This window comes from Microbispora sp. ZYX-F-249, from assembly GCF_039649665.1.
GTDB classification, from domain to species: Bacteria; Actinomycetota; Actinomycetes; order Streptosporangiales; family Streptosporangiaceae; genus Microbispora; species Microbispora maris.
Map to the genome: position 1 here is coordinate 1 of NZ_JBDJAW010000005.1, position 56,144 is coordinate 56,144.

54 protein-coding genes and 1 pseudogene (1 of these 55 running past the window's edge) are annotated in these 56,144 nt (G+C 71.5%); 26 read left to right on the forward strand and 29 right to left on the reverse strand.

All coding sequences use genetic code 11. The features are described from left to right. Positions 1-212: 212 nt before the first annotated feature. On the forward strand, positions 213-1,664 hold the full coding sequence (locus AAH991_RS08270; protein WP_346225157.1) for an MFS transporter: 1,452 nt from the start codon (positions 213-215) through the stop codon (positions 1,662-1,664). On the opposite strand, the gene AAH991_RS08275 is transcribed toward AAH991_RS08270, so the two are convergent. Then, the gene (locus tag AAH991_RS08275; RefSeq protein WP_346225158.1) at positions 1,571-2,266 is read right to left on the reverse strand and encodes a TetR family transcriptional regulator; all 696 of its coding nucleotides are present in this window, start codon (positions 2,264-2,266) and stop codon (positions 1,571-1,573) included. The two genes, AAH991_RS08270 and AAH991_RS08275, sit on opposite strands and share 94 nt — an antisense overlap. A 109-nt stretch (positions 2,267-2,375) precedes the next feature. Between AAH991_RS08275 and AAH991_RS08280 the strand changes: the two genes are divergently transcribed. After that, entirely contained in the window at positions 2,376-3,800 is a 1,425-nt protein-coding gene (locus AAH991_RS08280; protein ID WP_346225159.1) for an MFS transporter, read from the forward strand. 47 nt (positions 3,801-3,847) lie between these two features. On the opposite strand, the gene AAH991_RS08285 is transcribed toward AAH991_RS08280, so the two are convergent. Continuing rightward, on the reverse strand, positions 3,848-3,994 hold the full coding sequence (locus tag AAH991_RS08285) for a hypothetical protein (RefSeq protein WP_346225160.1): 147 nt from the start codon (positions 3,992-3,994) through the stop codon (positions 3,848-3,850). A 14-nt stretch (positions 3,995-4,008) separates the two neighbouring features. Here AAH991_RS08285 and AAH991_RS08290 point away from each other — a divergent pair, with 14 nt between their 5' ends. Then, on the forward strand, positions 4,009-4,554 hold the full coding sequence (locus AAH991_RS08290) for a Rossmann-fold NAD(P)-binding domain-containing protein (protein ID WP_346225161.1): 546 nt from the start codon (positions 4,009-4,011) through the stop codon (positions 4,552-4,554). A gap of 87 nt (positions 4,555-4,641) precedes the next feature. Here the strand turns inward: AAH991_RS08290 and AAH991_RS08295 are convergent, their stop codons facing one another. Next, complete coding sequence (locus AAH991_RS08295; RefSeq protein ID WP_346225162.1) at positions 4,642-5,631, reverse strand: hypothetical protein; 990 nt, start codon at positions 5,629-5,631, stop codon at positions 4,642-4,644. Next, positions 5,628-6,176, reverse strand: a complete 549-nt coding sequence (locus tag AAH991_RS08300) for an RNA polymerase sigma factor (protein WP_346225163.1) — start codon at positions 6,174-6,176, stop codon at positions 5,628-5,630. The genes AAH991_RS08295 and AAH991_RS08300 overlap by 4 nt, the downstream gene beginning before the upstream one ends. 119 nt (positions 6,177-6,295) lie before the next feature. Between AAH991_RS08300 and AAH991_RS08305 the strand changes: the two genes are divergently transcribed. Then, entirely contained in the window at positions 6,296-6,736 is a 441-nt protein-coding gene (locus tag AAH991_RS08305; protein ID WP_346225164.1) for a sterol carrier family protein, read from the forward strand. 13 nt (positions 6,737-6,749) lie between these two features. On the opposite strand, the gene AAH991_RS08310 is transcribed toward AAH991_RS08305, so the two are convergent. Further along, complete coding sequence (locus AAH991_RS08310; protein ID WP_346225165.1) at positions 6,750-7,241, reverse strand: hypothetical protein; 492 nt, start codon at positions 7,239-7,241, stop codon at positions 6,750-6,752. A gap of 163 nt (positions 7,242-7,404) precedes the next feature. Between AAH991_RS08310 and purF the strand changes: the two genes are divergently transcribed. Both purF and purM read left to right on the forward strand, forming a co-directional pair. Further along, complete coding sequence (purF, locus tag AAH991_RS08315; RefSeq protein ID WP_346225166.1) at positions 7,405-8,841, forward strand: amidophosphoribosyltransferase; 1,437 nt, start codon at positions 7,405-7,407, stop codon at positions 8,839-8,841. Then, entirely contained in the window at positions 8,838-9,866 is a 1,029-nt protein-coding gene (gene purM / locus AAH991_RS08320; RefSeq protein WP_346225167.1) for a phosphoribosylformylglycinamidine cyclo-ligase, read from the forward strand. Before purF ends, purM begins: the two co-directional genes overlap by 4 nt. 520 nt (positions 9,867-10,386) lie before the next feature. On the opposite strand, the gene AAH991_RS08325 is transcribed toward purM, so the two are convergent. Next, positions 10,387-10,617 (reverse strand): DUF3073 domain-containing protein, encoded by a 231-nt coding sequence (locus AAH991_RS08325; protein ID WP_169981816.1) that lies wholly within the window; start codon positions 10,615-10,617, stop codon positions 10,387-10,389. Positions 10,618-10,768: 151 nt separating this feature from the next. Beyond that, entirely contained in the window at positions 10,769-11,887 is a 1,119-nt protein-coding gene (locus AAH991_RS08330) for a Leu/Phe/Val dehydrogenase (RefSeq protein WP_346225168.1), read from the reverse strand. A gap of 134 nt (positions 11,888-12,021) precedes the next feature. Between AAH991_RS08330 and AAH991_RS08335 the strand changes: the two genes are divergently transcribed. Further along, positions 12,022-12,888, forward strand: coding sequence for a DUF8083 family protein (locus AAH991_RS08335; protein WP_346225169.1), 867 nt, complete (start codon positions 12,022-12,024; stop codon positions 12,886-12,888). A 480-nt stretch (positions 12,889-13,368) separates the two neighbouring features. Next, entirely contained in the window at positions 13,369-13,572 is a 204-nt protein-coding gene (gene bldC, locus AAH991_RS08340; protein ID WP_013133571.1) for a developmental transcriptional regulator BldC, read from the forward strand. Between the two features lie 400 nt (positions 13,573-13,972). Here bldC and AAH991_RS08345 read toward each other — a convergent pair whose 3' ends face one another. Further along, a complete protein-coding gene (locus AAH991_RS08345) occupies positions 13,973-14,653 on the reverse strand; it encodes a TetR/AcrR family transcriptional regulator (RefSeq protein ID WP_346225170.1) in 681 nt (226 codons plus the stop codon). 222 nt (positions 14,654-14,875) lie between these two features. On the opposite strand from AAH991_RS08345, the gene AAH991_RS08350 reads away from it, so the two are divergent. From AAH991_RS08350 to AAH991_RS08365, 4 genes are all read left to right on the forward strand, one after another. Beyond that, on the forward strand, positions 14,876-15,979 hold the full coding sequence (locus AAH991_RS08350; protein ID WP_346225171.1) for a LacI family DNA-binding transcriptional regulator: 1,104 nt from the start codon (positions 14,876-14,878) through the stop codon (positions 15,977-15,979). Positions 15,980-16,094: 115 nt separating this feature from the next. Further along, the gene (locus AAH991_RS08355; protein WP_346225172.1) at positions 16,095-16,361 is read left to right on the forward strand and encodes a hypothetical protein; all 267 of its coding nucleotides are present in this window, start codon (positions 16,095-16,097) and stop codon (positions 16,359-16,361) included. A gap of 66 nt (positions 16,362-16,427) precedes the next feature. Next, complete coding sequence (locus AAH991_RS08360; RefSeq protein ID WP_346225173.1) at positions 16,428-17,366, forward strand: N-acetylmuramoyl-L-alanine amidase; 939 nt, start codon at positions 16,428-16,430, stop codon at positions 17,364-17,366. A gap of 65 nt (positions 17,367-17,431) precedes the next feature. Beyond that, entirely contained in the window at positions 17,432-19,120 is a 1,689-nt protein-coding gene (locus AAH991_RS08365) for a beta-N-acetylhexosaminidase (protein ID WP_346225174.1), read from the forward strand. A gap of 118 nt (positions 19,121-19,238) precedes the next feature. Here AAH991_RS08365 and AAH991_RS08370 read toward each other — a convergent pair whose 3' ends face one another. Next, positions 19,239-20,336 (reverse strand): DUF4037 domain-containing protein, encoded by a 1,098-nt coding sequence (locus tag AAH991_RS08370; protein WP_346225175.1) that lies wholly within the window; start codon positions 20,334-20,336, stop codon positions 19,239-19,241. Between the two features lie 110 nt (positions 20,337-20,446). Beyond that, positions 20,447-20,917 carry a hypothetical protein gene (locus tag AAH991_RS08375; protein ID WP_346225176.1) on the reverse strand — a complete coding sequence of 157 codons (471 nt, stop codon included), beginning with the start codon at positions 20,915-20,917 and terminating at the stop codon, positions 20,447-20,449. A 129-nt stretch (positions 20,918-21,046) separates the two neighbouring features. Between AAH991_RS08375 and AAH991_RS08380 the strand changes: the two genes are divergently transcribed. Then, on the forward strand, positions 21,047-21,907 hold the full coding sequence (locus tag AAH991_RS08380) for a pentapeptide repeat-containing protein (RefSeq protein ID WP_346225177.1): 861 nt from the start codon (positions 21,047-21,049) through the stop codon (positions 21,905-21,907). Here the strand turns inward: AAH991_RS08380 and AAH991_RS08385 are convergent. The 7 genes from AAH991_RS08385 to AAH991_RS08415 form a co-directional block, all read right to left on the reverse strand. After that, the gene (locus AAH991_RS08385; protein WP_346225178.1) at positions 21,873-22,268 is read right to left on the reverse strand and encodes a hypothetical protein; all 396 of its coding nucleotides are present in this window, start codon (positions 22,266-22,268) and stop codon (positions 21,873-21,875) included. The genes AAH991_RS08380 and AAH991_RS08385 overlap by 35 nt on opposite strands. Positions 22,269-22,309: 41 nt before the next feature. Next, positions 22,310-22,507 carry a heavy-metal-associated domain-containing protein gene (locus AAH991_RS08390; RefSeq protein ID WP_346225179.1) on the reverse strand — a complete coding sequence of 66 codons (198 nt, stop codon included), beginning with the start codon at positions 22,505-22,507 and terminating at the stop codon, positions 22,310-22,312. 29 nt (positions 22,508-22,536) lie between these two features. After that, entirely contained in the window at positions 22,537-23,589 is a 1,053-nt protein-coding gene (locus AAH991_RS08395) for a quinone-dependent dihydroorotate dehydrogenase (protein WP_346225180.1), read from the reverse strand. A 65-nt stretch (positions 23,590-23,654) separates the two neighbouring features. Beyond that, positions 23,655-23,972, reverse strand: coding sequence for an STAS domain-containing protein (locus AAH991_RS08400; protein WP_346225181.1), 318 nt, complete (start codon positions 23,970-23,972; stop codon positions 23,655-23,657). A gap of 19 nt (positions 23,973-23,991) precedes the next feature. Further along, positions 23,992-24,720, reverse strand: a complete 729-nt coding sequence (locus tag AAH991_RS08405) for an ANTAR domain-containing protein (protein ID WP_346225182.1) — start codon at positions 24,718-24,720, stop codon at positions 23,992-23,994. Between the two features lie 66 nt (positions 24,721-24,786). Then, complete coding sequence (locus AAH991_RS08410; protein ID WP_346225183.1) at positions 24,787-25,260, reverse strand: GAF domain-containing protein; 474 nt, start codon at positions 25,258-25,260, stop codon at positions 24,787-24,789. A gap of 253 nt (positions 25,261-25,513) precedes the next feature. Next, complete coding sequence (locus tag AAH991_RS08415) at positions 25,514-26,083, reverse strand: COG4315 family predicted lipoprotein (RefSeq protein ID WP_346225184.1); 570 nt, start codon at positions 26,081-26,083, stop codon at positions 25,514-25,516. A 388-nt stretch (positions 26,084-26,471) separates the two neighbouring features. Here AAH991_RS08415 and AAH991_RS08420 point away from each other — a divergent pair, with 388 nt between their 5' ends. Both AAH991_RS08420 and AAH991_RS08425 read left to right on the forward strand, forming a co-directional pair. Then, positions 26,472-27,395 (forward strand): TIGR03620 family F420-dependent LLM class oxidoreductase, encoded by a 924-nt coding sequence (locus AAH991_RS08420; RefSeq protein ID WP_346225185.1) that lies wholly within the window; start codon positions 26,472-26,474, stop codon positions 27,393-27,395. 4 nt (positions 27,396-27,399) lie between these two features. After that, complete coding sequence (locus tag AAH991_RS08425) at positions 27,400-27,615, forward strand: hypothetical protein (protein ID WP_346225186.1); 216 nt, start codon at positions 27,400-27,402, stop codon at positions 27,613-27,615. A gap of 69 nt (positions 27,616-27,684) precedes the next feature. On the opposite strand, the gene AAH991_RS08430 is transcribed toward AAH991_RS08425, so the two are convergent. Beyond that, the gene (locus AAH991_RS08430; protein WP_346225187.1) at positions 27,685-28,083 is read right to left on the reverse strand and encodes an SRPBCC family protein; all 399 of its coding nucleotides are present in this window, start codon (positions 28,081-28,083) and stop codon (positions 27,685-27,687) included. Between the two features lie 124 nt (positions 28,084-28,207). On the opposite strand from AAH991_RS08430, the gene lpdA reads away from it, so the two are divergent. The 3 genes from lpdA to AAH991_RS08445 all read left to right on the forward strand — a co-directional run bounded on the left by lpdA (position 28,208) and on the right by AAH991_RS08445 (position 31,962). Continuing rightward, positions 28,208-29,608, forward strand: a complete 1,401-nt coding sequence (gene lpdA, locus AAH991_RS08435) for a dihydrolipoyl dehydrogenase (RefSeq protein WP_346225188.1) — start codon at positions 28,208-28,210, stop codon at positions 29,606-29,608. Between the two features lie 168 nt (positions 29,609-29,776). Beyond that, positions 29,777-30,958, forward strand: a complete 1,182-nt coding sequence (locus tag AAH991_RS08440; protein WP_346225189.1) for an FAD-dependent monooxygenase — start codon at positions 29,777-29,779, stop codon at positions 30,956-30,958. Between the two features lie 158 nt (positions 30,959-31,116). Next, positions 31,117-31,962 carry an HD domain-containing protein gene (locus AAH991_RS08445; protein ID WP_346225190.1) on the forward strand — a complete coding sequence of 282 codons (846 nt, stop codon included), beginning with the start codon at positions 31,117-31,119 and terminating at the stop codon, positions 31,960-31,962. Between the two features lie 893 nt (positions 31,963-32,855). Here AAH991_RS08445 and AAH991_RS08450 read toward each other — a convergent pair. Both AAH991_RS08450 and AAH991_RS08455 read right to left on the reverse strand, forming a co-directional pair. Beyond that, complete coding sequence (locus AAH991_RS08450; RefSeq protein ID WP_346225191.1) at positions 32,856-34,289, reverse strand: hypothetical protein; 1,434 nt, start codon at positions 34,287-34,289, stop codon at positions 32,856-32,858. A 195-nt stretch (positions 34,290-34,484) separates the two neighbouring features. Then, positions 34,485-35,471 carry a helix-turn-helix transcriptional regulator gene (locus tag AAH991_RS08455; protein ID WP_346225192.1) on the reverse strand — a complete coding sequence of 329 codons (987 nt, stop codon included), beginning with the start codon at positions 35,469-35,471 and terminating at the stop codon, positions 34,485-34,487. A gap of 55 nt (positions 35,472-35,526) precedes the next feature. On the opposite strand from AAH991_RS08455, the gene AAH991_RS08460 reads away from it, so the two are divergent. Both AAH991_RS08460 and AAH991_RS08465 read left to right on the forward strand, forming a co-directional pair. After that, a complete protein-coding gene (locus tag AAH991_RS08460; protein ID WP_346225193.1) occupies positions 35,527-35,703 on the forward strand; it encodes a hypothetical protein in 177 nt (58 codons plus the stop codon). A 73-nt stretch (positions 35,704-35,776) separates the two neighbouring features. Beyond that, positions 35,777-37,825, forward strand: coding sequence for a cellulose binding domain-containing protein (locus AAH991_RS08465; RefSeq protein ID WP_346225194.1), 2,049 nt, complete (start codon positions 35,777-35,779; stop codon positions 37,823-37,825). A gap of 10 nt (positions 37,826-37,835) precedes the next feature. On the opposite strand, the gene AAH991_RS08470 is transcribed toward AAH991_RS08465, so the two are convergent. Then, positions 37,836-38,612 (reverse strand): class I SAM-dependent methyltransferase, encoded by a 777-nt coding sequence (locus AAH991_RS08470; protein WP_346225195.1) that lies wholly within the window; start codon positions 38,610-38,612, stop codon positions 37,836-37,838. A 512-nt stretch (positions 38,613-39,124) separates the two neighbouring features. Here AAH991_RS08470 and AAH991_RS08475 point away from each other — a divergent pair. Beyond that, entirely contained in the window at positions 39,125-40,423 is a 1,299-nt protein-coding gene (locus AAH991_RS08475; RefSeq protein ID WP_346225196.1) for an MFS transporter, read from the forward strand. Positions 40,424-40,687: 264 nt separating this feature from the next. Continuing rightward, positions 40,688-42,091, forward strand: a complete 1,404-nt coding sequence (locus AAH991_RS08480; protein ID WP_346225197.1) for a hypothetical protein — start codon at positions 40,688-40,690, stop codon at positions 42,089-42,091. Between the two features lie 60 nt (positions 42,092-42,151). On the opposite strand, the gene AAH991_RS08485 is transcribed toward AAH991_RS08480, so the two are convergent. Next, positions 42,152-42,841 carry a DUF4386 family protein gene (locus tag AAH991_RS08485; RefSeq protein WP_346225198.1) on the reverse strand — a complete coding sequence of 230 codons (690 nt, stop codon included), beginning with the start codon at positions 42,839-42,841 and terminating at the stop codon, positions 42,152-42,154. A gap of 155 nt (positions 42,842-42,996) precedes the next feature. Here AAH991_RS08485 and AAH991_RS08490 point away from each other — a divergent pair, with 155 nt between their 5' ends. Then, a complete protein-coding gene (locus AAH991_RS08490) occupies positions 42,997-44,979 on the forward strand; it encodes a sensor histidine kinase (RefSeq protein WP_346225199.1) in 1,983 nt (660 codons plus the stop codon). A 1-nt stretch (position 44,980) separates the two neighbouring features. Next, positions 44,981-45,640 (forward strand): response regulator transcription factor, encoded by a 660-nt coding sequence (locus AAH991_RS08495; protein ID WP_346225200.1) that lies wholly within the window; start codon positions 44,981-44,983, stop codon positions 45,638-45,640. 45 nt (positions 45,641-45,685) lie between these two features. Here the strand turns inward: AAH991_RS08495 and AAH991_RS08500 are convergent, their stop codons facing one another. Then, positions 45,686-45,850 (reverse strand): hypothetical protein, encoded by a 165-nt coding sequence (locus AAH991_RS08500; protein ID WP_169981784.1) that lies wholly within the window; start codon positions 45,848-45,850, stop codon positions 45,686-45,688. Between the two features lie 2 nt (positions 45,851-45,852). Then, positions 45,853-47,082, reverse strand: coding sequence for a glycosyltransferase family 2 protein (locus tag AAH991_RS08505; RefSeq protein ID WP_346225201.1), 1,230 nt, complete (start codon positions 47,080-47,082; stop codon positions 45,853-45,855). Between the two features lie 139 nt (positions 47,083-47,221). Between AAH991_RS08505 and AAH991_RS08510 the strand changes: the two genes are divergently transcribed. Then, a complete protein-coding gene (locus AAH991_RS08510) occupies positions 47,222-47,893 on the forward strand; it encodes a class F sortase (protein WP_346225202.1) in 672 nt (223 codons plus the stop codon). 168 nt (positions 47,894-48,061) lie between these two features. Here AAH991_RS08510 and AAH991_RS08515 read toward each other — a convergent pair whose 3' ends face one another. Further along, positions 48,062-48,298, reverse strand: coding sequence for a hypothetical protein (locus AAH991_RS08515; protein WP_346225203.1), 237 nt, complete (start codon positions 48,296-48,298; stop codon positions 48,062-48,064). A gap of 255 nt (positions 48,299-48,553) precedes the next feature. Here AAH991_RS08515 and AAH991_RS08520 point away from each other — a divergent pair, with 255 nt between their 5' ends. Beyond that, positions 48,554-48,982, forward strand: a complete 429-nt coding sequence (locus AAH991_RS08520) for an SRPBCC family protein (RefSeq protein WP_346225204.1) — start codon at positions 48,554-48,556, stop codon at positions 48,980-48,982. A 39-nt stretch (positions 48,983-49,021) separates the two neighbouring features. Here the strand turns inward: AAH991_RS08520 and AAH991_RS08525 are convergent, their stop codons facing one another. The 4 genes and pseudogenes from AAH991_RS08525 to AAH991_RS40460 form a co-directional block, all read right to left on the reverse strand. Continuing rightward, entirely contained in the window at positions 49,022-50,953 is a 1,932-nt protein-coding gene (locus AAH991_RS08525) for a pectate lyase-like domain-containing protein (protein ID WP_346225205.1), read from the reverse strand. 207 nt (positions 50,954-51,160) lie between these two features. Next, entirely contained in the window at positions 51,161-52,102 is a 942-nt protein-coding gene (locus AAH991_RS08530; RefSeq protein ID WP_346225206.1) for a pseudouridine-5'-phosphate glycosidase, read from the reverse strand. 9 nt (positions 52,103-52,111) lie between these two features. After that, complete coding sequence (locus tag AAH991_RS08535; RefSeq protein ID WP_428833963.1) at positions 52,112-54,775, reverse strand: thioesterase domain-containing protein; 2,664 nt, start codon at positions 54,773-54,775, stop codon at positions 52,112-52,114. Between the two features lie 90 nt (positions 54,776-54,865). After that, positions 54,866-56,144, reverse strand: a pseudogene (locus AAH991_RS40460) (non-ribosomal peptide synthetase) (its annotated part continues 53 nt past the right edge of the window); the annotation flags it as partial.

Sequence of the window (56,144 nt, forward strand, 5' to 3'; positions counted from 1 at the left end):
GGTGCGCGGAAGAACAGAAGTGATGCATGAGATACACGCGCCATTGGATATGGACGTTGTCACGTTAAACATCACGTATATGCATCTCCGCTATCAGTAAGCACGGATGGTCAAAAACTCCCTTCTATGGGGAGTCAGCCTTGGGTGGCGCATCTGTCCGGTGAGTGGTTCCGGGACAATTGAGACGTACGGCGTACGCCAGAATCGACGGCATGGCCGACAACCCCCCGGAACCCGGCTCTGCCGAGCATGCGAACGCCCTCCGGTACGCGTGGATGGTCTGCTCCGTCACCGGGCTCGGTCTCGTGCTCATCGGGCTCAGTTCCAGCACGCTGAACGTCGCTCTCCCCTCGGTCGTCCGGCACTTCGAGGCCGGGCCGCCGGCGTCGAGCTGGATCCTGCTCGCGCACCTGCTGATCAGCACCGCGACGCTGGTGTTCTTCGGCCGCGTCGCGGACCTGCTCGGCAGGCGGAAGGTCTACCTCGTCGGCTTCGCCCTCTTCACCGGCGCGTCGCTGCTCGCCGGGGTCGCACCCGACGTCGGCGTCCTCATCGCCTTGCGGGCGGTCCAGGGACTCGGCGCGGCCATGATCCTGGCCAACGGCACGGTGATCGTCACCGCCGCCTTCCCGCCCGACAGGCTCAGCCAGGGGATGGGCGTCTACATGGCCACGCTCTCGGTGGCCCAGCTCGCCGGGCCGACCCTCGGCGGCCTGATCGCGGACACGCTCGGCTGGCGGTGGATCTTCTGGATCAACGTCCCTGCGGGGGTGGTCGCGCTCGCCTGGGGCGCGGCGGTGCTGCGGAAGGTCCCGGCCGGTCCCCGGCAGTCCGTGGACGTGCTGGGCAACCTGATCGTGTTCGCCGCCCTGTCGGCCGTACTGGTCGCGATCAGTCAGGGCGAGCCGTTGCCCGGCGTGGCCGCCGCCGCGCTCGTCCCCGCGCTGTTCGCGGTGGAGCGCAGGGCCCGCAACCCGGTGCTCAACCTCACGTTGTTCGGCGGGCGCATGCTGCTGTTCGCCAATTTGGCGTCGTTCGCGAACGCGCTGGCGCGCTCGTCGCTGATCCTGCTCGCCGGGCTCTACTTCCAGGCCGCGCGCGGCGCCGACGCGCTGGCCGCCGGTGTGGGCGTGCTGCCGGTCCCCGTGGGCATGACCCTCGCCTCTCCCCTGGCGGGGGCGCTGGGCCGCCGGGTGAGCCCGTACGCGTTGTCGGTGGGAGGATGCGCGCTCTCGGCGTCGGGACTGCTCGTCCTCACGCTCGCGGCCGGCCCGGCCACGCCGTACTGGGTGATCGGCGCCGGGCTCTTCCTTTGCGGGTGCGGCAGCGGCGCCTTCCTCACCGGCAACACGACGCAGGTCATGGGCGCGCTGCCCGAGGAGAGCCGGGGGGTGGTGAACGGCTTCCGGCTGATGGTCATGAACGTCGGCGTCGTGCTCAGCGTGGCGACGACGCTGAGCGTGCTGACCGCATCCGTCGCGCCGGCGCTGCGCGCCCAGGTCTACGCCGGGACGCTGTCACGGGTGTCCCCCGACGCGCTGCGACAGCTCATGGGCGGGTTCCGCACCACCTATCTCGTGCTGTTCTGCGTCGCGCTGCTCGGCGTCCTCTTCGCGGCCACCGCCTCGACCCCGGACATCAGGAGATCCAGGCCGAACGCGTAGTAGGCGTCGAGGTCGGGCTCCTCCTCCATCGCCTTGGCGTATTCGACGATCCGGGGGAACTCGCCGGCGGGGAGCCGCTCCAGGGTCAGCCGCCTCTGCCGGCGCGACTCGGCCGCCTCCGCCGCGCTGGACGCGCCGGGGCAGCCGGGCTCGTTCTCGACCAGGGCCATGGCGCCGTGCAGCAGGTAGGTGGAGACGGCGTAGCCCTCACGCAACGTGAAACCCGCCTGGGAGAGCAGCTCGAGCGCGGTGTCGGTCGCGCGGTTGAAGCTCGCCAGCTCCTGCTTCTCGACCCTCGCGAACAGCCCCGGCATGTACCGGTGCCGCCGCATCACCCCGATCAGCGCCTCGACCATCACCCGCAGCCGCACGTTCCACGGCGCCGCCGGGTCGAACTCGGGAGTGACCTGGGCGAGCAGATGGTCGGCGAGACAGACGAACAACTGGTCCTTGTTCTTGACGTGCCAGTAGAGAGCCATCGGCGTCACCCCGAGCTCCTGGGCGAGCCGCCGCACGGTGACCGACTCCAGGCTCTCGGCGTCGGCCAGCTCCACGGCCTTCTCGACCAGACTCAGGCGGCTCAGCCGCTCCGCGTTCGCCATGGCCCGCAGCCTCCCTACCTCCTCGGCACTTGACAACTATACGCCGTACAAGGTCTCCTATGCACCGTACATGTACGCGGTACATGTACCTAGTACAAGAGGAGGACGCATGTCCGGACGGTGGTGGGCGCTGGTCGCGGTGTCGCTCGCGACTTTCATGACCTACCTGGACAACAACGTGGTCAACGTGGCCCTGCCGACGATCCAGCGGAACCTGGCGCTGACGATCTCCGGGCTGGAGTGGATCGTGAGCGCGTACATCCTGGTGTTCGCGGGCCTGCTGCTCGCGGGCGGGCGCCTGGCGGACGTCTTCGGCCCCCGGACCGCGTTCTTCACGGGCCTGACGGTCTTCACGCTCGCGTCGGTGGCGGCGGGCCTCGCCGGCAGCCAGGAGACGCTGATCGCCGCGCGGGCGGTGCAGGGGCTCGGCGCCGCGCTGGTGACGCCGTCGACACTGGCGTTGCTGCCGCGGATCTTCCCCGACCCGCGCGAGCGGGCGACGGCCGTCGGCGTCTGGAGCGCGGTCGGCGCTCTGGCTCTCGCGATCGGCCCGCTCACCGGCGGGTTCCTCAGCGAGAACGCCGACTGGGGCTGGATCTTCCTGATCAACCTGCCGATCGGCGTGGTCGCGGCCGTGATCGGCCTGCGTTCGATCAGGGTCGAGCGGGCGACGTCCGGGCGGATGTCCCTCGACCTGCCCGGCCTGGGCACCTCCGCCGTGGCGCTGTTCGCCCTCACCTACGCGCTCATCGAGGGCGAGTCGCGTGGGTGGACCTCGGCGCCGATCCTCGGGGCGTTCGCGGCCTTCGCGGTGGCCGCCGTCGCGTTCCTGATCGTCGAGTCCCGCACCGCGCAGCCGATGATCGACCTCAGCCTGTTCCGTGAGCGGGTCTTCAGCGGCGGCCTGCTGTCGATGGGCCTGTGGTCGTTCGGCGTCTTCGGCATCTACTTCTTCACCGCCCTCTACCTGCAGAGCGCGCTCGGGTTCTCCCCGACCGAGGCGGGCGCGGGGTTCGTGCCGATGGCCCTGCTCATGGCGGTGATCGCGAGCGTCTCTCCGCGGATCGCCGAGCGCTTCGGCAGCGCGGGCACGGTCGCCGTCGGCCTCGGCCTGATGGCGGTGGCCATCGGCGGGCTGTCGAGCGCGGGCGAGGGCTCCCACTACGGCGACCTGCTCCCCTGGTTCCTGCTGTACGGCGCGGGCGCCGGTCTGCTCGTCCCCCTGACGAACGTGGTGCTGGGCGCGATGCCCCCCGCGCGGGCCGGTGTGGCCTCGGGCGTGCTCAACGTCTCCCGCGAGGTCTTCGGCCTGCTCGGCATCACGATCCTGGGGGCGATCCTGAGCGCCAGGCAGAGCGCGGTCGGCGGGGCTCCGCTGCACGCCTTCCTGGAGGCCTACCGGTTCACGCTGCTGATCGCGGCGGCGATCGTGCTGGTCGGCGTCCCGGTCAGCGTGTACTCCCTGCGCCGCGGCCGGGCCGCGGCCGACGTCACCGAGCCCGCCGAGCCGGCCGTGGCCGAGCCGGTCGCCTGAGTCGTCCGGACGACGTCGGCAGCAGACCGGCCGGCGGCGGCGACGGATCAGGGGAGCAGGATGCCGGGGAGTGGGGTGCCGACCCGCTTGACCGTGCGGATCACCGGGGCGGTCTCCACCTCGCGCACTCCGTCCAGCGGCGCCACCCGTTCCGTGAGGTAGAGGTAGAGGGCCGCGGTGTCGCGGCAGGTCACCCCGTGTTCGCCGGGTGGCGCAGCCGGGCGGCGGCGCTCTCGGAGGAGCAGGTCGTGCGTCTGCGTCGGGATCCCGCTATCGAGCACGAGGTCGCCCTCAGGCCAACGCCCTGTGGTGGAGCGAGCAGATCAAGGCCGGCGACGTCGTACGAGGCGCGTACGGGCACCTGAAGACGGCGCCGATCCACGAGGACGACATCGCGGCGGTGGCCGTGCACGCCCTGACCGAGGACGGGCACGCCGGGCGCCGGTACACGCTCACCGGGCCCGAGGTCCTCACCCTGGCGGAGCAGGTACGGGTCATCGGCGAGGCGATCGGGCGGCCCCTGCGCTGGCAGGAGCTGACCCGGGAGGAGGAACGCGCCAGGCTGCTGGCCGACCCCGGCTTCCCCGACGGCTTCGTGGACGAACTGCTCGACGGATACGCCAGGATGGCCGCCGCCCCGGCGCCCGCCGTCACCGCCACCGTGCCCGGCATCACCGGCGCCGCGGCCACGCCGCTGTCACGATGGGCGGCCGAGCACGCGGCCGGCTTCGGCGGCGGACCGCGACGAGAGTGATCGTCATCGCCCTGGTCCTTGGTCAGGGCCCGCTCCCACGCTGAGTCCCCGTACGGCTCCGCACTCCGCGGAGCCGTACGGGAGGGTCTACTCCTTGATGACGTTGTCGCGCGAATCGTCGCCGTAGACCGGGTTCCAGCCGAGGTGCTCCTCGGTGACGAGCAGGCGGATCAGTCCGGACTTCCGGGTGGACTCCTCCGCCTCCCAGACGGTCCAGTCCTTCCCGACGGAAATGTCCTGTTTATGCGGATCAATGGCGTAGCCACCGAGATTTCGCGGGTTGGGCTCGATGACCGCATAGGTGACCTTCAGCCCGCGCTTCTCGATCTCCGGCACGACCTCGCCCACCGTCTTCCCGTCCACCCGATATCCGGCGAGTGAGCGGCCCTTCATGGTCGCCGGACGATAGGCGAGGATCTCCGGCGGCGCGCTCCTCATCTGGACGCTGTCGTCGGGCACGAGCACGCACGGCTTCACCGGGTCCTCCATGAGGATCGTGCTGGTGCTGCTTCCCCCGTCGGGCAGGGCCGTGAGGGTCCAGACGAAGGTCTGGCCGGGCTTGAACAGCCGGGTGTCGATCCGCATCTGCCAGCTGTCCTTCTCCCCCGGGATGTTCGTCGGCGGGTCGTAGAGTCCCTGGGGGATGTCCTCCACGTAGGTGGCGCGCGGCTCCCGGCACTTCTTCCCCGCAGGCGCGTAGTCGACGATGGCGGGGACGCCCAGGTCGCGCAGCTGCTTCGTCAGCCCCGCGACGTCGCGGAAGTCGCGGACCCTGACCCACACGACCCCGTCGGAGTCCTTGGTGACGGCGTAGGAGCGTGTGACGAGGGCTCCGTCGTCGAGCAGGCTCGGGCCGACGACGATGCCCGCGGCGGCCACGGCGGCGGCCGCCAGGCCCAGAGCCAGCCGGCGCGGGCCGCGACGCCTGACACGCGCCGGCGCGGACCCACCGCCGCCGGGCGGCCCGGCCGTGATCGAGGCCAGCAACGCCCGCGCCCCCGCGCCGGACGGGCGGCCGCCCGGCGCGCCGGGCTCGACCCGGGCCAGCGGCCCGATCATCTCTTCGATGTCCTTCACAGCGGCCTCCCCGCCGGCGTCAGCCGGCTGCGTGACGTGAGATGGACGCCCGCCTCGGCGAGCGCCCGGGAAAAGCGCCGTCGGGCGCGGTAGAGCCGGATGCGTACGGCGTTGCGCGACAGGCCGAGCGCGGTGGCGATCTCGTCGCGGCCCAGCCCCTCCCACGCCACCAGCGACAGCAGCTCGCGGTCGTCGTCGGACAGGCTCCGGAACGCCTCGCCGATCGCGGCCAGCTCGACCCCGCTCTCGGGGGAGTCTCCGTACAGGTCGGCCATCTCGGCGTCCAGCTCCGCGCTGCGGGCCTGGCGGCGTATCTCACCCCTGCGGTGGTTGGCCACCACGTTGCGGGCCACGCCGTACAACCACAGGACGGCCTCGTCCCCCTCGGGTAAGTCGTTCACGCGCCGCCAGGCGACGGTGTAGACCTCGGCCACCACGTCGGCCGCGTCCTGCGGCGAGTCGCAGCGGCGGACCGCGTACGCCGTGAGCCGGCCGTACGTCTCCCGGTAAACGGCCTCGAACCTTGCCGACGGTTCGTCATCCACGGGCGATCCCCATGACTGTTCCCTAACTCGGTGCGACTGCGGACATCCCTCCCATGTACGGAGCCCGCTCATCATTTCCCGCGAAATCGAGCGGGGGCGGAATCCGGGACAATGGGCCGGTGCCGGTACGCAGACTCGACCCGGGGAAGATCAGAGAGGCGCTCGACGCGCAGCTCGCCGATCTCGGACGGCCGCCGTTCGACGGCCCCGAGAGCGCGGCGGGCAACGCGTGCGTGCTGGCCGTGCTCGACGCCTACGAGAACGGGCGCACGCCGGTCAGGACCGCCGCCCGCGCCGCCGTACGGCACCTGCTGGACGAGCTGGCCGCGCGGGCGCCGGGCCGCTCGGTCGAGGTGCGGGTCCCGCCGTACGCCGCGGTGCAGTGCGTCGAAGGGCCCCGGCACACCCGGGGCACCCCGCCCAACGTCATCGAGACCGACCCCCGCACCTGGCTCGAACTGGCCACGGGCCGGCTGTCCTGGGCCGGCGCCACCGACGCCGGGAAGATCTCGGCCAGCGGATCCCGGGCCGATCTGTCCGCGCTGCTGCCGCTCTGGTGACCTCGGCCCCGGGCTACCGCGGCCCGGTGAGCCTGTCCTCCACGCAGCGCTGCGCGTCCTCCTGCGTGGGATAGAGCCTGCGGTCGAAGCACTCACCGACATGCCTGGTCTGGAACCAGGTGTAGAGGATCACACCGATGAGCAGGGCGAGCAGCAAGGTCAGCACGCTCAGCACCAGCCCGCCGACCGCCCTGCGCCTGTTGGAGTTCCGCGCGATCGCCACGATGCCGAGGACGAGCCCGACGACCGCCACGAGCGTGCCGACGCCGCAGACCAGCAGCAGGACGAGCGAGCAGATCCCGAGCACCAGCGCGGCGGTGCCGAGCCCGCCGCCCGGCTGGGCCCCCCAGGGCCCTCCGGGAGGTCCGCCCGGCGCCGGAGGCGGCGGCAGCGGCCCCCCGTACGGCGGCTGCCCGTAGGGCGGTTGTCCGTGAGGCGGTTGTCCGGGGGGAGGTCCCGAGCCGTACGGCTCCCGCGGCTGCCCGGGGTCGTGGGGTGTCGCCACGATGATCCCTCCCGTACCGATTCTGGGGCCTGCCCGAAAGCTCAGGCTCCCCCGAAATCCGCGTGTGAGCAGGGACGACACGGCAAAGAGCGGGTGATGCTTCCGGCGCCTCACAGGCATGCCCCGGTTTGAGCAGCGCCAATGCCCAAATAGACTCAAGTACGTGTTGAAGGGCGACGGCCGGCTGGGCCATGACCTCGACCCCCAGGACCGCGCTCCGAAGGACGCCTGTGGCGTCTTCGGCGTATGGGCGCCCGGGGAGGACGTCTCCAAACTCACCTACTACGGCCTCTACGCGTTGCAGCACCGTGGACAGGAGTCCGCGGGCATCGCGGTCAGCGAGGGCAGCCGCATCCTCGTCTACAAGGACATGGGCCTGGTGGCCCAGGTCTTCGACGAGTCGATCCTCGGCACCCTGCGCGGGCACCTGTCCATCGGGCACTGCCGTTACTCCACGACCGGATCGAGTGTCTGGGAGAACGCGCAGCCCACGCTGAGCTCGACCGACGGCGGCGGGCTCGCGCTCGCCCACAACGGCAACCTGATCAATACCGCTCAGCTCTCCGAACGGCTCGCGCCGGGCTCCACGCGCGCGACGACCGACACCGAGGTGCTCACCGCGCTGCTGGCGCAGGACTCCTCGCGTCCGGTCGAGGACGTGGCGGCCGAGTTGCTTCCCGAGATCAAGGGCGCATACTCGCTCGTCTGGATGAACGAGACGACGCTGTTCGCCGCCCGCGACCCGCAGGGCATCCGCCCGCTCGTGCTGGGGCGGCTGGAGCGCGGCTGGGTGGTCGCCTCCGAGACCGCGGCCCTCGACATCGTCGGTGCGTCGTTCATCCGTGAGATCGAGCCCGGCGAACTGCTCACCATCGACGAGCGCGGCGTCCGTTCGCGCCGCTTCGCACCGGCCGAGCCCAAGGGCTGCCTGTTCGAGTACGTCTACCTCGCCCGGCCCGACACCACGATCGCCGGGCGCGGCGTGCAGTCCACCCGGGTCGAGGTCGGCCGCGTGCTGGCCCGGGAGTACCCGGTGGAAGCCGACCTCGTCATCCCCACGCCCGAGTCCGGCACCCCCGCCGCCATCGGCTACGCCGAGCAGAGCGGCATCCCGTACGGCCAGGGCCTGGTGAAGAACTCCTACGTCGGCCGGACGTTCATCCAGCCGTCGCAGACGATCCGGCAGCTCGGCATCCGCCTCAAGCTCAACCCGTTGCGCGAGGTCATCGAGGGCAAGCGCCTGGTGGTCGTGGACGACTCGATCGTGCGCGGCAACACCCAGCGGGCCATCGTGAAGATGCTGCGCGAGGCCGGGGCGACCGAGGTCCACGTCCGGATCTCCTCGCCCCCGGTCGCCTGGCCGTGCTTCTACGGCATCGACTTCGCCACCCGCGCGGAGCTGATCGCCGGGTCGCTTTCGGTCGAGGAGATCCGCGCCTCGCTCGGCGCCGACTCGCTCGGGTACATCTCCCTCGACGGGCTCACCCGGGCGACGACGCTGCCGGCCGACCGGCTCTGCCGCGCCTGCTTCACCGGTGAGTACCCCATTCCCATCGAGGACGACAGGGTGGGCAAGTTCGTGCTGGAGGCCCAGCGATGACCAGCTACGCCGACGCCGGCGTCGACATCGAGGCGGGCGACCGCGCCGTCGAGCTGATGAAGTCGCGCGTGGCGCGGTCCCGGCGCCCGGAGGTCGTGGACGACGTCAGCGGCTTCGCCGGGCTCTTCGACGCCTCGGCGTTCCTGCGCTACCGCAGGCCGTTGCTGGCCACGTCCACCGACGGCGTGGGCACCAAGGTCATGCTGGCCCAGCAGCTCGGCAAGCACGACACGATCGGCATCGACCTCGTCGGCATGGTCGTCGACGACCTCGTGGTCTGCGGGGCCGAGCCGCTGTTCATGACCGACTACATCGCGTGCGGCAAGGTCGTGCCCGAGCGGATCGCCGACATCGTGGGCGGCGTGGCCGAGGGCTGCCGGCTCGCCGGATGCGCGCTCGTCGGCGGGGAGACCGCCGAGCACCCCGGGGCGATGGGCCCCGACGAGTACGACCTCGCGGGCGCGGGCACCGGGGTCGTCGAGGCCGACGAGCTGCTCGGTCCCGACCGGGTCGCGCCGGGGGACGTGGTGCTCGGGCTCGCCTCGAGCGGCGTCCACTCCAACGGATACTCGCTGGTCAGGCACGTGATCAAGACCGCCGGGCTGGGCCTGGAGCAGGAGCTGCCCGAGCTGGGCCGTACGCTCGGCGAGGAACTGCTCGAGCCCACCCGCATCTACTCGCTCGACTGCCTGGCGCTCATCCGAGAGACCGAGGTGCACGCCCTGGCCCACATCACCGGCGGCGGGCTGGCGGCCAACCTCGCCAGGTCACTGCCCGGCACGGTGGACGCCCTTCTCGACCGTGACTCCTGGACGCCGCCCGCGATCTTCGAGGTGCTGGCCGGGCGCGGCGGCGTGCCCCAGGAGGAGATGGACAAGACGTTCAACCTCGGCGTTGGCATGTGTGCGATCGTCCCGGCGGCGGAGGCCGACAGGGCACTCGCGCTGCTCACCGGGCGCGGCCTGCCCGCCTGGGTGCTGGGCGAGATCGTCCCCGGGGAGGGGCGAGCCCGTTTCCGCCGGTGAGGTGGCGGGTTCCCCGCCCTCATTCGGCTCCCGGCGCGTGACGGTCGTCGCCTGTCTCCCGGCGGCGGCCGTCGAGCACCGGCCTCACTGGGAGGCCGGCTCTCTGAAAACCACGCGGGCAGTGCCTTCGCCGGCTGGACGTCACACGGCCGTGACAAAGCGGAGCGCGACGGCGGCAGGCACCGAGAGCGGCAGCCCGCGAACCGAGCCGTGCCGGCCCGGCTCGCCCGTGCGATTCGGGCACGCCGGACTCGCCGGAGGCTCACGCCCGGTTCATGGACCCGTGGGGACGCGAACGCATGGACGGGCCGCCCCTGGGAACGCGGAAACACGCCGACGGCATGACGACCGCGACCCCATCGCCACAAGGCATGGCCGACGGCGACCGTGGCACCGTACGAAAACTCTCACGCGAGCGGTGAGGCTCGAGGGAGCACGACTCGCCGGATATGCCGGACATGAGAGAGCAACCCGGCGGGAACGTCCCCGCCGGGTCACTCACCTGGCGATCAGAACCGGGTCAACGCCGCCCACGGCGGTCGTCCTCGCCGTCATCGTCGTCGACGACCCCGTAATCGGCGTAGCGATCAGCCAACTCTTCGTAAGGGTCATGCTCGTCACTGTGGCCGGAATCGTCGGCGTCCACGACTCCGAGCTCCGCGCGCAGGCGCTCAAGATCCGTCCCGCCGCTGTTGTACTTCAGCTGACGGGCGACCTTGACCTGCTTGGCCTTGGCTCGGCCGCGCCCCATTGGCTCGACCCCCTCATGCGGGGTCGTGCCCGACCCCTCGTCACTAACGCACCGCGCACCGACGCCACCTGACTTCAGGCGTCAGTCTCTCGTTCGCCTATTACCGTACCTGGTTTGTGCGCCGCTCGGTACGTCGTACGACCGGCGGCGGTCAGCGCCGGAGCCAAATACCCCTTAGCCGACCGATTTCTGACATTCTCCGCTCTGCCAGCCTATCCGCTGCGACCGCGGGAGGGACGCCTTCCTCCTCGGCGGAGCGGAAGATCTTCAAGGTCGTGTCGAAGATCCTCGCGGCCCGCGCGCGGGCCCGATCCATGTCGAAGCCCTCGATCTCGTCGGCCACCTGGATGACCCCGCCCGAGTTCACGACGTAGTCCGGCGCGTACAGGATGCCCCGCTCGGCGAGCTGCTTCTCGACGCCGGGGTGGGCGAGCTGATTGTTGGCGCCGCCGCAGACGATCCTCGCCGTGAGCCGGGGGACGGTCTCGTCGTCCAGCGCGCCGCCGAGGGCGCAGGGCGCGTACACGTCGATGTCGGACGCCGCGAGCGTGGCGGCGTCGGGCACGACCTCGACCGCGGGGTGGCGCTGCCGCACCCGCTCGACGGCCCGCTCGTCGACGTCGCAGATCACGACCTCGGCCCCGTCCTCGACCAGGTGGTCGACCAGGCGGTGGCCGACCTTGCCGACCCCCTCGACCCCGACCCGCCTGCCGCTCAGGGAGGAGGCGCCGTACACATGGTCGGCGGCGGCCCGCATGCCCTGGAACACGCCGAACGCGGTGAGGATGGAGGAGTCGCCGGCGCCGCCGTGGGCCTGGGTGCGGCCGGTGACGTAGGAGCACTCGCGCGCCACCACGTCCATGTCCTCGCTGTAGGTGCCCACGTCGCAGGCGGTGTAGTAGCGCCCGCCCAGCGACTGGACGAACCTGCCGTAGGCCCGCAGCAGGGCCTCGCTCTTGTCGGTGGCGGGGTCGCCGATGATGACGGCCTTGGCGCCCCCGTGGTCGAGGCCGGCCAGCGCGTTCTTGTAGGCCATGGCCCGCGAGAGGTTGAGCACGTCGGCGAGCGCGGCCTGCTCGCTCTCGTAGGGATAGAACCGGGTGCCGCCGAGCCCCGGTCCGAGGGCGGTGCTGTAGATCGCGATGATGGCGTAGAGGCCGCTTCGCTCGTCGGAGCAGAAGACGACCTGCTCGTGTCGCACCGGCTGGACGGGGTTCGCGTCGTCGCCCGAGCCGGAGTCCTTGTGGGACAGCCCGAAAACGTCGGTCACGGTGGTGACTCCTGATCGTGTACGCCGCCTCGTTGCGGCGATCGGACTTCAGCTTATCCGATACACCCGCGAAACGATCATGAAAAGCCGGAGCGGTGCTGCACATGCGTCCGCCGACGTGGCACGATTCTGGTGTGCTCCCCTACGCCGCCTATCTCCGTGTGTACGAGCCGCTGACCGCTTTCGCCCCTCAGGATCAAGCTCGGTGGGCCCGGTACGCCGAATCACGCGACCGGCCGCGCCGTGCGGGGGCGCTCGAGGTCGAGCACGGCGAGGCGGTCCGCCGCCTGCTGTCGGTCCCGCCGTTGCCGGCGCCCGAGCGGGAGAGCCCCAACGCGTACCTGCGCCGGGTCGAGGAGACGCTGTACGTCTGCCCCTGGCAGAGCAGGCTGCGGTCGTGGCTCGCGTTCGCGTCGTTCCGCGGGAGCGTGCCGGTGAAGCTGGCCTCCCGGTTCGTCCCCCAGGCCATCGCGGAGCAGACCGCCGACGACTTCGACCGGTTCAAGCGCGGGGAACAGTCCCTGCGCACCCACATCCGCACGGGCGCCTGGCATGTGCCGATCTCGTGGTTCGTGCCGTTCGACTCGGCCGAGCGGTGGCTCGTGCTGGGCTCGGAGCAGCCGGCCGAGCCGGGCGCGCAGACCACCGCCGCCCCGCCCAGGAACATGCTGTACGTCACCTCGATGGCACAGGCCCGCCGCCGGGTGGCCCGGGCGCTGGTGGTGATCCGCAGGCACGTCGGTCAGGTGGCGGCCCTCACCGAGGTCGAGGAGGTGGGCCGCTGGCTGGAGGAGTTCCACCCCCACTCGCTGGTGGAGCTCGACTACGGCGGCCTCGTCCACCTGATGGACGACAGGACCCTGCAGGGCGACCAGTCCGTGGCCGAGGTGGCGACGGCCCTCGCGGGTTTGGACAACGGTCAGGAAGAGCTTGCCTTCGCGATGTATCAGCGGGTGATTCTCCGCTGGAGGTCGATCCGGGCTCTCGAATCGGCAAACTGACGGTCATGAAGGCGGCCCGACCTGCCGATTCTGGTCATGACATCGTCGATCTCACATCTACGAACTGAGTAGTTTGCCGTTTTCACTGCGATACCACGAAACGTGTCGCTAGAATCACCCAGCGTGACATCAACCCGTGGTCGAGACGTTGTGCCCTAAGGGCTCGCCAATCGCGCTACGTGGCTGTATGGTCACATCGGGTGATGCCGTAAATGGTCCTAGAAACCGCACGTTTTGGATCATTGAAGGACATCCGTGACAGTGCCACGACCGACAAGATCTACCCGATCGGAGCGGTCCAGAGAGGTGCACCGGCACGGCGGCGCAGGAGGAGCCCGTAGCGGAGAGCTACGAGCCCGCCTCACCGCCGTCGGCCACCTCTCTGCGCGACGCGACGGGCAGAGATTGCGGCTGGGGCACTTGCGCCAGACAAGTCGCAGGATCGCTGCCGGCGGTCCACACGGAGGAGAGGCCGCACAAATGTCAGCTCGTACACCCGAGGCCGAGCCACTGCTCACCCCGGCGGAGGTCGCCACGATGTTCCGCGTCGACCCCAAGACCGTGACGCGGTGGGCGAAGGCGGGCAAGTTGACGTCCATCCGCACCCTCGGCGGTCACCGGCGCTACCGGGAGACCGAGGTCCGGGCGCTGCTCGCGGGGATTCCGCAGCAGCGGTCCGAGTAGGACGTGGCCGTCACACCAGGGGGGAACAACGGCGCGCTCGCGTCGGGGATGTGAGCGCGTCCACCATCGGACACAGCGAGGGGACCGCCGGCCGCAACCGGCACGCACTGTCCGCACCCGCCCCGCAAGGGCGTGGGTCGGAGCCTGGTCGTCCTCGCCTGCTTCCGGCTGCCTCAGCCGGAGGCGGCAAGCCGTCCCTCGGGGACGGAGGTGTCACCCTCCCATGACCGCTACCCCGTCATGGGAGGAATCTGGGGTCGGCGCCGCCCGCCCGGCGCCTCCCCGCGTGAACGCCCGGTCCTTCCGCCGCTCCCGGCGGTTCCCCCCTTTCCCCATGCGTACGTCCTGACCGCCGTACCTTGGGGCGCTCTCCGGACGTCCCGGGGGCTTTCCTGACCGATCAGGGAACCGCCTCACGGTTCGTGGCGGGCAGCAGGGTCTCCAGCAGCACCCGCACCCCGGGATCGTGCCCGCTCGCCGTCCGCAGGAGCGCGACCATCTGGTCCACCAGCAGGCGCTCCAGCTCGGCCCGCCTCATGTCACGGTGCTCCAGCCAGTCGAGGCCGGCCGTCTCCACCGAGGCGACCCACGACCTCAGCGTGACGCGCAACGCCGGACCGGGCGCGTCGACCCCCATCTGATGCACGATCATGCGCAGCATACGCTGGCGCACCCCGTCGACGATCTCGCCGATCTCCCCGGCGCGATTGGCCGGGCCGCCCCTGAGCAACGCGGCGAAGCCGGCCGCGTGCTCCTCGACGAAGTCGAAGTATCGCGTCAGCCCCGAGCTGAGCTGCTCCAGCGGCCCGCCCTCGCCCTGCGGCTGTAACCGTGCCTGCAGCTCGGCCGCCGCGCTGCGCAGGGCCGCCACGTAGAGCTCCTGCTTGCCGCCGAAGTAGTGGTAGACGAGCGCCCGCGACGCGCCCGCGGAAGCCGCCACGTCGTCGATCGAGACGTCCTCGGCGTCGTGCCTGCTGAACAGCTCGAGCGCGGCGGCGATGAGCTCCTCCCGCCGCCGGTCGACGCTGAGCCTGCGGCGCGCCGGCCGTGCACCGTCTTCCGCTTGGCGTGTGGCACCCACACTCCGCACCCTAGCGAATCGTCCCTCAATGAGGGGGACCGGCCGGATCAAGGGTTTCCCCGCGAACCCCCTCCCGGTTCCGCCGCCCTACCCACGGTCCGGCTAACCTTCCCAACGCCCGATTAGAGGAAGGATCGTGTCTTAGCGCGATCAACCCGTACCCTCTGGGCAACTCGATCGTTTGGTGTGTCAGGTGCACGTCCACGCATCGTGGGGAGAACCATGTCAGGACCGTCCATGCAGACCACTGCCCGGAAAGACGTCGGGGTCGATATCCCTGCCGGCGGACTGTCCGATGGGTTCAGCCCACGGCCCCGCCCAACCATTCGCAACGTGGCCGAGCGCGCAGGAGTTTCCAAGTCGCTCGTGTCTCTCGTGCTGCGGGGCTCCCCGCACGTGAGCGAGCACCGCAGGGAGGCCGTACTCCAGGCCGCCCGGGAGCTCGGCTACCGCCCCAACGCGGTCGCCCGCAGCCTGGTCGAGGGGCGGACCCACCTCGTGGGCGCGCTCGTGGCCGACCTGCACAACCCCTTCTACGCGGAGTTCCTCGACGGCCTGCAGGAGAGCCTGCACGGCGACGGGCTGCGGCTGCTCATCGGCAGCGGCCGCTGGGACCCGGCGTTCGAGGACGAGGCCGTCGAGGCCTTCCTGGAACTACGGGTGGACGGACTGGTCCTGCTCGGGGTCGCGCCGTCCAGCGACACGCTTGCCGAGGCGTCCGCCTACACGCCGACCGTGGTGGTGGGCGAACGCGACGTCGAACTCGAGGGCGTGGACATCGTCGTCGACGACGACCAGCTCGGCGCCCGCTTCGCCGTCGACCACCTCGTGGAGCTGGGGCACCGGCGCATCGCCCACATCGAGGGCGCGCCGTCGTCGGCCGCCCGGTGCCGCTGCGAGGGCTACCTGGTGGCCATGCGCCGCCACGCGCTCGCGCCGTACATCATGGTGGAGCACGGCGACTTCAGCGAGGAGGGCGGCCGGCGCGCGGCGCTGGCGCTGCTGAAGCGCGAGCCCCGGCCGACGGCGATCTTCGCGGCGAACGACATCGTCGCCATGGGCGTGCTGACCGCGGCGAGCGAGCTGGGACTGCGGGTGCCCGAGGACCTGTCGGTCGTCGGGTACGACAACACGCACCTCGCCTCCGTCACCCACATCTCGCTGACCAGCGTGGACCAGCCCCGGCGGGCCATGGGCCGCTCGGCGGCGGCGTTGCTGAGCGACCGCATCACCGAGCCGGGCAAGACCGCCCGTCTGCGGCAGGTGAGCCCGCAGCTCGTCGTACGGCGCAGCACCGGGCCGGCCCCAAGCGGTGGCCAAAGCTAGGTCAATCACCGACGTGTCCCCTCGCGGCGGGTGTTGACTTCAGCCGTGGCGCCGGCCCCCCGGCGGGTCGCGGAAGGGCTGCCCGCGGGCCGGCGACCGGAAATCGGGGGGATACATGCGTGATCCTGAGTTGGTCTCGTGCGCGCAGCGGGCCGCCGGTGAGCTGGAGCGGGCCTGGGCCTACTGGAGGGAGAGCCGGGGGCTCGGCAACGAGGACGTCGCCGAGTCGGTGGCGAGCTACGTCGCCCACTCGATCGACCACCCCTGGGGACGGCCCCGCGTGGTGCTGGGCCTCGACGCCGAGGACGCCCGTGAGCTGGCCGCTCTCCTGCACCGGCAGGAGGTCCCCGAGCCGGCGTGGGCGGGCAGGTTTCCGGCATAACGGTCTGATCACGACTCTGTTCCGGTTAGGTTGGAAAGACTGCACCTCCGGGAAGGGATTTCGACCGTGATCAGACGACCACTCGCCGCCGCAGCACTGGCCCTGTGCGGGGTCGGAGCCGTCGCCTGCGGCGGCGGTGAGGTCTCCGGCACGGGGGCCTCCGCCCCCGCCGCCGTCACGCCCCAGGTCGGGCAGCCGGCCGCGACGCAGAACCGGGCGGCCGACACGGCGGGGCAGGGAGCGTCCCGGCCCGCCGGCTCCGAGACGGACATCACGACCGTCCCCGACACCCGTACGGCCGCCGCCACCGAGACCGCCAGCACCGAGACCGCCGCCAAGCCGCTGGCCGGAAAGCGCGTCGTGATCGATCCCGGCCACAACGGCGGGAACTACCGCCATGCCCGGGAGATCAACAAGCTCGTCGACATCTCCAACCAGAAGAAGGCCTGCGACACGACCGGCACGTCGACCAACGACGGCTACACCGAGGCGGCCTTCACCTGGGACGTGTCCACCAAGCTCGCGAAGCTCCTGAAGGCCCGGGGAGCCACGGTCACGCTCACCCGGTCGAGCAAGACCCCATGGGGTCCCTGCATCGACAAGCGGGCCGCAATCGGGAACGAGAACGACGCGGACGCGGCGATCTCCATCCACGGCGACGGCGCGGCGGCGAACCTGCACGGGTTCCACATCATCATGCCGAAGAAGATCGGCGGGCCGGTCGACGCGGTCGTGGAGGACTCGGCGCGGCTCGGACAGGACGTGCGGGACGCCTTCCATGAGCGCACCGGCCTGCCGTACTCGAACTACATCGGCAAGCAGGCGCTGAACTACCGCAGCGACCTCGGCGGGCTCAACCTGTCGAGGGTGCCGAAGATCTTCATCGAGTGCGGCAACATGCGGAACGCGACCGACGCCGCCAAGTTCAAGAACCGGGACTTCCGCAAGCGGATGGCCGAGGCACTGGCGCAGGGCCTGGAGAAGTACCTCACCTCCGCCCGCTGACCACCGGACCCTCGCCGCGGCGCGTCGGCGGCTTCTGGACGGCTCAGGGGGCCTCCAGGAGGGCTGTGGACGGGGTGACAGGGCTGTCGGTGCGGTTTGACATCATCGGCGGCATGGACCACCTGCTTCCCCGGCCGAGGCTGACCGAGACCGGCTCCGGGTCTGCCGAGATCGCCCCCGGTTCCGCCGTGTCGGGCCCGGCCCCGCTCGCCGACGCCGTACGGCTCGCGCTCCCCGTCCTCGGCCTGGGGCCCGGCGACGCCGCCACGGCGGCCGTGCGGGTGGCCGAGGATCCCCGGCTCGGGCCGGAGGCGTACGCGATGACGATCGCGGGCGACGGCGTCCGCATCACGGCCAGGGACCGCGCGGGGGCCTTCTACGCCGGGCAGACGCTGCGGCAGCTCCTGCCGGCCGAGGCGTTCCGGTCGGCCCTCGTGCCCGGGACGTCCTGGACGGTCCCCTGCGGGCGGGTGGAGGACGCGCCGGGGTTCTCCTGGCGCGGCGCCCACCTCGACGTGGCGCGCAGCTTCCTGCCCAAGCGGGAGGTGCTGCGCATGATCGACCTGATGGCGCTGCACAAGCTCAACCGGCTGCACCTCCACCTGGCCGACGACCAGGGCTGGCGGGTGGAGAGCCGGGCGTTCCCGCTGCTGCACGAGGTGGGCTCGCACCGTCCGCGGACGATCACCAGCCACAGAGGGGAGGAACTCGCCTTCGACGGCGTCCCCCACGGCGGCCACTACACGCTGGCCGACCTCGCGGAGATCGCGGCGTACGCCCGGGCGCGGGCGGTCACCGTCGTGCCGGAGATCGACGTGCCGGGGCACGCCTCCGCCGTGCTGGCCGCCTACCCCGCGCTGGCCGCCCGGCCGCAGGAGCGCTACGAGGTGCTGGACCGGTGGGGCATCTCGTCGGCGATCCTGTCCCCGCTTCCGGCGACCGTCGACTTCCTGACCACCGTCTTCGCCGAGATCGCCGGCGCGCTGGGCGACGTGCCGTACTTCCACATCGGCGGGGACGAGTGCGTGCTGGACGACTGGGCGGCGTCGGCGGAGATCTCGGCCTACCAGGCGTCGCTCGGCCTGGAGAGCGTGGGCGGCCTGCACGCGTGGTTCCTGCGGCGGCTCGCCGACGCACTGGCCGAGCGCGGCAGCCGCACGGTGGTGTGGGACGAGGCGTTCGTCAGCGGCAGGCTGCGGCCGGACACGATCGTCATGCCGTGGCGTGGCGAGCATGTCGGGCGCCGGGCCGCGGCGGCGGGGCACGACGTGGTGGCGACGCCGGTCTTCCCGATGTACTTCGACTACGCCGAGGCCGCCTCGCCCGAGGAACCGGCCGGGCTGGGCGACGCGATCACCGTGGCCGACGTGGCGGCCTTCGCCCCGGCGCCGTCGGCATGGCCGGAGGAGGACCGGGCCCGGGTGATCGGCGTCCAGTTCCAGCTGTGGAGCGAGCGCATCCCGGACGGGCGGACGCTCGACTACCGCGCCTGGCCCCGGGGGTGCGCGGCGGCGGAGATCGCCTGGACCGGCGGCCCGGCCGGGACCGAGGACTTCTTCCGCCGCCTCGACGCCCACCTCGCGCGGCTTGACGCGTTCGGCGTGGAATACCGCCCGCTCTCCGGCCCGAGGCCCTGGCAGCGGGGCGGCACCGGGTGGCGCCGCCACCGCCCGGGCGCCGTCGCGGTGCACGACGTGATGCGCCACCTGCACGAGCTCAGCCTGTCGGCCGACTCCACCCGGCCCAGCATGTGACGCCGCACGCCGCCTCCGACTCCACACCGCCTTCCACCACCGCGCCGCAGTCAACGCCGCACCGCCGTCAACGCCGCACCGCCGTCAACGCCGCACCGCCGTCAACGCCGCGCCGCCGTCAATGCCGCGCCGCCTGGGCGACCCGCCGCACACGTGGCCGGTCGCACAGCACGTCGGTGCTGTCGACGTACTGGTCCACCGCGCCCGTGAGAGGCAACCGCCGCACCTCCGGGTCGGCGATGGTCTCCAGCAGCGCCTCGGTGAAGCGCTCGGCGCGCAGCACCCGGTAGGGCCGGTCGTGGTAGGGCCTGGTGCGCGGATCGACGGGTGCGGTGAGGCCGAGGGCGTTGTGCAGGGCCGCGAGTGCCTCGTAGGCGGCGGCGAGGTGGCGCTCGCGCTCCCGCCGGTGGGTGGCCGACACGGCCGCCCTGAGCACCGGCGCCAGCGCGGGGCCGCACGGCAGGGCGGCGAACGCGCTGCCCAGCCACTTGCCGTACGGCGGGTAGCGGCGGTGCATGAGCAGGGCGAGCCGGATGAGATCCCGCACCAGACGGGCGCAGATGACGGCGGAGCCCAGTTCGTCGCCGGCCTCGCCGGCACGGCCCACGAACGCCTCCTCCTGGGCGATCCGCCGCCACTGGCAGGCCAGGACGTAGCGCCAGACGTCGCCGGGATACCAGGCGAGGCGCCGCCGGACCGGCAGGAGCAGGCCCAGGCCGTCGTGGAAGACCTCTCCCGTCGTGATCTCCGCGAGCGTCTGGGTTGGTGTCGCCAGCCAGTCGCACAGGCCGACACCCGCGATCGGATCGTACCCGAGGTGCCCGGTGAGCCACGCGGTCAGATCGGCCACCACCACTCCGTGCCGGAGCGGTCCGTCCGTCGTCTCCATCCGGCGGGTGCCGTCGGCCCCAACCGGGCCGAAGTTCGTGGGGTAGCCGAGGAATCGCGGCGGTAGGTTCTCGGCGAGCGCGGCGTCCACGGCCTCGCCGTGGGCGGCGGCGTCCGCACCGCTCAGGAACAGCTGCAGCCGAGGGCCCCAGTCGTGGTCGGTGGACCGATCGCTGTCATACCCGAGCACCTCGGAGCCCGGGCCGAGGAGGGCCGCCGTGTGGATGAGGCCGCCGAAGCGCCGCGCCAGCAGCGGCGCCACCGCCTCCAGGTAGAACCGCCGCGACAGCTCCAGTCCGCGCACGTGCCCGTCTCCCACAGCCGACATCGTCCGCAGGACGCGTCCCAGGGCGCAACCGGCTTTCCCCGGTGTGACCCCCTGCTCGGCGCCGCGGCCGCGCGCACTCCGGCACGCCGGGGATGCGGCGGGGAGGGATGTCACGTCCCGTCGAGGACCTCGGCGACGATGGCGGCGGCGATCTTCTCGGCGTCCAGGCCCTGGTGGGCGTCGATGACCTCGCGAATCCTCGTCGTCAGGAGTTGGTCGGCGTGGGCGGCGTCGCCGATGTGGCGGGCGGCCACCGCGACCGCGGCCGCGAGCTCGTAGGCCTCGTCCGGGCCGAGACCTTGGGGATCGGCCTCCACGAGAACGCGTGCGCCGTTCTTGGGGGAGACGCGGACCTTCCACCGTCCGGAGGTGCCGGAGACCGACAGGGTGTCCTTCCGCAGGGCGGGCGGGAACAGGACGACGGCCATCCGGCCCGCCGCGGCGAGGATGCGCTCGGCGAGCCGCCGGGCGTCCTTCTTGGCGACGACGATCCTCGCGGAGCGGTTGACGATGCTCACCGAGTCACCGCTGTCCGCCACGGCGATCCGCTCGCCGTCGGCCTGGTCGTAGATGGCGCTCATGCGTGGGGGCCGCTCGCTTGGCAGTTTGTCGGGGCGGGCTGTGATACTCCCGCCCATGCATGATCTCGTACTTTCCGAGGACATGATCGCGGCCTGTCCTCCGGGTACGGGCCGTCACGGGCGGCGGACATGAGGAGGTCCGGCCGGTTCGGCCTCCGCCCGAGCGCGGAGGAGTGGCGGCGGGATTGGATCGCCCGCGGCGAGCTGCGCGACCGGCGGTTCGAGCTGCCGGCCGGAGTGTCGAGCGTGACCTTCGACGGCGCACGGCTGATCGACGTGGACTTCTCCGGTCTCCGGTTCGCCGACTTCGGCTCTCATGCCGCCGAGTTCGACGGATGCGACTTCTCCGGCACCACCTTCGAGGAGCTGTCGATGGGCATCGGCCTCCGGCGGACCTGGCGGGGCGAACGGTGGCCGCAGTCGGTCTTCCGCGACTGCGTGTTCCGGCGTACGCGCTTCGCGCCGCTCACCTTCTTCGGCAACGTCCGGTTCGAGCGGTGCGTGTTCGACCGGTCCCGGTTGAGGCAGCAGACGTCCACGACGGAGGCGGAGTTCGTCGACTGCGTGTTCTCCGGCCGGCTCCGCGAGATCAACTTCTGGGGCCGTCCCACTCGTAACCTGGCCGCGCTGGGCAGGGCGCGCAACGCGTTCTCCGGCAACGACTTCACCACCGCCGAGCTGGACTACGTCGCCTTCAAGCACATCGACCTGCACGCGCAGCGCTGGCCCGGCCCGCCCGGCTACGCGCTCCTCGACCGCGTGAGCGCGCGGGTGCGGGCGGTGCTGCCGCTCGTGGAGACCTGGCCGGACGACAGGCACCGGGAGGAGGCCCGCTTCAGCCTGGAGTTCCTCGCCGGCAGCGCCGTGGAGCACAACGACGACCACGCGGTGGTGAGCCCGCTCGACATGGGCCGCAGGCTGCCGCCCGCCCTGCGCGAGGAGCTGTTCGAGGCGCTCAGGGGCACATCCAGCAATACATCTCCTGGTTGAGCCGTACGGCGGTGCGGGCCAGGTCGCGCAGCTCCGTGACCCGCTCGATCTCGAACTCGTCGAGCAGCTCCTCGTCGGCGTACTCGCGCAGCCGCGCGTCGTCGACGGCGGCGAGCGCCTCGACGGTGCCGGACGCCATGCGCTCCAGGGCCGGCCCTTCTTCCTCGTCCACCACGACCGTCTCGGTGTCGCCGAACTCGCTGAGGTCGCGTCCGCTGAGCTCGGCGACCAGCGTGCCGAGCTCGTCGAGCCACCCCTTGCAGTCGACGTACGGCAGGCCGGCGGCCCCCGGCCCGCCCGAGAGGGCACGCCGGGCGGACTGCTCGGAATCGGCGATGAAGTAGTCGACCAGAACGCCCATGCCGGACACCTTATCGATCACGGCACGGACCCGGCCGGGGCTCAGACGAGGGTGTAGCCGGCCTCCTCGACGGCCTTGCGCACCGCGTCGTCGGCGACGTCGCCGGAGACCTCGAGGCGGCCGCTGTCCAGGTCGACCTCGACGCCGGTGACCCCGGGGACCTCGCCGACCTCCTCCTTGACCGAGCTCACGCAGTGGCCGCAGGTCATGCCCTGCACGGTGTAGGTCTTCACGCTCATGACGATCTCCATATCCGGGATGGGGGAACTCATGCGGTGCGGCCGACGATCTCGCGGACCGAGCCGTAACCGTGCCGCCGCAGCCTGCGGGCCAGCTGCCGGTTGATGCGGGACGGCCACAGGGGGCCCTCGTAGATCAGGCCGGTGTATCCCTGCACGAGGGTGGCGCCGGCCAGCAGCCGCTCCCAGACGTCGTCGACGTCCTCCACGCCGCCGACGGAGACCAGCGTGAGCCTGTCGCCGGCCTTCTGGCGCAGGCGGCGCAGCACCTCCAGGGAGCGGGCCTTGAGCGGCCGTCCGGACAGGCCGCCCGCCTCCGTGCTCGCGACGCCCTCGCGGCTGATCGTGGTGTTGGTCGCGATGACGCCCGCCAGCCCGAGCTCGGTGGCGAGCTCGGCCACGGCGTCCACGTCCTCGTCCGCCAGGTCCGGCGCGATCTTCACGAGCAGCGGGGTGCGTCCGGCCGCCTCCTTGACCGCCGCGAGCAGCGGCCGCAGGCGGTCCACGGCCTGCAGGTCGCGCAGGCCCGGTGTGTTGGGCGAGCTCACGTTGACCACGAGGTAGTCGGCGAGCGGCGCCAGCCTGCGGGCGCTGTCCACGTAGTCGCGGACGGCCTCGGACTCGGGCACGACCTTGGTCTTGCCGATGTTGACGCCGACCACGGCCGGGATGTGCCGCACCCTGCGCAGCCGCTTGGCCGCGGCCGCCGCCCCGGCGTTGTTGAAGCCCATCCGGTTGATGATCGCCCGGCTCTCCCGCAGGCGGAACAGCCGCGGCCGCGGGTTGCCGGGCTGGGCGTGCGCGGTGATCGTGCCGACCTCGACGTACCCGAAGCCGAGCGCCGAGAGCGGCTCGGCGCATCCGGCGTCCTTGTCGAAGCCGGCGGCGAGCCCGAACGGCGAGGCGAAGTGGACGCCGAACGCCTGCACGCGCAGCGACTCCGCCCTCGGCGCGAGCAGCCGGTGCAGCAGCCGCACGAGAGGCGGGAACATCCCGAGCAGGCGGAGCAGCCTGATCGTGGCGTGGTGGACGGCCTCGGCGTCGAGGCGGCTCAGGACCTGCGTGAACACGAGTCGATACATCACGGCAAGACTATCGCCCGGTCACGGCGCACCTCGGCGCGCCGGGCCTGTGGCCGTGCGCCCGGTCAGTTGGGCCGGGGCCGGGCCTCGGCCGTGGGCTGGGGCAGCGGCCGGTGTGACGCCGTACGGATGGAGAGCATCGCGTCGAAGCCCAGCAGTCGCAGCAGCCGCAGCACGAGCCGGGTGGGGCGGACGAAGGTCACTCCGCCGCCCCACTCCCGCACGCACGCGTCGGCCCACAGGAGGCTCCGCGCGCCCGCGCAGTCGAGGAAGCCGACCCCGGCCAGGTCGACCTCGACGGGCCCGGGCCGGTACGTCCCCAGCGTCTGCCGCAGGCAGGCACGGAACTCCGGCACCCCCGACACGTCGAGGTCGCCGCTCACGGACACATGGATGCCGGTTTCAGACGACGTGGTCTGGATTCGCAACATTCCTCGGGTTCTGCTCGCCCAGCAGCTCCGCCGCGAGCTCGGATACCTTCCGTCTGCTGTCCCTGGCCTGCTTGCGCAGCCCGGTGAACGCCTGCGAGGCCGTCAGGTCGTGCTTGCCCATGAGATAGCCGATGGCACGCTCGATCACGACGCGGTAGTCCAGCGCGTACTGGAGCTGGTCGGCGAGCACGGCCTTCTCGTCCGCCTCCATCGACGCCACGAGGACCTGCTCGATCACGTGGGCGTACGCGTGGAGGGCCTGGGTGTCGCTCTCCTGCCACTCGTGCGGCGCGTCCTGGTAGACGTTCAGGGTGCCCACGGGCACCCCGCCGAGCCGGATCGGCACTCCCGCCACCCCGCGCACCTCGGGGTGCAGCAGCTCACGCAGGGCCGGCCATCGCCGGTCGGCCCGCACGTCGACGGTCGTCACCGCGGTGTCGCCCACGTACGCCGCCACGCACGGGCCCTGGGCCGTCACCGCCTGAGCGCGCTCGAGGCTGCGGCCACGCTCGTCGGTGGCGAAGAGATAGCGGAGTGTGCGGTCCTCCTCGGCGAACATCAGCCCGGCCCCGGAGTATCCGAAAAGCCGGTCGACCACTTGGACGATGCGCTCAAGGTGGTGCACGATCCCGGTCGCCGCCCTGTCCTTCTGCAGACGTCTCAGGCTGGCGACTAGAGCCTCAGGATCGATATGGGTCATTCCGTATCCTCTCGTGAACCTCACCTCGCACCGCCGTGGCCTGTGGGAGAGGTGCCGATTCGGCCATCACAACTGCCCGGAGGGGGCTCGATCAGTCCTGATCTCTGCCAGGACCTGGAGAACGATGACCATCAGCTCGCCGAGACGGGAACCGGCCTGCGCCTCCGCGCGGTCCCAGACCCGCCCGTCACGGGCGTAGAAGTCCAGGACGCCGATGAGTTCGCGATCCTCGATGAGCGGTACGGAGAGGACGGCCCGGACCGGCGGGGCGTGGACGGCCACGTGCGGGAACCCCATGGGGCTCGCGGCGTGCAGATCGTGGATCGCGACGAGGCCGCCACTGGCGGCGCTCTCGATGGCGGGACCGTCGCCCACGGACTCTTGGGCGGACTCCAGCAGTACGCCGTCGTCGTCGGTCGCCCCGACCGCGCGGAGGCGGCCTCGACCGTCGAGCAGCATCAACGCGGCGCCGTCGACCCCGAACAGGCCGGCCATGCCGGTGAGGACGTTCTCGAGAACGGACGACGCGTCCAATGCCATCGCGAGCCCACTTTCAAATGATGAAGCGGCCGCGGACACAGGGCGGAGTGGTGCTAAGCCTAGTGGGCTCCGGACGGTTTTGACGCGCTCCTCGATCCGAAGAGCAGACGAATCCGCCCTCCCGTACGGCGGGTGGGGAGCCGTACGGGAGGGCGGATCGGTTCGAGAGGAGGTGGAGGTGAGGTCATTCGCCCCGGAAGGCGCCGGCCTCGTACTGGTCGCGGCGCGGCCGCGGTCCGGGACGCCCGAGGCGTCAGCGCTTGGCCTTCTTGCCCTCGGGCGTGACGGCGTACCACTCGCCGCCGAAGTCGTGCAGGTCCTGGCCGAGCACGTCCCCGGCCTTCTGGTCCTTCGCGTAGTAGTACAGCGGGTGCTTGTTGTAGGTCACCTGCGTGCTGCCGTCCTCCCGCCGGATCGTGCCGAGCAGGTTGGCGCGCGCGCCCGTGCCGGCCTGGGGCGCGCCCGCGGTGAGCACGGGCGGCCACGCGGCGGCGCAGGCCTGGGTGCAGGTGGTGGAGCCGCCCTTGTCCTTGGTGAACAGGTACACCGTGCGGCCGTCCACGCCGACCAGCACGCTGCCGAGCGACGTGGGCGCCGCGTCGATGCGCGCCGGCCCCGTGGGGGACGCCTGGACGGGGGAGGTCGGCGACGCCGGAACGCCGGCGGACGGCGTCGTCCCCGAGGCGTTCTCGGAGGGCTCGGGCGTCTGCGACTCGTTGAGCTGGTCGTTGGCGACGTGGCTGGCGCCCTCGTCGCCGGCACCGCCGCATCCGGCGGCCAGCAGGCTGATCGCGACCGCGCCGGCATACAGCAGTTTCCTCATGTTCGGCCTCCTGGGAAGTGAGCAATGCGGCTCCCAGGAGACACGCGGTGAGGCCGGCCCCGCCGCCGGACGCGAAGATCCGGGACAGGGCTTTGCCGTTTCGTGGGTTCCACCTCACCGGCCCCGCGACTCCCTCGGGGCGCATGTGCGAATTTCGCGGATGAACCGCCGGACTCGGGGAAATCGGAGTAACCGTACGGCTGCGTCGGCGCGTGCCGACACGTGGACCGATCGCGAGGGAGGTGCCGAGGTCCCCGGCGCGTGCGATGCGATGCTGAGGCTGCGACGCCCGCCGGCGAAGCCGTCCGGCCCCTGGGGCGTTCCCGGCGAGCCGCCCCCGCCCGATCTCACGACAACCCGATGTCACGACAGACAAGGAGCCGTCCGGATGACCGAGCGCACGCAACCGCCCATCGTCGACGTGGCCGAGCTGAGGCGCCGCCTCGGCCGTACGGGAGTGTGGCTGTCCTCTCTGGCGGTGACCCCGGCGGCCCGGGTCAGGAAGGCCGCCGCGGAGATCGAGGAGCTCGGATACGGAACCCTGTGGGTCGGCGAGACTCCCGTCGGCCGGGAGGCGTTCACGCACGCCGCGCTGTTGCTGTCGGCGACCGGGCGGCTGCGGGTCGCCACGGGCATCGCCAACATCTACGGCCGCGACGCCGTCGCCGCCGCCAACGGCGCCGCGACCCTGGCGGAGGCGTGGGACCGGCGGTTCGTGCTCGGCCTGGGCGTCAGTCACAAGCCCCTGGTGGCCGGTCGCGGGCACGACTACTCGGCGCCGCTGTCGTACATGCGGGACTACCTCGACGCGATGGACCGGACGTCCTTCGGCGCGCCGCTCGCCGAGACGCCGCCCCGGCTGCTGGCGGCGCTGCGGCGCGGGATGCTCGAACTGGCGGCCGAGCGCGCGCAGGGGGCGCACCCCTACTTCGTGCCGCCCGAGCACACCGCGAAGGCCCGCGAGATCCTCGGGCCGGACCCGGTCCTCGCCCCCGAGCAGGCCGTGGTGGTCGAGACGGACGCGGACCGCGCACGGGAGATCGCCCGCGAGTACACCGCCATGTACCTCTCCCTGCCCAACTACACCAACAACCTCCGCGAGCTGGGCTTCTCCGACGACGACTTCGCGGGCGGGGGCAGCGATCGGCTCGTCGACGCCATCGTGGTGCGGGGCGAGCCGGAGACGATCGCCGAGCGGGTACGCGCCCACCACGACGCGGGGGCGGACCACGTGTGCGTCCAGCCGCTCGCGGACTCGGTCGACGTCCAGGTCGAGCATCTGCGGCTGCTGGCCCCCGCCCTCCTGGGATGACGGCGTGACCGCGGCGGCTCCCGGTCGGGGGCACGGGAAGCACGGCCCGCAGGACCCTCTCACGCCGCCGGACCCGACGGGCCTGGAGACGTGGATACGCCAGGTGCTGGGCCTGGCCGGCGCCCGGGCCTCGGCGTTCGCCCCGCCCCCGGCCCCGGCCACCGGGCGGGGACCCGATGAGGAGGCCGACGGCCCGGGCACCGCCGGGCAGGCCCGGTAGCCGGTGGGCGGCCGGGCCGCCGGGCAGAGCGGACCGCCGGGCCGCCGGGCAGAGCGGACCGCCGGGCGGTCAGGCCGCCCGGGTCACCTGCCGGGCCAGCCGTTCGAGGCTCTCGTCCAGCGCGTGCTCCACCGCCTCGGCCGGGGGCGTGTGCCCCTCGTCGAAGAAGGACAGGTGGACCGTCACGTCGCTGCTGCCGTCGTCGATGCCGGCCACCTGCAGCCATCCGGCGTACCGGTCCACGTCACGCGTGCCCCACTCCATCCGCAGCTGCTCCCGCTCGGCCCGCAGCAGCGCGCGTTCGTCCTGTCCCGTCTCGTCCTCGTGGACGGTGACCGCGGGCGGCTCCTCCGCGTGTACGTGCAGGTCGCGAGGCATCCAGAGATCGAGTTTGCCGACGTCGGACGCCTGGCTGAACACCTGGTCGGCCGGCGCGGGCATCCTGCGCGAACGCTCGAACTCGCTCATGGTCCGTCACTCCTCCCTCTGGTCGACGTACGTCGCCCCTACCCGCGACGGGCGGGTCCATCCGGCGCCGGGGAGGACGGACCCCGCGCGGGCCGGGCGATCGCGGCGGCGTAGGGTCCGGTGCATGACCGATCATTACGATGTCGTGGTCCTCGGCGCCGGGCCCGGCGGATACACCGCGGCGGTCCGCTCGGCCCAGCTCGGGCTCAGCACGGCGGTCGTCGAGGAGCGCTACTGGGGCGGCGTCTGCCTCAACGTGGGCTGCATCCCCTCCAAGGCGCTGCTGCGCAACGCCGAGCTCGCCCACATCCTGACGAACGAGACCAAGACGTTCGGCATCCAGGCGGACGGCCCGATCACGCTCGACTACGGCGCGGCCTTCCGCCGCAGCCGGCAGGTCGCGGACGGGCGGGTCAAGGGCGTCCACTACCTGATGAAGAAGAACGGCATCACCGAGTACGACGGCCGGGGCACTTTCACCGGCCCGGACACCATGGAGGTCCGCGGTGCGGACGGCTCGGTGCGCACGGTGACGTTCGACCACTGCATCATCGCGGCCGGGGCGACGACCCGCCTGCTGCCGGGCACGTCCCTGTCCGAGCGCGTGGTGACGTACGAGGAGCAGATCCTCAGCGAGGCCCTGCCGGACAGCGTGATCATCGCGGGCGCCGGGGCCATCGGCGTCGAGTTCGCGTACGTGCTGCACAACTACGGCGTGAAGGTCACGATCGTCGAGTTCCTCGACCGGATGGTTCCGCTGGAGGACCAGGAGGTGTCGGCGGAGCTGGCGCGGCGCTACCGGCGGCTCGGCATCGAGGTGCTGACCTCCACCCGGGTCGAGTCGATCGACGACAGCGGCGACAGGGTGCGGGTCACGGTCTCCAGGAACGGCGAGACCTCCGTACTGGAGGCCGGCAAGGTGCTGCAGGCCATCGGCTTCCAGCCGCGCGTCGAGGGATACGGCCTGGAGAACACCGGCGTACGGCTGACCGAGCGGGGCGCCATCGCCGTGGACGGCCGCTGCCGCACCAACGTGCCGCACATCTTCGCCATCGGGGACGTCACCGCGAAGCTCATGCTGGCCCACGCCGCCGAGTCGATGGGCGTCGTCGCCGCCGAGACGATCGCGGGCGCGGAGACGATGGAGCTCGACTACGTGATGATCCCCCGGGCGACCTACTGCCAGCCGCAGATCGCGAGCTTCGGCTACACGGAGGCACAGGCGCGCGAGCAGGGCTTCGACGTGAAGGTGGTCAAGTTCCCGTTCACGGCCAACGGCAAGGCCCACGGTCTGGGCGACCCGAGCGGGTTCGTCAAGGTCCTCAGCGACGCGAAGTACGGCGAGATCCTCGGCGCCCACCTCATCGGGCCCGAGGTGACCGAGCTGCTGCCCGAGCTGACCCTGGCCCAGCAGTGGGACCTCACCGTGCACGAGGTGGCGCGCAACGTCCACGCCCACCCGACGCTGGGCGAGGCGGTCAAGGAGGCGATCCACGGCCTGGCCGGGCACATGATCAACATGTGACGTCCGCCGTGCGCCGATGGCGTGCCCACGGGCCGCCCGCACCGGTGGGGGCCGGTCAGCGCCCGGTGGGCGGGGGTAGGCGAGCGGTAGGCGGACGGTCAGCGCCGGGGCCGACGCTCCTCCCGTGGGCCGCGGCACACCGCGGCCTCCCGATCCAGAGGAGCGCACATGAAGACCCCGTCCGTCCTGATCTCCGGCGCGAGCATCGCCGGGCCGGCCGTCGCCTACTGGCTGCGCCGGCACGGCTTCTCCCCCACAGTCGTCGAGCGGGCTCCGGCCCTGCGCGAGGGCGGCCAGGCGGTCGACTTCCGGGGAGCGGTGCACATGAACGTGCTGCGGCGGATGGGCGTCCTGGACGAGATCCGCCGCCTGCGCACCGATCCCGGCCCGCTGCGGGTGGTCGACTGGCGCGGCGACCAGGTCGTCGCGCTGCCCGCCGAGTTCACCGGCGGCGAGGTGGAGATCCCGCGCGGCGACCTCGCCCGGGTGCTGTACGACCGGACCAGGGACGACGTGGAGTACGTCTTCGGCGACTCCGTCGAATCCATGACCGAGACCCCGGACGGGGTCGAGGTGACCTTCGAGCGCGGGGCGTCCCGGACGTTCGACCTCGTGATCGGCGCGGACGGCCTGCACTCGAACGTGCGGCGGCTGGCCTTCGGGCCCGAGTCGCGGTTCGTACGGCCGTCCGGCTACCACGTCGCGATCTTCAGCGCGCCGGACCACCTCGGTCTCGTCCGCGAGGCGGTGCTCTACAACGAGCCCGGCCGGGGCATATCGGCCGCGAGCACCCGTGACGCCGGCACGGCCGGGGTGATGTGCGTCTTCCGCGCCCACGGGCTGGAGTTCGACCACCGGGACGTGGCGCAGCAGAAGAAGATCCTCGTGGACGCGTTCGCGGGAGCGGGCTGGGAGAGCCACCGCCTGCTCCAAGCCGTGCCCGGCGCGTCCGACTTCTACTTCGACTCGATCAGCCTCGTCCATATGGACCACTACACCCGCGGGCGCGTCGCGCTCCTCGGCGACGCCGGCTACGGCGCCACCTGCGGCGGCATGGGGGCGGGCATGGCCGTCGTGGCCGCGTACGTGCTGGCGGGCGAGCTCGCCGCCGCCCGCGGCGACCACCGTGCCGCGTTCTCCGAGTACGAGCGGCTGATCAGAGGGTTCGCCAAGGCGTGCCAGCGGGTCGCGGGCAACGCCGGCCCCTTCCTCGCCCCGCCGACACGCGGCGCGATCCGGCGGCGCAATCTGTCCTACCGGATGCTCACCGCCGGGCCGCTGGCGCGGGTGCTCGACAAGATGAGCACCAAGGCGGCCACCTCGATAACGCTCCGGGATTATGCGGCCTGAAATGCGGAAATGCCGATTACCGAACACGCATTCGGCTTTCCGTGACTATTCACTGGGGAATACTTCCCGCTGCGCCGATGAATGCTCGGCTACGCTGACGAGAAGGCCGTGCGCGAAACGCCGTGGCCGCGTACGGGCGAACAATGCGAGGCGGCCCGATGGCGAGGGACGACGCGGAGAACACCGGCTCCCGGGTCGGCGCGAGCACGTTGATGGCGCTCATGCGCGAACTGGTCTTCCCGCCGTGCGTGATCGAACGCTCCTCGGTCGTGCCGCAGGACGTCACCCGGCGCGAGAACGACGCGGAGCACTCCTTCGCCCTCGGCCTGGCCGCGGTCTGCCTCGCGCCGCTGATCGACGAGACCCTGGACCCGGGACGGATCGCCAGGTACGCGCTGGTCCACGACCTGCCGGAGGTCCACGCGGGAGACGTCTCCGTCTACGCGGGCCCGGCGGAACGGGAGAAGAAGGCCGTACGCGAGGAGGAGGCACGGGAGATCATCACCCGCGACTTCGGCCGGACGTTCCCCTGGCTCGTCGAGGACCTGTACGGCTACAAGGCGCAGCGCGACCCGGAGAGCAGGTTCGTCTACGCGCTGGACAAGCTGCTCCCCCACGTCAACGTGCTGCTGGCCGACCATCACCCGCTGCGCCCGACCTGGGCCGCGTACAAGCGCACCGAGATCACGGCCAGGCGGAAGATACGCATGAGCTGCCCGGCACTGCTGCCGTTGTTCGACGAGCTGTGCCGGGAGTTCGCGCGGCGCCCGCACCTGTTCTCCGGTGGGGTGTCACCTGCCGTGGGAGATGACGATGTTCGCGACGGCGAGCAGGGCCGCTCCGCAGACGGCGTACAGCACCCTCCAGGGCAGCTCGGCGCCCGGCCCGAGTATGGCGGGCAGGGCGACGAGGAAGGCCCCGGAGGCGCTGGCCGACACCCGCGTGAGGAGGCGCGACCGCGAGCGGCGCACGACCACCGGAAACCCGGCGCTCGTCGTCAGTGAGTCGCCCGCCGGAGCCGGGCCCGCCCGGGTGTCGACGGCCAGCCTGATCCCGACCCGCGCGAGCGCGTCGAAGCCCAGCATCTCGGGCCGCAGCCAGAACTCCACCGTGTCGTAGCGCGAGGCCACGTCGTAGGAGTCGTCGGACGCGATCTTCAGGAAGGTGCCGTCGGTCGCGCAGACGAGCCGCTTCGCGGCCGGCGTGTAGCCCTCGGAGTAGAAGCTGACCCGCATCTTCACCGAGTCGCCGTCGCTCAGGTGCAGCCGGCCCTCGGCGTCGAGCGCGCCCGTCCTGTCCCCCCTGCCCAGCAGCGGTTCCTCCGTACGGACGAAGTAGGAGGACCGGAAGGTGGGATGCCGCGCGAGCCGCCTGGCCACCCCGAGCCACGCGACGGGGTCGCCGCCCGGCCGCTCGTGCAGGTGGAGGTCGGGGAACCGGGTGGTGGCCGGATACCAGCGCCCGCCGTTGGCCTCCGCGAGCCTGTCCACGAACCAGCCGCCCTTGGCCCTGATCTCCGCCTCGGCCAGCGGGAACTCCTCCAGGTTCGCGTAGTCGTCCACTTTGAGCCGGAACACGGCCATGTCGGCGACGCAGGCGGTCGTCACGACCGTGGCGAAGCGCACGGGCACGACGAAGGGCTCCGCCTCGGGCGACTCCCGGTCCGCCAGGAAGGCCACGAGGCAGCGCCGCCCGACGGCCGATCCGTCCGCGATCGCCTGTTGCAGCACGCCCGCCACGTAGTCGGTCTCGTACCGGAACTGGATGATCGCCCCTCTGGGCAGGGCCAGCGCCGTCAGGACGTCCTCCGCGTACCTCCTCCTGCTGTCGGACGACAGCAGCAGCACCGAGGGCCTGACCCCGGTCATGGCGGGCGCACTCTCCGCGACCCGGGCCCTCATCGCGGCACCTCCCGCAGGCGGTCCTCCATCGCGAGGAAACGCGGCCACACCCGGTCCTTCGGCAGCTCGTCGAGGCGCAGGCGCGCCGCGGTCTCGTACCGCAGCCCCCGGTCCGCGAGCGCCCGGTGCTCACCCAGGATGATCGGCTCGCGTACGCCCTCCGACTGGTCGCCGGTGAGGTCGATGACGAACCGCCGCGGGTCGTGGGACGGCCCGATCTCGACCCAGCAGTGGTGGCTCACGTCCTCGGCGTCGTCGCGGCCGACCCGCAGGCGCCCGTAGCAGTACACCGGTTCGAGCAGCAGGTCGGCGCGGAGCCTGCGGGCGAGCCAGACGGAGGTGACGCCGCACTGCCCCCGGGGATCGCCCGCCGCGCCCGGCGGCTCCTGATACCGCGGGTGGGCGGTGCGCTCCGACCAGCAGGGCTCCAGCATGCGGCGGTATCCGAGCAGGCGGGCCGTCCACTCCGGCGCGGTGAAGTCCGCCTCGACGGGCCTCACGTGGTCGCCGCCCGAGTGGGTCCGGTGCGACACCCTGATCAGGTCCCCGATCCCGGCGACGCACCGCTTCGCCGCCGTGGTGACGCCGAGGACCATGAGCACGTTGTCCGGGGTGTCCAGGAGTTGCGGCACCGAATCACCGGATATCCGGCGCGTCTGGAAAAGGCCTTTGTCGTCGTAGCGATAGGCCACGGGCGACAAAGCGATGGGCGTGAATCCCGACGCGAGGAACGCGGTGCCGTCGAATCCGAGCATGGGGTTGTAGGCGGTGATGACATAATCCCCAGCGTTTTCCGCTCTGATCCGCCGGACCGCGTGGGCGATCGTCAGGCTCATGAGGTTCGCCGGAATTCCCGCCAGCCCGTGCATTCGCGTCAGCACCGTTATGCGATCCGGACTCACGTCCAGTCCGTGCCCGGTGAGCGCGTCCAGGACGTACTGGCGGTCGCAGCGCGAGAAGGCGACGTACGTGAGCGGCATCGTCGCGCCCGGCAGGAAGAGCCCGAACTGCGCGACGGTGTCGGCCCTCTCGCTGTGCAGGTAGTGCAGCCTCGACTGCACGAGGTGGCCCACGCTGGGCCTGACCTCGGTGAAGCGCAGGCAGGTGCGGTAGCCGTCGGTGAACGACAGGCTCAGGTCCCGGTGCGCCTTGTGCACGTTGAGGAGGACGGAGGCATGGGCCTGGTACGCCGCGTCCTCCGCGGACTGGCGCACCTGGGCCGCCCGGACGACGGCCTGCAGCCGTATCTCCTCGTACACCTTGTCCGGAGACCAGCCGGCGATGGCCGGCCTGCTCAACCGGGGCAGGTGCAGTCTTACCTGGATCTCCAGGGTCCGGAGGTCGACTCCGACCATCTCGGCGTCCGCGCGGATGCGCGTCCCCATCACGCCGACGAAGGTCTCGACATCCGGATCACGAAGCCCGTCCACTCGCGCGCCCTCGCTTCGCGCTTTCTCCCTTCGCGGCGTACGCGTGGTTCTGGGCACTTTTTCTCCCGCAATCCGCGAGAAGTCTGTCAGTGACGCCGTCAAGGATAGAACTCGAACCCACCCCTGTCAGGGCGCTCGCCCAGTTGGTATCAGCTTTTATCAGGGCCCGCCTTGAATTAAGGCCGCTTTTCACCCTCAAAGCCGCGAAGGCGGCAGATAGAGGCCCGCGAGAGCGTGCGCGGTCGCCGTCATCTCGCGCCGCAGCTCGGCCGGTTCCAGGACCTCCACCTCGGCTCCGAGCTTGAGGAACTCCGTCCGCGCGTGCGTCACCGACTCGATGGGCACGGTGGCGGTGATCCAGCCCCGCTCGTCCGGCGGGCCCGCCGTCCTGGCCACGGCGCCGGCGACGGCCGAGCTCATGACCTCCCCGAGCCGTTCCCTGCCCCGCGCGGACAGCCGGATCACCGCGTGCCCGCGGACCAGCCGCGACCGGAAGCCCGCCAGGTGCTCGCGCCAGTGTCCCGCCAGGTCGAAGCCCTCCGGGCGCTCGAACGTCTCGCCGGTCACCGTGAGCGCGAGGATCTGGCCGACCCGGTAGGTGCGCAACGCGCCGTCGCACCGCGCCACGAGATACCACTTCCCCGCCTTCAGGACCAGCCCGTACGGCTCCAGCCGCCGCTCGACCTCGCAGGGCTCCGTCCAGCGGCGGTAGCGGACGCGGACGACCCGGGCGTTCCAGACGGCCCCGGCGACCTCCGGCAGATGGGACGGCCGGTCGCCGTCGTAGTACCAGCCGGGCGCGTCGAGGTGGAAGTGCTCCCGCACGCGCCGCGCCTCCTCCCGCAGACCGCCCGGAAGCGCGGCCTCGATCTTCAGCTCGGCCGCGGCCAGCAGAGCGCCGAGGCCGAGGTCCGCGGCCGGTCCCCGGAGCCCGGCCAGGAACAGCGCGCCCGCCTCCCCCTCGGTCAGGCCGGTGAGCCGGGTGCGGAAACCGTCCATCAGGCGATAGCCGCCCTCGTGCCCGGCCTCGCCGTAGAGAGGGATGCCGGCGACGTGCAGCGACTCGACGTCCCGGTAGATCGTGCGGACGCTGACCTCCAGCTCGGCGGCGAGCTGCCGGGCCGTCATCCGGCCGCGCGACTGCAGCAACAGGAGGATCGACAACAACCGGGACGCGCGCACGGCGCCACGATTCCACTGACGGAAGGTGTCAGTGAAGCGGTCCTACCGTCCCGTCATGGCTTTCGCGGAGAAACTGCTGTTCGTGCCGCCCCCGATTCAGGTGAGCGGCCACCACGTCAAGCGCTACCACGTCACCGCCGACCCGGCCGGCGTCGACCCCGAGATCGAGGACGGGAGACCGCCGATGAAAGAACCACGCGCGCTGATCAGGGGTGACGCACCGCGCCCTTGACCGGGAGATCACCACGGGTGATCGTCGGGGCCTGACTTCACGGAACCGGTCCCCCTCGACCCCGGAGTGATCGATGCGAAGAGCCCTGGCCGTCCCGCTCGCCGCGGTCCTGGCCGCCTCCCTGCTCGCGGCGGCGGACCCCGCCAAGAGTCCGCCGCCCCCACAGGGTGACGCCGTCGAGGTCTCGGTCGACGCGCACGCCGGGCTCGGCACCGTCCACGAGGCGGCGTACGGCGCCAACGCCGCCATCTGGGACTCCCACATGAACGACCCGGAGGTGGCGCGGCTCTACAAGCGAGCCCGCATCGCCGCCGTGCGCTATCCCGGCGGGTCGTACGGCGACCTCTACCACTGGGAGAGCCACACGGCGCCGGGCGGGACCGTGGCGCCGGACACGGGGTTCGACGCGTTCATGGGCACGGTCAGGAAGGCCGGCGCGCAGGCCGTCGTGATCGCCAACTATGGCACCGGCACCCCGGAGGAGGCGGCCGGATGGGTCCGGTACGCCAACGTGACCAAGAAGTACGGCGTGAAGTACTGGGAGATCGGCAACGAGCTCTACGGCAACGGCCACTACGGCGCCACCTGGGAGGCCGACGACCACGCGGACAAGAGCCCCGCGGCGTACGCCCGCAACACCCTGGAGTTCGTCCGCGCGATGAAGGCCGTCGATCCCACGATCAAGATCGGGGCGGTGCTCACGATCCCCGGGAGCTGGCCGGACGGCGTGGTCGCCGCCGGCGACTCGGCGAACTGGAACCACACGGTCATCCCGGTGGTGGCACCCGAGATCGACTTCTTCACCGTCCACTGGTATCCGGGCACGAGCATCCCGGACACCACCGGCGACGTCGCCGGGCTGCTGGCCTCTCCGCCCGGGCTCGCCGAGATGCTGGCCCAGGTGCGGGCCGACGTCGCCGCCCTGGGCGGGCGCGACGTCCCGCTCGCGCTGACCGAGGTCGCCTCCAACATCGGGCGCAACACCCACGCGGCCGGGCTGTTCGCCGCCGACACCTACCTGACCGCGCTGGAGAACGGCGTCTTCACCGTGGACTGGTTCGACACCCACAACGCGCTGGAGAAGGTCGGCACGATCGACGGCGAGACCGACTACCAGGACATCGGCTTCCTGTCGCTCGGCCAGTGCGCCGACGGCGTCTGCGAGCCGCCGCTCAACACGCCGTTCCCCGCCTACCACGGCATCGAGATCCTCCAGACGGCCGCCGGGCCGGGCGACAGCCTGGTCAGGGCCGGCTCCAGCCAGGCCAAGGTTGCCGTGCACGCCGTACGGCAGGCCGACGGCGACCTGGCCGTCGTGATGATCAACAAGGATCCGGGCACCGCCTATCCCGTACGGCTGCGCTACACCGGGTTCACCCCCTCCGGCCGGAGCCCGGTGACGTACACCTTCACCCGGGGGGCCACCGCGCTCGTCCGGGCCGAGCACGGCGACGCGTACACCCGGACGCTCCCGCCGTACTCGATCACGACGATGACGGTGCGGGCGGCGAAGGGCCCGAAGCCCGCGCCCGCCCCGGGCACACCGACGGCGCGCGCCGTTCCCGGCGGCGTCACGGTGAGCTGGCCTCCGGCCGGTCCCACAGCGGACAGGTACGAGGTGTACCGGCAGACGGGCACGGACACCGTCCCGCTGGGCACGACCCGGGGCACCTCGCTCACGCTGCGCGGTCTGGAGCCCGGCGCGTCCTACACGGTCAACGTGCTGGCCGGGGACCGGGCCGGACGGCTGTCGCGGCCGTCCGCGCCGGTGACCTTCACCGCGCCCACGCCGCAGGACAGCACCTGCGCGGTCCGCTACCGGGTGACGCAGGGCTGGGGGCGGGGCTTCACCGCCACGGTCACCGTCGCCAACCGGGGCGCGGACGAGGTGTCCGACTGGACGCTGGCGTTCCGCTTCCCGGTCGCCGGAGAGCGGGTCAGCAGCGGGTCGGGCGGCACGTGGACGTCGGAAGGGCAGGACGTGCGGGTCGTGCCCAACGAGCAGACCAGGACGATCCCGGCGGGCGGATCCGTCACCCTGGGGTTCGTCGGCGCCAACGAGGGGGCCTACCCCTCCCCCACGGTCTTCCGCCTGAACGGCACGGTCTGCTCGACGCTGTAGTCCGCCGGTCTCAGCGCGTGACGCGGAGTTTGGACTGCTTGTGCCGGGTCCGCTCCCAGTCGTCCATGAACCTCGCCGTGAGGCCGTACCGCTCGGCGAGGTTCACGAGCGTCTCCGTCCGGTAGTAGAAGTCCTCGCGCAGCACGTGGTGCTCGGCCTTCTCCGTACGGTCGAAGGTGAAGTCGAAGAACCCGTCCGGGTGGAGGATGCGGCCGACGTGCCGGAGGCACTCGTCGATCACCTCGATCGGGCTGTGGGAGAACACGCTGTGCGCGTGGATCACGGTGAAGTGCTCGTCGGGGAGGAAGGCGAAGGTGAGGTCGTCCACCACGGTCAGGTGCGGCAGCCGTGACTGCAGCCCGCGCCGGGCGACCGTGTCCGCGGCGGCGAGCAGGATCTCGGGCGAGATGTCGACGCCGTAGTAGTGGCCCGGTTCCAGATACTCGATAAGCCGCCAGCCGAGGCGCAGGTTGCCGCAGCCGATGTCGAGGACGCGGTCGCGCGGCGTGAGGCCGTGTGCGCGCAGGTAGTCGAACTGCATCTTGCCGATCCGCAGCCAGCTCTCCCTGCCGTGGCTGCCGATCGCGGCGTCGGCGCTCAGATCCGCGATGTCGGCGCGCATGACCTCGCGGTAGTAGGAGACGTGATCGGCGGTCGTCAGGCGCAGGCGCGCGTCGCGGCTCATCCGCCGCAGGTGCGGCCAGACCTTGCCGGGGTGACGCAGAGCGTAGGCCAGCTGGTAGGAGAGGCGTGACCGCCGCCGTTTCACGTAGGGCTGTCGCTGCATGGCCCCAACCGTAGGGCGGCGTTCGCGAGGTCATTCGCATTCACGCGGAGCCTCAAGAAGAATTTGCCTGAACGCGTTTCCACCCGGCGGTGGCGCATGCGGCCTTTTGCGTGATCGGGGCGGTTTGTTGCACCGGGCCGCATCGGCCGTTTGACCTGGATATGAGAGGCTTCATGGCAAGCGCCTGCCATGTCAGGCGCAAACCCCGCGGCTCATCGCCAGAAAAGCCGCCCGGTGTGGTTACGGCGAAAACCGCTCGAAGCCCGCCCTCCTCGTTCTTCAGGACGAGGAGGGCGGTGCCCTTTCCGGGGACCGATTCGTTCGGCGACTTTCCCCCTGTGCCACGAGTGGGCGGATGACCGACGAGCACCACCACACGCCGGACTTATCATCAGATGCCGCTTTCCGGAGCCAACCGGACAGGGCGCGGCGGAGAGGTGGTTCCGGGTGGTCAGCGTGGACCGCGGCGAGTGCGCCGGGAGACGGGCGAGGACACGCGGCGGGTCCGGACGATGAGCCACGAGCACTCGGGCGGGCCGAAGCCCGGCCCGCGCGGCATCGGGATCCTCGTCACCGGCAACCTGCTCGGCGGGGTCGCGGTCGCCTCCGGCTTCGCGGTGGGCGGGCTGCTCGTGGAGCGGATCGGCGGCACGTCCGTCGCGGGGCTGGGCCAGGCCGCGGGCGTGCTCGGCGCGGCGGTCGCCGCGGTGCCGCTGGCCGGCGTCGCGGCCCGGCACGGGCGGCGGCGCTCGCTCACCCTGGGATACGCGATCGCCGTGCTCGGCGGCGCGCTGATCGTCACGGCCGCCGTCGTCTCCCAGCTCGTCGTGCTGCTGGCCGGGCTGGCCATGTTCGGCGTCGGCCAGGCGGTGAACCTGCAGTCCCGGTACGCCGCCGCGGACGGCGCGGCCCCCGCCGCCCGGGCCAGGACGATGTCGATCGTCATCTGGGCCACCACGATCGGGTCCGTGGCCGGCCCCAACCTCAGCGAGATGGCCGACCGGTTCGGCAGGTGGCTCGGGCTGCCCGGCCTCGCCGGGCCCTACCTGGTCTCGGTCGTGTCCTTCGCCCTGGCGGGCGCGGTGGTCGCGGTGTTCCTCCGGCCCGCCGTACGGCCGTCCGGGCCGGCCGCCGGCAGCCCGCGCACGGCGGGGTCGGCGACGGCGCTGCGGTGGGCGGCGGCCCATCCCGTGGCGCGGTTCGCGGTCGTGCTCGTCGCGGTCGCGCACGCGACGATGGTCATGGTGATGGTGATGACGCCGCTCCACATGCAGCACCACGGCATGTCGCTGCGGCTGGTCGGCGTCGTGATCAGCCTGCACGTGCTCGGCATGTACGCCTTCAGCCCGGTCTTCGGCTGGCTGGCCGACCGGCTCGGCGCGGTCCGGACCGCGTGCGCGGGAATGCTGATGCTCGTGGCGGCCGTCGTGCTCGGCTTCGTGGCCGCGTCGGCCCCCGAGGGCAGCGCGCTCACCGCGCTCGCGCTGACCGTCCTCGGCATGGGCTGGTCGGCGTCGATGATCTCCGGGTCGGCGTTGCTCACCGGCGCCGCGCCGGACCACGTACGGGTGCCGTTGCAGGGGGCCACCGACGCCGGCATGAACTACGCGGGCGCGGCGGCGGCCGCGCTGGCCGGGCCGATCCTCGCCGCCGGCGGCTTCCGCGCGGTCAACGTCGCGGCGGCGGTCATCCTGGTGCCCGCCGTCGCCGCGGCGGCCGCCCTCCGCCGGGGCCGGGCGACCGCGGACGGATCCGAGGGGCGGCAGGAGCAGGCCGTGGAGCGCGGCCACGCCGACACCGGCTCCGGCTGAACGACAAGTCCGGCCAGATCACATCGAACAAGCGGCGCCAAACACGTGCCCTCGTTTTTTGCACTTTTCTTGACGCAGGCGCATCTCAACTGGCGCGGGCAACGCGGCGGGCCGTTGCTATGTTCCGGATACATGGTCGCCAAGAAATTCGGCGCGGCCCGACGTGCGCGGAAATCCGCTTTTCGTCGCGCGTATTTCCACCCGCATCAGCACGCTCGTGCGAATGAACGCACCCGAGAACATCCGGGCCAGTCAGGAGAACATGTGACATTCCGTCCCTTGCGCGCGCTGACGGCGGTATCGGTCGCCGCCGTGCTCACGGCGGCGTTGGTGGCGAGCCAGGGCGCGGCGGCCGGTGTGCCGCAGGCCCACGACCCGTCGAACAGTCCGACGCCGATGGCGAAGCTCAGCGCGAACACCAACACCCTCTACTCGCTGCGCTGGGACGAGATCGGCCCGGACAAGAGGCCGTACCCGCAGCTCGTCACCCAACTGCGCACTGCCCTGGGCCTGCCGAAGTCGTACCGGTACACGAACCTTTCCCAGCTGCTCGGCCAGTCCGACCACATCGCGACGAGCGGTCCCGTCGGCTGTCCCGAGGCGAAGCGTGCGCACGGCGCGCTGGGCGGCGCGTACCCGGTCCGCAGCGATTACTGGATCTGCCTCAATCCCACGGATTCCACCACGAACAGGTGGTATCCGCAGGGAGTCAGCGGCACCTGGGACGCGACCGCGAACGGAGTCGTCGACGGGGAGCGTGCCTTCGCTTTCGGCTGGTACCGCCGGGCGAGCACGACCGACAGGACGCCCATCGCCTCCAGGGTGACGTTCCTCGACGAGCAGGCGCCGATGGGGTCCTTCGCGCACCGGTACCAGCACGTGCTGCTGACGCTGCCGCGATACGGGAAGAACGGGGTCACCTTCACCTCGGTGCCGACCCACGCGGGCGGCTTCGTCTGGTATCACCAGTACCTTCTGGTCGCGGACGACGGTCCGAGGCATGAGTTCAACGGGATACTCGTCTTCGACCTGCACAACCTGATCGACCTGGCGCTCAGCCCACGCGCCGATCTGACGTCGGCACAGGCCGCCACCCGCCCCTTCGGCCTGCACAACGGCCGGTTCTATTCCAAGGGCTACCGCTTCATCCTGCCGCTGCGCGGCATCTGGCGGCCGTCGGTCGGCCCCCTGACCACGCCGCAGAAGTGCCAGGCGGGTGACCTCCACTACCCACCGTGCTACACGTACGCGGGTCTCGACAGGAGCACCTCCCCGCCGAGCTTCCTCACCGGTGAGTGGTGCACGAGCTCCGCCTGCGGCAAGGGGCGCGTGGCGCGCTTCCCGCTGTCGCCGGACAAGACCCCCTGCACCAAGGGCTGCCTGCGGACCTCCGGCGGCACGGCGAGGCCGACCTCGGTGTACACCCAGCCGGTCCGCTACGCGCAGGGCGGCGTGTCCTGGAAGGGGACGTACCAGTTCACGACGAGTCACGGAGGCGCCGCCGGGCGCTTCGTGACCCGGCCGGGCGCGACGGCGGTGACTCGTCACTACGCCGGTGCGGGCGTCCAGGACCTCTACTGGAACCGTGCCACGAGCACGCCGATGCTCTGGTCCGTCACCGAGTTTCCGGGAGTGGGCAGGCGCATTCTGTACGGCGTCCGCCCCTGATCAGCACGCGGGAAGGCCCCTCTCGTCGCGTGACGAGAGGGGCCTTCCGCCGTCCCGGCCTCAGGCGAGGGCCGCCTGCGCCGGTTCGGCGTCGCTCACGGCCTCGCTCACGGCCTCGGGGCCCGCGAGGAGCCCGGCGGCCAGCGGCACCGTGCCCGCCAGCTGCACAAGCACGCCCAGCACCGTGACGGCGGGAGGGAACTCCCCGCTGGACAGGACGAAGCCCGCCACCAGGGCGGCGGCCGTCCAGCGCGGCAGGACGCCGGTGCGCAGGATCGCGGCGGCCAGCACGATCAGGCCGATCACGGCCGAGGCGAGCATGGGCAGCATGACGCCGTCGAACCACACGGAGTCCTGATACCGCTGATAGGCCGCGACGGCCTCGGGGGCCGCTCCGCTCTCCGGCGCCAGGGCCAGGACGACCGGCCGCATGCCCGACACGACCAGGCCGAGCGCTCCGGCCAGCGTGTACAACAGGCCGGAGACCGTGCCGGCCAGCGGCGCCCGGTCCCGCAGGACCCGCATCACGGCCAGACCGGTGGGGATGGAACAGCCGACGAAGATCATGTAAAGCAGGGTGCTGAGAGCGTAGCTCCCCCGGTTGGCGGCCACCTGCGCGAGGTAGTCCGTCGCGTCGATCCTGGGGAGGCCGACCTTGTCGACCATGTGCCAGACCACTCCGGCGAGCGGACTGGCGACGACCGCCGCGGCGACCAGGTAGGGCTTTCGGGAGAGGGGGGACGTATTCATGGGTGCTGCTCCTCGGTGAATCGCGGCCCTGTCGCCGCCGTGCCCGAAACATTGGCGCGGGCCTGTCCCGGGCCGCCTGAGCCCTCCGCCCCCTCCTCAACCAAGGACGATTTGTCCCATGCGGACGGGACATCACATAGCGGACAATCCTCCTCATGCATTCACGTTCGGTAGTGATCGGCGAGCTGGCCGCGGGAGGCGCCGCCGCCGCGACCCTGACCGCGTTCGGGCTCCGCATGGGGTCCTCGGCCGCGTTCTCCGACGACTACTGGCTGTGGATCTCGGTGACGGCGCTCGTGTACGGCGCTCCCGGCGCGTTCCTCATCCGGCGCGGGCGGACGGTCCTGGGCGGGCTCTTCGTCGTCGTGAGCGCCAGCGCCGCGACCAGCGTCCTGGCGGGCGAGTACGCCACTGCCATGACGGACCGGCCGGGGCACGTGGTCGCGCTCTGGCTGTCGGTGTGGACCTGGGTGCCCGCATACGCGATCGTGGCGGCCGTCGTTCCCTACTGGCTGCCCTCCGGCGAGCGCCCGGCGGCGGCGTTCCGCCCCTTCATGTACGCCGGGTGCGTGACGGTGGTCGCCGCGTCGGCCGCCTGGGCGTTGCTGCCGTACGAGCTCAGCGACGACGCGGCGCTGGCGGGCAGCGGGCTGGTCAACCCCGTGGGCGTCGCGGGCGCGCAGGCGTTGCTCCCCGTCTGCCTGGTCATGCTCGCGGTCGCGGCGCTGGGCGGGCTCGCGTCCATGGCCGTTCGCATGCGCCGGGCCGGCGGCGACGAGCGCGGCCAGCTGGCCTGGGTGGCCGCCGGAGTGGCGGGCACCCTGCTCCTGCTGGCCGCCGCCCAGACCCGGGAGGCGGGGGCCGCGGGAGTTCTGCTGGCCGCCTCGGCCGTGCCGTTGCCGGTCTCCGTGGTCCTGGCCGTTCAGCGATACCGGCTCTGGGACGTGGAGACCGTGCTGCGGCGCGGGCTGGTCTGGGCGCTGATGTCGGCCGAGATCGCCCTCTGCTACGCGGTGGTCGTCGCACTGCTCGGCGATCTCCTGGGCCGCACTGTCGGCGCTCCTCTCGTCGCGGCCGCGGTGGTGGCCATCGGCGTGGCCCCCGCGCACCGGTTCCTGCAGAGGGGCGTGCGCCGGCTGCTGTACGGCGACGCCGCGGACCCGTACGAGGCGCTGGGGCGGCTGGGCGCCACCCTGGAGACGGCGGCGGCCCCCGCGGAGGCGCTGGAGCGGCTGGCCGCGGAGGTCGCCAGGCTCCTGCGGGTGCCGGCCGTGTGGGTACTGGTGCTCGACGGACCGGAGTCCCGCCATGGAGACGACGTCGGCCCGGACCCGGTGCGCATGCCACTCGTCCACGCCGGGGAGGCGGTGGGCGAGCTTGTGCTGACCCGGCCGCGCGCGGGGCGGTTCCGGCCGGCCGAGGCCAGGCTGTTGGGCGTCCTGGCCCGGCAGGCGGGCGCGGCCGCGCACGCCGCCCGGCTCGCCGCCGATCTGGACCGGTCACGGCGGGCGCTGGTCGCCGCGCGGGCCGAGGAACGCCGCCGGCTGCGCCGGGATCTGCACGATCACCTCGGGCCCAGCCTGTCGGCCGTGCATCTGCAGCTGGAGACCGTCCGCGACCTGGTGAGCACCGACCCGGCGGGGGCGGAGGCTCTCGCCGACCGGTGCGCGGGCTGGCTGGCCGGCGCCGTGAGCGACGTCCGCCGCATCGTGGACGGGCTCGGCCCGTCCACCCTCGACGACCTCGGCCTGGCCGAGGCGCTCCGCGCGCAGGCCGCGGCGTTCGACCACCCCGGCCTCGCGGTCCGGCTGAGCCTGCCCGAGCAGGGCCTGCCCCCGCTTCCGGCCGCCACCGAGGCGGCGGCTCTGCGCATCGTGGGCGAGGCGCTGGCCAACACCGCCCGGCACGCGCGTGCCGGAGGCTGCGACATCGAGGTCACCCTGTCCGCCGACACGCTGCACCTCACCGTGCGGGACGACGGCGTCGGCATGGCCGGGCCGGCCCGGCGTCGGCGGGCGGGGGTGGGCCTGGAGTCCATGACCGAGGCCGCCGCCCAGCTCGACGGGGTGTGCGAGATTCTGTCCCCTGCGGGCGGCGGCACGGAGATCCGCGTGCGGCTGCCGAGAGTCGAGGTGTGAGATGCGTGTGCTGATCGTCGACGACCACCCCATGTACCGCGAGGGGCTGATCGCGGCGCTGACCGGCCGGCCCGGCGTCACCGTCGTGGGCGAGGCGGGCGACGGCGCGGCCGCCGTCGAGATGGTGGCCCGGCTCACGCCCGACGTCGTCCTGATGGACCTGCACATGCCGGTCATGAACGGCGTCGAGGCCACGGGGCGGTTGCGGGCGGAGCATCCGGACGTGGCCGTCGTGGTGCTGACGATGCTGGAGTCCGACGAGTCGCTGGCGGCTGCCGTACGGGCGGGCGCGCGCGGCTACCTCCTCAAGGGTGCGGGCCGGGCCGAGATCCTGCGGGCGCTCGAGGCCTGCCGGGACGGCGGCGCCTACTTCGGCCCGAACGCCGCCCGGGCGCTCGCCGGGCTCGTCGGCGCCGAGGCCCGGCGGCCCGTGGCCAATCCGATCCTGCCCGAGCTCACCGAGCGCGAGGTGGAGATCCTCGACCTCATGGCGCGGGGGCTGTCCAACGCCGCCATCGCCTCCCGGCTGTACGTCTCGGACAAGACGGTCCGCAACTACGTGAGCGCGGTGTACGGCAAGCTCGGCGTCGGCGACCGCGCCGCCGCGGTCGCCCGGGCCAGGGACGCCGGGCTCGGCACCGGCCTGCCCGGCGTCCGCTGAGCCGGCGTTCGGCCGACCCAGCGCTCTGCGGAGGGAGCGGGGTGGTCAGGCCCCGCGCTTCGGGATGATCCGCTTGACCGCCACGGCGGCCGACACCAGCGTGAACAGGCCCAGGGCGATCCAGAGCGCGTTCCAGCCCATGAACGGGGCGGTCAGCGCCGCACCGCCGAAGCCCGCCGCGACGCCCCCGATGGGTGGGTTGTTGTACATGTTCACCATTTCCTTTCCCGACGCCACGCGGCGTCCCAGAAGGCTTTCGCCTGTGCTGACTGCAGGAAGACATCGAAGATCATTTCTACGAACAGCAGGGCGGCGACCGCCATCTGCCTGCCGCCCCTGCTGCGGACGGTCACGATCCGCTCGACCATGAAGACGCCCGTGACCGCCAGCCAGAGCGGATGGAAGTTGAGCGTGCCCGTGACCGCGATCGACCAGGCCGTGGCGCCCAGGTACGCGAAGATCACAATGATCCCGACCAGCGACAGGAGCTGCCGGCCCCAGTAGGGCAACGTGACCCGCGTCCAGCCGTAGTCGGTGAGGTTCTCCAGCGCCCCCCGTTTCCACCGCAGCCGCTGCTTGAACAGGTCCTTCCAGGTCTCCATGACCTCGGTGGTGAGCGTGCATTCCGCGGGACACAGGATGCGGAACCTCAGGTGCAGCAGCGCCAGGGTGAGCTCGTTGTCCTCGGTCAGGACACGTACGTCGTAGACCTGGTCGCGGCCGGGGAGACGACCGCCGCGGCGGGCCCTGACGACCTCCTTGAGCGCGAGCGCGCGGAAAAGCGTCGCCGTCCCGGTGAGCACCAGCGCCTTCCCGTGCAGCCGCCGCACGTCCCTGGCGTAGCGCGCGTACTCGTTGCGCTGGAACATGCCCACCAGCCCGCCGCCCGGCTTGCCGGTGAAGGTGCCTCCCACCGCGGCCAGTTCGCCGGTCGCCAACCGGAGGACGGCATGGTGGATGAAACCGGGATCGAGCGCCGAGTCCGCGTCCATGACCAGTACGGCGTGCCGGGACCCCAGCTGGGGCAGCAGGACTTCGAGCACCTGGTTGAGGGCGCCCGCCTTCTTGTGGCGGTTGCCGATCGTCCTGATCACCTCGGCGCCGTGCGCGCGGGCGATCTCCTCGGTCCTGTCGGTGCAGTTGTCCGCGATCACGATGACGCGGTTGGGCCTGCGCCGCTGCGCGTGAAGCGACGTCATCGTCTCGGCGATCTGGGCCTCTTCATTGTGTGCCGGGACCAGCACGGTGACGTGCATGCGCGCGGGATCGACCTCCGGGAGGTCCCGCTTGCCGGCGGCGCCCTTCCCGGCCCGGTGCCGGCCCGTACGGGGCTCCGCGAGGCCCGGATGAGCCGGAGTGGCGGACGGTCCTGGGCGTCCCGCGTCGAAGGCGTGGCCGCGCCCGGTCTCCGGCGGCCTGGGCAGAGTTTCCGACTGAACCACTTGAAACCGTCCAGCTCCCCGCAAACCGCCGCATCATGGTGACTACTTCCGAGAGGTTACACGCGTGACGGAAGCGACAGGTTTACATCAATGCGACGTACGATGGTTTTCGATTTTGGGACGCAGGAACGGTGATTAAGTGGGCAGGGTTGCGGTCGCCATCCTTCTGAGCCTGTCCGCGGCCGCCGTCGCCGTCGCCGTCACGGTCGCGGCCGGGCGCTCCGGCGAGGGTCAGGCGGCGCCTCCCGCGCCTCCCGTGAGCGTGTCGACCCCGCGGGCGCAGCCGAAGCCCACGGCGCGGGCACTGCCGTCGTCACCGCCGGTCATGCTGGAGATCCCGAAGATCGGCGTGCGGACCACGCTGATGACGCTGGGCAAGAACCCGGACGGGACACTGGAGGTCCCGCCTCTCGACAGGGTCGACGAGGCCGGCTGGTACCGGCTCGGCCCGTCGCCGGGTACCCCCGGTCCCGCGGTCATCGCCGGGCACGTCGACTCGAAAGAGGGGCCCGGTGTCTTCTTCCGCCTCGGCGACCTGCGTCCGGGCGACACGGTGAGGATCTCCAGAAAGGACCGCACCCAGGTGGTCTTCGAGGTGGACTCCCTCGAGCGCGTGCCGAAGGACCGCTTCCCCACTCGCAAGGTCTACGGGATGGTCGAGTTCCCCGGACTGCGCCTGATCACATGTGGCGGGAACTTCGACACCGCCAGTGGGCACTACCGCGACAACGTCATCGTCTACGCCCATCTCGTCGCCGGGCACCGCCCGGAGGACGGCGCCCCCTCCCGTCGCCCGACCGCGAAGGGATGACGTGGCACGCCGCGGTGACGAAATCGTGGCAACCCCTACTCTCGCCGGTCACGAGCGGCACGAGGGCCGAAGCGAGCAAGGGGTGCCGCGGCCCTACCGGCCGCGGCACCCCCGATCGTCCCCTTCAGCGGGTCCGGGTGACCGGTCAGGCCCGGATCACCCGAGGACCTAGCAGTTCGGCAGGAAGGGCGGGCAGACGGGCTTCGGGCAGGGACCCGTGGTGGGGGGGCCGTACGTGCCCGGCCCGTAGGGACCGTTGCCGGAGGTGCAGGTGTTCGTCTGCGGGTAGTGGCAGGGATCGGTCCTGATCAGGGTGTACTTGCCGTCGCAGACCTTCCACAGCTGCCCGCCTGTCTGGTAGCTGGGGCAGTTGTAGATCGGTGTCCAGCGTTCGGTGCATGCCATTGGTTCGGCCTTCCTTCTCGTGACGGCTCCCCTTGGTGGGGGGAGCAGACGGTTCGACACGGCCAAACCTAGGAACGCCGCACATGGAAACGGCATGACCGTGACATGGCCCGGCGGCAGGGGCCGCCCCGATCCCGTTGCGGGGCGGCACACCTGTGCGGTTACGTGTCGCCATGCCGATCGACCGCGGCGCCCGCGTCGACGACCGCGCCGCGCGGGACGCGTCCCCCGGCGGGCGAAGGAAGGACAGCTGACATGCGGTTCGAGACGGGCGTCGACATCGACGCCCCCGCGGAGCGGGTATGGCGGGTCATGACGGACGTCGTCCGATGGCCCGAGTTCACGCCCACCATGACCTCGCTGGAGCACCTCGGCGACGGCCCGCTGCGCCTCGGCGGGCGCGTGCGGATCAAGCAGCCGGGGCTACCCCCGATGGTCTGGCAGGTGACGGAGTTCAGCGAAGGCCGGTCCTTCGCCTGGCAGGCGGCCGGCGGGGGCGTGACCACGCTCGGGACGCACGTGCTCACGCCCCGGGACGGCGGGGTGTCGGTCCTGCTCGGGATCGTCCAGTCCGGACCGCTGGCGCCGCTGATGGCCCTGCTGGCCGGCGGCCGCACCCGCAGGTACGTGCGCACGGAGGCGGAGAGCCTCAAACGGCGCTGCGAGTCCGGCGACGAGCGGTGAAAGGGATGGGCCGGAGTCGCGGGGACTCCGGCCCACCGGTTACTCGGCGGGGTAGTCCGCGATGTACTGCGGCACGCCGACCTTGGTCGTGTCGGCCGCGTCGCCGACGCCGTTGACGACGTGGTCGATCGTCCCGGCGTTGAGGTTGACCGTCATGATGTGGTGCAGCCGCACGCCCGGCGTCCGCGGGACCTCGAAGCCGTTCTCGGTGTGGATTTGCGGGTTGTTCTGGTTGAAGACGTAGACGCCCGCGCCGTAGAGGTTGTGCCTCTTCACCCGGTCGCCGACCTTGTAGCCGGCGTAGCCCTCGACCGTGCCGTTCATCCAGTCGGCCTGGGTGGGCGGGTCGTACGGCAGCTCGTTCTGGTAGAGGATCGTCGTGCCGTCCTCGCCGTTCCAGACCGTGTTGTAGCGCTGGAAGTGCTCGACGAACAGGCCGGTCGCCGTCACGCGATCGCCGTTGATGACGGCGCCGTACCGGCCGATGTTGGTGTTCCAGCGCTGCGTGTCGGTGAAGCCCTCGACGCCGTGGTCGGCGCGCCACACCCAGGTGTGGTCGATGAGCACGTCGTCGCTGTTGACCTCGAGAGCGGTCTCGGTCTTGCCGACGTGCGGGCCGCCGACCCGGAAGTACACGTCGGACAGGGTCGTCGGGTCGTCCGCCGACGCCCGGTGGCCGCCGTGACCGCCGTGCTCCTTGCCCACCCGCAGCAGGACCGGCGACTTCTGCGTGCCCGCGTCGACGGTGACCCCGGCGACGACCACGCCGGGGACGTCGGCGACGTCGATCGGGACCGCGCCGCGTACGGCGGTGAGCGTGGCGTGCCCGATGCCGAGGACCACCGTGCCGGGCCGCTTGACCTCGATGCTCCGCGCGATGTCGTACACGCCCGGCGTGAGCAGCAGGTTCTTGCCGCGCGCGAGCTGGCTGTTGATGGCCTGCACCGAGTCGGACGGCTTCGCGACGAAGAAGTCGGACAGCGGCACCGTACGGCCCGGCGTCATGCCGTCGGCCCAGGAGACGCCGCGGGTGTTCCTCCTGGCGGCCGGCACGCGGACGCCGAGCGCGCCCTGCGCGTCGGTGAACAGGTAGGGCTTCTCCCGGCTGACGGGGGTGTTCTCGATCGTGGTGTAGGGCGGGTCCGGGAAGCCGGACTCGTCCGGCGCGCCGACGACGCCCGAGAAGACCTGGTTCCACACGCCGTTGGACCACCCGGCGACCTCGGTGTTGCGGGTCAGCCACTGCTGCTGGGAGCCGTTCGTGACGGACGGCAGCCGGGAGTCGGCGATGAAGCCGCCGCTGGCGTACTGCGGGCCGGCGGTGCAGTAGTCCATCAGCGAGAGGCTGCCGCCGGTGACGTTGAGGCGGCGCATGGAGACCGCCTGGGAGACGGCCCAGAAGTTGGCCGACTGGCGGCAGCCGTCCTGGCCCGCCGCGTTGACGTTGATCGACAGGTTCGACAGCGTGCGCCAGAAGTTGACGAGCGCGAGGCAGTTGCCGGTGCCGTTGTTCTCCAGGCAGCGGTTGTAGACCTCGACCTTGCCGTTGATGACGACGTCGGTGGGCGAGGCGCCCAGACCGGCGATCTCCGTGTAGTAGCCGACCTTGATCTGGAGCGGGCGCTCGGCGGTGCCGTACGTGCCGGGCTTGAAGAGGTAGGCGTGGCGCTCGGTGCCCATCTCGTTGTCGACCTGGGCGGTGTGCGCCGCGTCCAGGGTCGCCTGGATCTGGTCGACGGGCATGCTCGGGTCGAAGACGGTGACGTTCGGCCCGAGGTCGGCGGGCCCCGGGTTGCCGTGGTTTCCGTGGTTGCCGTGGTCTCCATGGGCCGGGGCGGCGGTGGCGGCCGTCGCTCCCGCCGTCATGACGGCGGTCGTCAGCACGAGACCGGCCGTGAACGCCCGGCCGATCAGCCGGCGGCCGGGGCGCCGTCCGGTGGGACTCCCGGTTCCAGGAGTCTGGGTCGTCATACGGGTCGTCCTTTCCGCTGCGTACGCAGCGAGAGAGCGCTCTCTCCGTGGGTCCGACTTACATCAAGCCCTGAAAAAATGTGTGGGAACGTTTCTATCGCGCGAACCGGCTCCGGCGCTATGCCCCGGACGCCATTGATTTCCGGTCCGCCCGGCACGGCGAACCGCCCCGGAGCCATTCGGGGCTCCGGGGCGGTGCGCAGCGGATCAGGCGGTCTCCCGCAGATGTCGCGCGTGGGCCGCGGCCAGCCGGCCGCCGACCTCGGCCGTGCTGACGAGCACGGACATGTTCGCTTTGGACGACCGGCCCTCGGTGGCCGCGTCCACGGCGCGCATGAGGTACTTCGTGATCGCGTTGCCGCGGACGCCGTCGCGCTCGGCCGCGGCCATCGCGCCGGTGATGGCGGCGTCCACCTCGGACGCGTCGATCGCGTCCTCCTCCCGCACCGGTGTGGTGATCAGGAAGGAGCTGCGGTTGCCCAGCGCCCAGTGGTTCTCCACCGCCCGCGCGATCACCCCCTCGTCGTCGAGCCGCTGCGGGCTGCGCAGGCCGCTGGACACGCAGTAGAAGGCGGGGAAGTCGTCCGACCGGTACGACACCACCGGCACGCAGTGGGTCTCCAGGAACTCCAAGGTCAGGCCCAGGTCGAGGATGCTCTTGGCCCCGGCGCAGACGACCGCCACCTTCGACCGGGTGAACTGGATCAGGTCGGAGGAGACGTCCATCGTCTTCTCCGCGCCCCGGTGAACGCCGCCGATGCCGGCCGACGAGAAGAACGGGATGCCGGCCAGCTCGGCCGCCACCACCGAGCTGGCCACCGTCAGCGCGCCGAGCCCGCCCTGGGCGAGGATCACCGGCAGGTCCCGGCTGCTGACCTTGGGGATGCCGGGGGTCGAGGCGAACCGCTCGACGTCCTCGTCCGTCATGCCGACCCTGAACCGGCCGCCCTCGACGCAGATCGTGGCCGGGACCGCACCCCCGGCGCGGACCGCGTCCTCGACCTTCCGCGCGGTGGCGGCGTTGTCCGGATAGGGCAGGCCGTGGGTGATGACGTTCGACTCCAGCGCCACCACCGGCCGGCCCTCGGCCAGTGCGTCCGCGACCTCCTCGCTGTACACCAGCGGGACGCGCCCGTGCTCCCAAGTCATCGTCGCCCCTCAGTTCGCGGCCGGGCCGTAGTTCGGCAGCTTGTTCAGTTTGTGCTTCTGGTTGAGGATCTCCGGGATGTAGACCTTCTCGTCCCACTGCTCCTGCGCGACCGGCTCCAGGATGATCGACACCGAGCCCTCCTCGCAGCCGAAGGCGCTCGTCATCGCCTTGGTCACGGCCGAAACCAGGTCGGAGTGCTGCTGCTCGGTGAGGGGGACGGGGAAGTGCTTGATGCTGACGTGCGGCATGTTGATCTCCTTACGGTCGGTCCCGAGACGATCCCCGATGGCTCCGGCCAGCTCGTCGATGTCCGGCTCCCTGAGCAGGCCGTAGTGATCGGCTTCCAGGTCGACGACGACCGGGGGCGTCGCCGAGTAGCCGCTGCTGTTCTCCAGGAACGAGTAGTCGTCGCCCCTGGCCTTGAAGATGGTGATCGGCGCGTCGATCCGGCGCCGGGCCAGCTCGCGGAAGGTGTAATCGAACTCGAAGGTCTCGCCCACCACGCGCATGATCCGGCGCACCAGGTCGATGTCCAGGTCGGGGAAGTTGCGGTGGACGAAGGCCGCGAAGCTCTCCTCGTCCACGGCCTCGGCCAGGCACCGCTCCAGCAGCGGCCCGGTGATCGTGCCCGCGAAGACCGAGAACAGGATCGTCACGTACGCCTCGTTGCCGAAGCCGGCCTCGCGCTCGTGCCCGGGCGCGGCCGCGGAGCGGACCTTCGGCGATCCCGGCGCGATCAGGAACAGGTGCTCCACCCGCTCGCCGGCCTGCTCCAGCTGGTAGGCGGCCTCGAACGCGACGCGCGCGCCGAAGGAGTATCCCCACAGCGTGTACGGCCCGGACGGCTGCACCCGCCGGATGGCCTTGACGTCCTCGGCCGCCATCTCGCCGATGGTCGCGTACGGGACCTCCTCGGGGTTGATCCCGTACGCCTGGACGCCGTAGAAGGGCCGGGCAGCGCCCATCCTGGCGGCCAGCGTGCGCAGGTTCATCGTGTAGCCGCCGAGGCCGGGCCAGCAGTAGACGGGCCGGCCCGCGCCCTCCCGCTGCAGCGGCACCAGCCGGGAGCACGCCTCGGCGTCGCGTCCGTCGACCCGCCTGGCGAGCTTCTCGATCGTGGGGCACTCGAACAGCACCTGGAGGGGCAGCGAGCCGCAGAACTCCCGGTTGATCTTGTTGATCAGCCCGACGGCGATGAGCGAGTTCCCGCCGGAGGCGAAGAAGTCGTCCTCCACCGAGACGGTCTCCCGCTTCATCGCCTTCTTCCACAGGTCGGCGATCCGGCGTTCCGTCATGGTCCGCGGCGCGACGTACGGCCGGTCGTCGTTGTCCGCGTTCGTCGCCTCGGACCCGGCCAGCGCCTTGACGTCGATCTTGCCGTTCGCCGTGAACGGGAGCCGGTCCAGCACGACGACCTTGTTCGGGATCATGTAGTCCGGCAGGAAATTGATCAGGTCGTCCCTGATCATCTCCGCCGGTCCCTTCATGTGGACCAGGTCCTCCTTCATCCCCTCGCTCAACCGCTGCTCGTCGCTCACGCGGCCGCCGATGAAGAAGTAGGACGGGCCGGTGGGCCGGCCGGCCGAGCGCAGGATGCCGTCGATCCGGCGCGCCGAGGGCAGGTCGTCGCCGGACTTCGAGCTGTATCCGGACGACATGAACCCGATGTTGACGTCGTTCATCGACAGGTGCTGCAGCGTGCGGCCCAGGTCGATGTAGCGCAGCCAGTCCTCGTCGTTCCTGCTGACCGCCGAGACGCCGATGGAGGCCCGGTCGTAGACCTGCTGGTTGATCGCGATGACCTGCTTCTTGAGGATGAGCTCGTCGGAGATCAGGCGGAGCCGCCCGTTCTCGTAGGCGTACTGGCCCGCCCGCAGGTCGGGGACCCGGCCGGGATGCGCCTGGACGTAGAGGTCGACCTCGTCCGGGCGCGGCCCCGCGTACGGGACCAGCTCGAACGTGCCGAGGTAGTGGTCCTCGTCGGCGCAGTCCAGGTGGTCCTTCGTGGCCGGCGCGTACTCCAGGGCCCTGATGTCGAGGCCGTGCCCGGGCAGCACCTCCTCGAACAGGCCGACCATGTGGCCGGTCTCGATCTCCAGGACCTCGCGGATGTTGTTCTTGTAGACCGGTTCTATCGCCCGCTTCTTGCCGACGAAGTGCACCTTCACCCGGGGCTCCGGCCCCGCGGCGGCCGGCCCGATCAGGACGAGCCGGTGGTGCACCGGATGGTGGTAGTAGTAGCCCGGCCGCAGGCCGTCCATCCCGGTGATCTCGAGGTAGAGCTGGGTCGCGTACAACGCCCCGGGCGAGGCGTACGCGTACTTCGGCAGCAGGCGCTCCTCGCTGATGTGCTGGCCGAAGTGCCGCAGGATCTCGCCGAGCTCCGCCAGGCCGAGGGTGTCCAGGCCGCGGGGGTCCGCGCCCTCGGCCCGCCTGGACAGCAGCTTCAGGATGTCGCCCCGGCCGACCTCCCCGCCCTCGTAGAACCGGTAGGTCTTGCGGGCGAAGGCCAGCGCGCGCTGCCGCGCGGTCGCCTGCCCGCCCGGCAGGTCGACGACCGGCCTGCCGTCGAGCTCCGCGGCGTCCCTGACTCCGGGGTTGGACAGCTGCGCCCTGACCTGGAGCCTGCTCGCCTTGGACTGGTGGTGGGCGCCGTGGTTGCCCTGGTCCATCAGCGCCGCTTCCTTGGGATTAAGCTCGACGCAGGCGATCAGGTTCTGGAATCCGGTGCGCGGGTCGTCCTTGACGATGACCGCGGCGTGCTTGACCCAGTCGTGGGTCTCGATCGCCAGCTTGATCTCGTCCAGCTCGACCCGGAACCCCCGCAGCTTGATCTGGTTGTCCGCGCGGCCGACGAACTGGACGGTGCCGTCGGCGTTCCAGTACGCGAGGTCGCCGGTCCTGAACAACCTGCCCTCGCCGAACGGGTTGTGCACGAACCGCTCCGCGGTCAGCTCGGGCCGGTGCAGGTAGCCGCGGGCGACCTGGACGCCGCCGATGAACAGCTCGCCGATCTCGCCGACGGCCACCGGCGACCCGCCCAGGTCGAGGATGTGATAGTCGGTGTGGTCGACCGGCGCGCCGATAGAGATCGCGTGCGGGCCCTCGCCGACGGCCGCCCGGTCCACCGTGTACGCCGAGGAGTTGATCGTGCATTCGGTGGGGCCGTACAGGTTGACCAGCTCGCACCCGGGCAGGGTGTCGAAAAAGCCGGTCGCCAGCGTCTTGGACAGGACCTCGCCGCCGGTGAAGACCTGCGTCAGCGACGTGCAGCCGTGCAGTTCCTCGGTGTCCACGAGCGCCGTCAGCAGCGTCGGGACGCATTGCAGCGTGGTGACCTCGTGCGTCCTGATGACGTCGATCAGCCGCTCGGCGTCCCGGTAGACGCCCGGCGGGCCCACGACGACCACCGCGCCGCAGACCGGCGCGAGGATCTCCCACTGCGCCGCGTCGAAGCTCATCGGCGTCTTCTGCAGAACCGTCCTGCCGTGGCCGATCCCGTAGCCCGCCCGCAGCCACCGCATCTGGCTGACGATGCTGCGGTGCTCGATCATCACCCCTTTCGGCTTGCCGGTGCTGCCGGAGGTGTAGATGACGTACGCGAGGTTGCCCGGCCGCAGGCCCGGGTGACGGTCGCCTCCGGGCGAGCCCGCGGCCCCCGCCGCGTCCTTCAGAGTGACGATTCTCGTCCCGGCGGGCGCCAGCTCGGTCAGCCTCGCCACGAGCTCGTCCTGAGTGACGACGACCCGCACGCCGGCGTCCTCGATCATGTAGCGGAGGCGCTCTTCCGGATATTCGGGGGACAGCGGGAGGTAGGCGCCGCCGGCCCGCAGGATGCCCCACACCCCGACCATCAGGTCGATCGACGGCTCGACGAACAGCCCCACGCATTCGTCGAGGTCCACGCCGAGCTCCCGCAGGTGCCCGCCGAGATCCGCGCCGCCCTCCGCGAGCTCGCGGAAGGTGAGCCGCCGGTCGCCGCAGACGACCGCTGTGTCGTCCGGGCGCGTCCGGGCCTGTGCGTCGAGCAGATCGGGAAGA

Excerpts from the sequence above, each read along its gene's own strand:
- AAH991_RS08270 (WP_346225157.1), top strand. The coding sequence starts at position 213 with ATGGCCGACAACCCCCCGGAACCCGGCTCTGCCGAGCATGCGAACGCC.
- AAH991_RS08275 (WP_346225158.1), bottom strand. The coding sequence starts at position 2,266 with ATGGCGAACGCGGAGCGGCTGAGCCGCCTGAGTCTGGTCGAGAAGGCC.
- AAH991_RS08280 (WP_346225159.1), top strand. The coding sequence starts at position 2,376 with ATGTCCGGACGGTGGTGGGCGCTGGTCGCGGTGTCGCTCGCGACTTTC.
- purM (WP_346225167.1), top strand. The coding sequence starts at position 8,838 with ATGACCAGCTACGCCGACGCCGGCGTCGACATCGAGGCGGGCGACCGC.
- AAH991_RS08325 (WP_169981816.1), bottom strand. The coding sequence starts at position 10,617 with ATGGGGCGCGGCCGAGCCAAGGCCAAGCAGGTCAAGGTCGCCCGTCAG.
- bldC (WP_013133571.1), top strand. The coding sequence starts at position 13,369 with ATGTCAGCTCGTACACCCGAGGCCGAGCCACTGCTCACCCCGGCGGAG.
- AAH991_RS08350 (WP_346225171.1), top strand. The coding sequence starts at position 14,876 with ATGTCAGGACCGTCCATGCAGACCACTGCCCGGAAAGACGTCGGGGTC.
- AAH991_RS08355 (WP_346225172.1), top strand. The coding sequence starts at position 16,095 with ATGCGTGATCCTGAGTTGGTCTCGTGCGCGCAGCGGGCCGCCGGTGAG.
- AAH991_RS08370 (WP_346225175.1), bottom strand. The coding sequence starts at position 20,336 with ATGTCGGCTGTGGGAGACGGGCACGTGCGCGGACTGGAGCTGTCGCGG.
- AAH991_RS08375 (WP_346225176.1), bottom strand. The coding sequence starts at position 20,917 with ATGAGCGCCATCTACGACCAGGCCGACGGCGAGCGGATCGCCGTGGCG.
- AAH991_RS08380 (WP_346225177.1), top strand. The coding sequence starts at position 21,047 with ATGAGGAGGTCCGGCCGGTTCGGCCTCCGCCCGAGCGCGGAGGAGTGG.
- AAH991_RS08385 (WP_346225178.1), bottom strand. The coding sequence starts at position 22,268 with ATGGGCGTTCTGGTCGACTACTTCATCGCCGATTCCGAGCAGTCCGCC.
- AAH991_RS08390 (WP_346225179.1), bottom strand. The coding sequence starts at position 22,507 with ATGAGCGTGAAGACCTACACCGTGCAGGGCATGACCTGCGGCCACTGC.
- AAH991_RS08395 (WP_346225180.1), bottom strand. The coding sequence starts at position 23,589 with ATGTATCGACTCGTGTTCACGCAGGTCCTGAGCCGCCTCGACGCCGAG.
- AAH991_RS08405 (WP_346225182.1), bottom strand. The coding sequence starts at position 24,720 with ATGACCCATATCGATCCTGAGGCTCTAGTCGCCAGCCTGAGACGTCTG.
- AAH991_RS08410 (WP_346225183.1), bottom strand. The coding sequence starts at position 25,260 with ATGGCATTGGACGCGTCGTCCGTTCTCGAGAACGTCCTCACCGGCATG.
- AAH991_RS08415 (WP_346225184.1), bottom strand. The coding sequence starts at position 26,083 with ATGAGGAAACTGCTGTATGCCGGCGCGGTCGCGATCAGCCTGCTGGCC.
- AAH991_RS08420 (WP_346225185.1), top strand. The coding sequence starts at position 26,472 with ATGACCGAGCGCACGCAACCGCCCATCGTCGACGTGGCCGAGCTGAGG.
- AAH991_RS08430 (WP_346225187.1), bottom strand. The coding sequence starts at position 28,083 with ATGAGCGAGTTCGAGCGTTCGCGCAGGATGCCCGCGCCGGCCGACCAG.
- lpdA (WP_346225188.1), top strand. The coding sequence starts at position 28,208 with ATGACCGATCATTACGATGTCGTGGTCCTCGGCGCCGGGCCCGGCGGA.
- AAH991_RS08440 (WP_346225189.1), top strand. The coding sequence starts at position 29,777 with ATGAAGACCCCGTCCGTCCTGATCTCCGGCGCGAGCATCGCCGGGCCG.
- AAH991_RS08445 (WP_346225190.1), top strand. The coding sequence starts at position 31,117 with ATGGCGAGGGACGACGCGGAGAACACCGGCTCCCGGGTCGGCGCGAGC.
- AAH991_RS08460 (WP_346225193.1), top strand. The coding sequence starts at position 35,527 with ATGGCTTTCGCGGAGAAACTGCTGTTCGTGCCGCCCCCGATTCAGGTG.
- AAH991_RS08465 (WP_346225194.1), top strand. The coding sequence starts at position 35,777 with ATGCGAAGAGCCCTGGCCGTCCCGCTCGCCGCGGTCCTGGCCGCCTCC.
- AAH991_RS08470 (WP_346225195.1), bottom strand. The coding sequence starts at position 38,612 with ATGCAGCGACAGCCCTACGTGAAACGGCGGCGGTCACGCCTCTCCTAC.
- AAH991_RS08475 (WP_346225196.1), top strand. The coding sequence starts at position 39,125 with ATGAGCCACGAGCACTCGGGCGGGCCGAAGCCCGGCCCGCGCGGCATC.
- AAH991_RS08485 (WP_346225198.1), bottom strand. The coding sequence starts at position 42,841 with ATGAATACGTCCCCCCTCTCCCGAAAGCCCTACCTGGTCGCCGCGGCG.
- AAH991_RS08490 (WP_346225199.1), top strand. The coding sequence starts at position 42,997 with ATGCATTCACGTTCGGTAGTGATCGGCGAGCTGGCCGCGGGAGGCGCC.
- AAH991_RS08495 (WP_346225200.1), top strand. The coding sequence starts at position 44,981 with ATGCGTGTGCTGATCGTCGACGACCACCCCATGTACCGCGAGGGGCTG.
- AAH991_RS08500 (WP_169981784.1), bottom strand. The coding sequence starts at position 45,850 with ATGTACAACAACCCACCCATCGGGGGCGTCGCGGCGGGCTTCGGCGGT.
- AAH991_RS08515 (WP_346225203.1), bottom strand. The coding sequence starts at position 48,298 with ATGGCATGCACCGAACGCTGGACACCGATCTACAACTGCCCCAGCTAC.
- AAH991_RS08520 (WP_346225204.1), top strand. The coding sequence starts at position 48,554 with ATGCGGTTCGAGACGGGCGTCGACATCGACGCCCCCGCGGAGCGGGTA.
- AAH991_RS08525 (WP_346225205.1), bottom strand. The coding sequence starts at position 50,953 with ATGACGACCCAGACTCCTGGAACCGGGAGTCCCACCGGACGGCGCCCC.
- AAH991_RS08530 (WP_346225206.1), bottom strand. The coding sequence starts at position 52,102 with ATGACTTGGGAGCACGGGCGCGTCCCGCTGGTGTACAGCGAGGAGGTC.
- AAH991_RS08535 (WP_428833963.1), bottom strand. The coding sequence starts at position 54,775 with ATGGACCAGGGCAACCACGGCGCCCACCACCAGTCCAAGGCGAGCAGG.